This is a genomic window from Arthrobacter hankyongi (genome assembly GCF_022012395.1).
Classification (GTDB): Bacteria; Actinomycetota; Actinomycetes; order Actinomycetales; family Micrococcaceae; genus Crystallibacter; species Crystallibacter hankyongi.
In genome coordinates this window covers 171,434-229,104 of the sequence record NZ_JAKLTQ010000006.1, presented here as the reverse complement: position 1 = coordinate 229,104, position 57,671 = coordinate 171,434, and the positions used below count along the sequence as shown (strand labels likewise).

49 protein-coding genes and 3 tRNA genes (2 of these 52 running past the window's edge) are annotated in these 57,671 nt (G+C 68.8%); 36 read left to right on the top strand and 16 right to left on the bottom strand.

The genetic code is table 11. The features are described from left to right. From LVY72_RS10970 to LVY72_RS10880, 19 genes are all read left to right on the top strand, one after another. On the top strand, positions 1 to 313 hold the 3' end of the coding sequence (locus tag LVY72_RS10970; RefSeq protein ID WP_237820715.1) for a phage tail sheath subtilisin-like domain-containing protein. 1,631 nt of this gene lie to the left of the window's left edge; the window shows 313 of its 1,944 coding nt (coding positions 1,632-1,944); the start codon falls outside the window, past its left edge; its stop codon occupies positions 311 to 313. A 31-nt stretch (positions 314 to 344) separates the two neighbouring features. Continuing rightward, positions 345 to 845 (top strand): phage tail protein, encoded by a 501-nt coding sequence (locus tag LVY72_RS10965; protein WP_237820713.1) that lies wholly within the window; start codon positions 345 to 347, stop codon positions 843 to 845. A gap of 49 nt (positions 846 to 894) precedes the next feature. Beyond that, the gene (locus LVY72_RS10960; protein ID WP_237820711.1) at positions 895 to 1,791 is read left to right on the top strand and encodes a T4 family baseplate hub assembly chaperone; all 897 of its coding nucleotides are present in this window, start codon (positions 895 to 897) and stop codon (positions 1,789 to 1,791) included. Continuing rightward, a complete protein-coding gene (locus LVY72_RS10955) occupies positions 1,781 to 2,995 on the top strand; it encodes a hypothetical protein (protein WP_237820709.1) in 1,215 nt (404 codons plus the stop codon). Before LVY72_RS10960 ends, LVY72_RS10955 begins: the two co-directional genes overlap by 11 nt. Beyond that, positions 2,992 to 3,822: a Pvc16 family protein gene (locus LVY72_RS10950; RefSeq protein WP_237820707.1), complete on the top strand. Its 831-nt coding sequence runs from the start codon at positions 2,992 to 2,994 to the stop codon at positions 3,820 to 3,822. Before LVY72_RS10955 ends, LVY72_RS10950 begins: the two co-directional genes overlap by 4 nt. Next, the gene (locus LVY72_RS10945) at positions 3,819 to 5,996 is read left to right on the top strand and encodes an ATP-binding protein (protein WP_237820705.1); all 2,178 of its coding nucleotides are present in this window, start codon (positions 3,819 to 3,821) and stop codon (positions 5,994 to 5,996) included. Before LVY72_RS10950 ends, LVY72_RS10945 begins: the two co-directional genes overlap by 4 nt. After that, positions 5,993 to 6,721 carry a hypothetical protein gene (locus LVY72_RS10940; RefSeq protein ID WP_237820703.1) on the top strand — a complete coding sequence of 243 codons (729 nt, stop codon included), beginning with the start codon at positions 5,993 to 5,995 and terminating at the stop codon, positions 6,719 to 6,721. The genes LVY72_RS10945 and LVY72_RS10940 overlap by 4 nt, the downstream gene beginning before the upstream one ends. Before the next feature lie 5 nt (positions 6,722 to 6,726). Continuing rightward, positions 6,727 to 7,293, top strand: coding sequence for a tail protein X (locus LVY72_RS10935; protein WP_237820701.1), 567 nt, complete (start codon positions 6,727 to 6,729; stop codon positions 7,291 to 7,293). Between the two features lie 10 nt (positions 7,294 to 7,303). After that, positions 7,304 to 8,419, top strand: coding sequence for a phage late control D family protein (locus LVY72_RS10930; RefSeq protein ID WP_237820699.1), 1,116 nt, complete (start codon positions 7,304 to 7,306; stop codon positions 8,417 to 8,419). Positions 8,420 to 8,431: 12 nt separating this feature from the next. Continuing rightward, entirely contained in the window at positions 8,432 to 9,259 is an 828-nt protein-coding gene (locus LVY72_RS10925) for a phage baseplate assembly protein V (RefSeq protein ID WP_237820697.1), read from the top strand. Positions 9,260 to 9,269: 10 nt separating this feature from the next. Further along, positions 9,270 to 9,656, top strand: a complete 387-nt coding sequence (locus LVY72_RS10920; RefSeq protein ID WP_237820695.1) for a hypothetical protein — start codon at positions 9,270 to 9,272, stop codon at positions 9,654 to 9,656. A gap of 23 nt (positions 9,657 to 9,679) precedes the next feature. Further along, on the top strand, positions 9,680 to 10,042 hold the full coding sequence (locus LVY72_RS10915) for a GPW/gp25 family protein (RefSeq protein WP_237820693.1): 363 nt from the start codon (positions 9,680 to 9,682) through the stop codon (positions 10,040 to 10,042). A gap of 27 nt (positions 10,043 to 10,069) precedes the next feature. Then, entirely contained in the window at positions 10,070 to 11,638 is a 1,569-nt protein-coding gene (locus tag LVY72_RS10910; protein WP_237820691.1) for a baseplate J/gp47 family protein, read from the top strand. 2 nt (positions 11,639 to 11,640) lie between these two features. Continuing rightward, positions 11,641 to 13,740, top strand: coding sequence for a phage tail protein (locus LVY72_RS10905; RefSeq protein WP_237820689.1), 2,100 nt, complete (start codon positions 11,641 to 11,643; stop codon positions 13,738 to 13,740). A 68-nt stretch (positions 13,741 to 13,808) separates the two neighbouring features. Continuing rightward, entirely contained in the window at positions 13,809 to 15,359 is a 1,551-nt protein-coding gene (locus LVY72_RS10900; protein WP_237820687.1) for an IPT/TIG domain-containing protein, read from the top strand. Positions 15,360 to 15,374: 15 nt separating this feature from the next. Next, complete coding sequence (locus LVY72_RS10895) at positions 15,375 to 16,715, top strand: IPT/TIG domain-containing protein (RefSeq protein ID WP_237820685.1); 1,341 nt, start codon at positions 15,375 to 15,377, stop codon at positions 16,713 to 16,715. An 11-nt stretch (positions 16,716 to 16,726) separates the two neighbouring features. Next, positions 16,727 to 17,797, top strand: a complete 1,071-nt coding sequence (locus LVY72_RS10890) for an IPT/TIG domain-containing protein (RefSeq protein ID WP_237820683.1) — start codon at positions 16,727 to 16,729, stop codon at positions 17,795 to 17,797. A 39-nt stretch (positions 17,798 to 17,836) separates the two neighbouring features. Further along, on the top strand, positions 17,837 to 19,810 hold the full coding sequence (locus LVY72_RS10885; protein WP_237820681.1) for an eCIS core domain-containing protein: 1,974 nt from the start codon (positions 17,837 to 17,839) through the stop codon (positions 19,808 to 19,810). Between the two features lie 65 nt (positions 19,811 to 19,875). Then, positions 19,876 to 20,994 (top strand): P-loop NTPase family protein, encoded by a 1,119-nt coding sequence (locus LVY72_RS10880; protein WP_237820679.1) that lies wholly within the window; start codon positions 19,876 to 19,878, stop codon positions 20,992 to 20,994. Between the two features lie 51 nt (positions 20,995 to 21,045). Here LVY72_RS10880 and LVY72_RS10875 read toward each other — a convergent pair whose 3' ends face one another. Then, positions 21,046 to 22,452, bottom strand: a complete 1,407-nt coding sequence (locus LVY72_RS10875) for an FAD-binding oxidoreductase (RefSeq protein WP_237820677.1) — start codon at positions 22,450 to 22,452, stop codon at positions 21,046 to 21,048. A 272-nt stretch (positions 22,453 to 22,724) separates the two neighbouring features. Between LVY72_RS10875 and LVY72_RS10870 the strand changes: the two genes are divergently transcribed. From LVY72_RS10870 to LVY72_RS10840, 7 genes are all read left to right on the top strand, one after another. Further along, on the top strand, positions 22,725 to 23,225 hold the full coding sequence (locus LVY72_RS10870; protein WP_237820675.1) for an Lrp/AsnC family transcriptional regulator: 501 nt from the start codon (positions 22,725 to 22,727) through the stop codon (positions 23,223 to 23,225). 218 nt (positions 23,226 to 23,443) lie between these two features. Then, a complete protein-coding gene (locus LVY72_RS10865; RefSeq protein WP_237820673.1) occupies positions 23,444 to 24,163 on the top strand; it encodes an NUDIX hydrolase in 720 nt (239 codons plus the stop codon). A 66-nt stretch (positions 24,164 to 24,229) separates the two neighbouring features. Then, the gene (gene nadA / locus LVY72_RS10860; RefSeq protein WP_237820671.1) at positions 24,230 to 25,552 is read left to right on the top strand and encodes a quinolinate synthase NadA; all 1,323 of its coding nucleotides are present in this window, start codon (positions 24,230 to 24,232) and stop codon (positions 25,550 to 25,552) included. Next, positions 25,549 to 27,126, top strand: a complete 1,578-nt coding sequence (gene nadB / locus LVY72_RS10855; RefSeq protein WP_237820669.1) for an L-aspartate oxidase — start codon at positions 25,549 to 25,551, stop codon at positions 27,124 to 27,126. The genes nadA and nadB overlap by 4 nt, the downstream gene beginning before the upstream one ends. Further along, on the top strand, positions 27,123 to 28,001 hold the full coding sequence (nadC, locus tag LVY72_RS10850) for a carboxylating nicotinate-nucleotide diphosphorylase (RefSeq protein ID WP_237820667.1): 879 nt from the start codon (positions 27,123 to 27,125) through the stop codon (positions 27,999 to 28,001). The genes nadB and nadC overlap by 4 nt, the downstream gene beginning before the upstream one ends. A 14-nt stretch (positions 28,002 to 28,015) precedes the next feature. Next, the gene (locus LVY72_RS10845) at positions 28,016 to 29,158 is read left to right on the top strand and encodes a cysteine desulfurase family protein (protein WP_237820665.1); all 1,143 of its coding nucleotides are present in this window, start codon (positions 28,016 to 28,018) and stop codon (positions 29,156 to 29,158) included. A 124-nt stretch (positions 29,159 to 29,282) separates the two neighbouring features. Next, a complete protein-coding gene (locus tag LVY72_RS10840) occupies positions 29,283 to 30,089 on the top strand; it encodes a transglutaminase-like domain-containing protein (RefSeq protein ID WP_237820663.1) in 807 nt (268 codons plus the stop codon). A gap of 127 nt (positions 30,090 to 30,216) precedes the next feature. Here LVY72_RS10840 and LVY72_RS10835 read toward each other — a convergent pair whose 3' ends face one another. The 6 genes from LVY72_RS10835 to LVY72_RS10810 all read right to left on the bottom strand — a co-directional run bounded on the left by LVY72_RS10835 (position 30,217) and on the right by LVY72_RS10810 (position 39,743). After that, positions 30,217 to 30,681 carry a MarR family winged helix-turn-helix transcriptional regulator gene (locus LVY72_RS10835; RefSeq protein WP_237820661.1) on the bottom strand — a complete coding sequence of 155 codons (465 nt, stop codon included), beginning with the start codon at positions 30,679 to 30,681 and terminating at the stop codon, positions 30,217 to 30,219. Continuing rightward, on the bottom strand, positions 30,674 to 31,783 hold the full coding sequence (locus LVY72_RS10830) for an LLM class flavin-dependent oxidoreductase (RefSeq protein WP_237820659.1): 1,110 nt from the start codon (positions 31,781 to 31,783) through the stop codon (positions 30,674 to 30,676). The genes LVY72_RS10835 and LVY72_RS10830 overlap by 8 nt, the downstream gene beginning before the upstream one ends. 85 nt (positions 31,784 to 31,868) lie before the next feature. Next, on the bottom strand, positions 31,869 to 32,999 hold the full coding sequence (locus LVY72_RS10825; RefSeq protein ID WP_237820658.1) for an FUSC family protein: 1,131 nt from the start codon (positions 32,997 to 32,999) through the stop codon (positions 31,869 to 31,871). A gap of 63 nt (positions 33,000 to 33,062) precedes the next feature. After that, a complete protein-coding gene (locus tag LVY72_RS10820; protein WP_237820656.1) occupies positions 33,063 to 36,230 on the bottom strand; it encodes an efflux RND transporter permease subunit in 3,168 nt (1,055 codons plus the stop codon). Between the two features lie 202 nt (positions 36,231 to 36,432). Further along, the gene (locus LVY72_RS10815) at positions 36,433 to 37,929 is read right to left on the bottom strand and encodes a malate:quinone oxidoreductase (protein ID WP_269092391.1); all 1,497 of its coding nucleotides are present in this window, start codon (positions 37,927 to 37,929) and stop codon (positions 36,433 to 36,435) included. 137 nt (positions 37,930 to 38,066) lie between these two features. Continuing rightward, positions 38,067 to 39,743, bottom strand: a complete 1,677-nt coding sequence (locus LVY72_RS10810; protein WP_237820654.1) for an ABC transporter substrate-binding protein — start codon at positions 39,741 to 39,743, stop codon at positions 38,067 to 38,069. 321 nt (positions 39,744 to 40,064) lie between these two features. Here LVY72_RS10810 and LVY72_RS10805 point away from each other — a divergent pair, with 321 nt between their 5' ends. Further along, a complete protein-coding gene (locus LVY72_RS10805) occupies positions 40,065 to 40,319 on the top strand; it encodes a hypothetical protein (protein WP_237820652.1) in 255 nt (84 codons plus the stop codon). Between the two features lie 65 nt (positions 40,320 to 40,384). Here the strand turns inward: LVY72_RS10805 and LVY72_RS10800 are convergent. Then, positions 40,385 to 40,469, bottom strand: a tRNA-Leu gene (locus LVY72_RS10800). Between the two features lie 101 nt (positions 40,470 to 40,570). Between LVY72_RS10800 and LVY72_RS10795 the strand changes: the two genes are divergently transcribed. Continuing rightward, the gene (locus LVY72_RS10795; RefSeq protein ID WP_237820650.1) at positions 40,571 to 41,335 is read left to right on the top strand and encodes a MerR family transcriptional regulator; all 765 of its coding nucleotides are present in this window, start codon (positions 40,571 to 40,573) and stop codon (positions 41,333 to 41,335) included. Between the two features lie 8 nt (positions 41,336 to 41,343). Here LVY72_RS10795 and bcp read toward each other — a convergent pair whose 3' ends face one another. Then, positions 41,344 to 41,817, bottom strand: a complete 474-nt coding sequence (gene bcp / locus LVY72_RS10790) for a thioredoxin-dependent thiol peroxidase (RefSeq protein ID WP_237820648.1) — start codon at positions 41,815 to 41,817, stop codon at positions 41,344 to 41,346. 108 nt (positions 41,818 to 41,925) lie between these two features. Between bcp and LVY72_RS10785 the strand changes: the two genes are divergently transcribed. Next, entirely contained in the window at positions 41,926 to 42,387 is a 462-nt protein-coding gene (locus tag LVY72_RS10785) for a MarR family winged helix-turn-helix transcriptional regulator (RefSeq protein ID WP_237820646.1), read from the top strand. A 16-nt stretch (positions 42,388 to 42,403) separates the two neighbouring features. Here LVY72_RS10785 and LVY72_RS10780 read toward each other — a convergent pair whose 3' ends face one another. The 6 genes from LVY72_RS10780 to LVY72_RS10755 all read right to left on the bottom strand — a co-directional run bounded on the left by LVY72_RS10780 (position 42,404) and on the right by LVY72_RS10755 (position 46,393). Continuing rightward, a complete protein-coding gene (locus LVY72_RS10780) occupies positions 42,404 to 43,762 on the bottom strand; it encodes an IS4 family transposase (protein WP_237820644.1) in 1,359 nt (452 codons plus the stop codon). A 192-nt stretch (positions 43,763 to 43,954) separates the two neighbouring features. Beyond that, complete coding sequence (locus LVY72_RS10775) at positions 43,955 to 44,107, bottom strand: catalase (protein ID WP_308190756.1); 153 nt, start codon at positions 44,105 to 44,107, stop codon at positions 43,955 to 43,957. A gap of 134 nt (positions 44,108 to 44,241) precedes the next feature. Next, positions 44,242 to 44,314: transfer RNA gene (locus tag LVY72_RS10770), tRNA-Lys, on the bottom strand. Between the two features lie 120 nt (positions 44,315 to 44,434). Beyond that, positions 44,435 to 44,510 (bottom strand) — tRNA-Lys (locus tag LVY72_RS10765). A gap of 180 nt (positions 44,511 to 44,690) precedes the next feature. Continuing rightward, positions 44,691 to 45,806 (bottom strand): PQQ-dependent sugar dehydrogenase, encoded by a 1,116-nt coding sequence (locus tag LVY72_RS10760; RefSeq protein WP_237820642.1) that lies wholly within the window; start codon positions 45,804 to 45,806, stop codon positions 44,691 to 44,693. Beyond that, positions 45,803 to 46,393 (bottom strand): hypothetical protein, encoded by a 591-nt coding sequence (locus LVY72_RS10755; protein ID WP_237820640.1) that lies wholly within the window; start codon positions 46,391 to 46,393, stop codon positions 45,803 to 45,805. Before LVY72_RS10755 ends, LVY72_RS10760 begins: the two co-directional genes overlap by 4 nt. Positions 46,394 to 46,604: 211 nt before the next feature. On the opposite strand from LVY72_RS10755, the gene LVY72_RS10750 reads away from it, so the two are divergent. Then, positions 46,605 to 47,549 carry a 2-hydroxyacid dehydrogenase gene (locus LVY72_RS10750; RefSeq protein ID WP_237820638.1) on the top strand — a complete coding sequence of 315 codons (945 nt, stop codon included), beginning with the start codon at positions 46,605 to 46,607 and terminating at the stop codon, positions 47,547 to 47,549. A 17-nt stretch (positions 47,550 to 47,566) separates the two neighbouring features. Here LVY72_RS10750 and LVY72_RS10745 read toward each other — a convergent pair whose 3' ends face one another. Further along, positions 47,567 to 47,998 carry a hypothetical protein gene (locus LVY72_RS10745; protein ID WP_237820636.1) on the bottom strand — a complete coding sequence of 144 codons (432 nt, stop codon included), beginning with the start codon at positions 47,996 to 47,998 and terminating at the stop codon, positions 47,567 to 47,569. 176 nt (positions 47,999 to 48,174) lie between these two features. Between LVY72_RS10745 and ilvD the strand changes: the two genes are divergently transcribed. From ilvD to LVY72_RS10715, 6 genes are all read left to right on the top strand, one after another. Next, on the top strand, positions 48,175 to 49,878 hold the full coding sequence (ilvD, locus tag LVY72_RS10740; protein ID WP_237820634.1) for a dihydroxy-acid dehydratase: 1,704 nt from the start codon (positions 48,175 to 48,177) through the stop codon (positions 49,876 to 49,878). A 460-nt stretch (positions 49,879 to 50,338) separates the two neighbouring features. After that, positions 50,339 to 52,243, top strand: a complete 1,905-nt coding sequence (locus LVY72_RS10735; RefSeq protein ID WP_237820632.1) for an acetolactate synthase large subunit — start codon at positions 50,339 to 50,341, stop codon at positions 52,241 to 52,243. A gap of 2 nt (positions 52,244 to 52,245) precedes the next feature. Then, positions 52,246 to 52,758, top strand: coding sequence for an acetolactate synthase small subunit (gene ilvN, locus LVY72_RS10730; RefSeq protein WP_237820630.1), 513 nt, complete (start codon positions 52,246 to 52,248; stop codon positions 52,756 to 52,758). 46 nt (positions 52,759 to 52,804) lie between these two features. Then, positions 52,805 to 53,830, top strand: coding sequence for a ketol-acid reductoisomerase (gene ilvC, locus LVY72_RS10725; protein WP_237820628.1), 1,026 nt, complete (start codon positions 52,805 to 52,807; stop codon positions 53,828 to 53,830). Positions 53,831 to 53,996: 166 nt separating this feature from the next. Next, a complete protein-coding gene (serA, locus tag LVY72_RS10720) occupies positions 53,997 to 55,586 on the top strand; it encodes a phosphoglycerate dehydrogenase (RefSeq protein WP_237820626.1) in 1,590 nt (529 codons plus the stop codon). A 200-nt stretch (positions 55,587 to 55,786) separates the two neighbouring features. After that, a protein-coding gene (locus LVY72_RS10715) for an ABC transporter permease (RefSeq protein ID WP_308190755.1) crosses the window boundary here: on the top strand, positions 55,787 to 57,671 show its 5' portion. It continues 884 nt past the right edge of the window; the window shows 1,885 of its 2,769 coding nt (coding positions 1-1,885); the start codon lies at positions 55,787 to 55,789; the stop codon falls past the right edge of the window.

The window sequence follows — 57,671 nt, the reverse complement described above, 5'->3', positions numbered from 1 at the left end:
CCGCACGGCGATGATGCTGCGGGTGAGCATCTACAACGGCATCCAGTGGGCGGTCTTCGAGCCGAACGACGAGCCGCTGTGGTCGCAGCTGCGGCTGAATATCGGCTCGTTCATGACGACGCTCTTCCGGCGCGGCGCCTTCCAGGGGTCCTCGACCTCGGAGGCGTTCTACGTCAAGTGCGACGGCGACACGACGACCCAGGCGGATATCGACCTGGGCATCGTCAATGTCGAGGTGGGCTTTGCGCCCGTGAAGCCGGCGGAGTTCGTGGTCGTCCGGATCAGCCAGAAGGCCGGGCAGGCATCAAGCTGACCGGTGGTCAGCTGCGGAGAGGAGCAGGGCGATGGCGAGGTTCACTGTCAACAGCACACGGTTCGACCCTTACCTCGGCTACCGATTCAAGATCAAGTGGGACGGGCAGTACGTCGCAGCCCTGAACAAGTGCGGCGCGCTGAAACGGACCACCGAGGTCACCGCCTGGTACGAGGGCGGCGATTCCAGCGGGCCGCACCAGATCCCGGGCAAGACCAGGTACGACCCGATCACGCTGGAGGCCGGCGTCACCCACGACACCGCGTTCGAGGACTGGGCCAACAAGGTCAACAACTTCAAGGGGGACGCGGCGATGTCGCTGGCGGGCTTCCGCAAGGACATCAGTATCGAGGTGTTCAACCACCAGGGCCTGAAGGTCATGGCGTACAACGTCTTCCGCTGCTGGGTCTCCGAATACCAGGCCCTGCCGCAGCTCGACGCCGGTGCCAACGCCGTGATGATCACCACCGTCAAGCTCGAGAACGAGGGCTGGGTGCGGGACACCTCGGTGATCGAACCAAAGGAGACCTGAGCAACGCGCGCTGCCGGACTCCGACCGCGGGACCGGCAAGGGGTGATCGATGGACACACTCGCAGGAATACTGCCCGGCGGCTACTGGGACGGCGAGGGCAGGCTGCACCGCAGCTTCGAGCTGGCGGCGCTGACCGGCCGCGACGAGGAGCTGCTGGCCCAGGCTTCGGACCGGCCGCCGGCGGCGCTGGTCACCGAGCTGCTCGCCCGTGTCCTGAAGAGCCTGGGCAGTATCTGCCCGGTGCCGGAGCAGGTGGCCCGCCAGCTGTTGGTGGGGGACCGGCAGTTCCTGCTGCTGCGGCTGCGGCAGGCGACCTTCGGCGACAGCGTGCGTGCCGGGCTGGTGTGCCCATGGGCAGATTGCGGCAGGCCGGTTACCGTCGAGTTCTCGCTGACTGACCTGCCGGTGTCCGAACCCGGCGACAAGGGCCCGGTCTACCGGCTGACCCTGTCGGCGGCCGCGGCGCCGGACAGCGGCGACGTCGGCCGGACGGTCAGCTTCAGGCTGCCCACCGGAGCGGACCAGGAAGAGCTTTCCCCCTGGCTGGCCGTGAACGAGGCCCGGGCGCTGACCCTGCTGCTGGAACGGTGTATCCGGGAGGTTGGCGGGTCCGCGCCGCCCGGCCGGGAGCTGGTGGGGGCACTCTCGCCGTTGGCCCGGGCCGAGATCGAGGAGCGGATGCAGCAGCTGGCCCCGGGCATCGAGGAGATGATCGAGGCAGGCTGCGCCGAATGCGGGCGTTCGTTCCTGGTGCCCTTCGACGTGCAGCGGTTCTTCTTCGGCGAGCTGCGCGCGGACAGCGGGCTGCTCTACCGCGAGGTGCACTATCTGGCGTACCACTACCACTGGGGCGAGCAGGAGATCATGGCGATGACCCGTGGCCGACGCCGGACCTACCTGGAGGTCCTCGCCGACGAGATCGAAAGGCTCAACGATGGCGCCTGAGGGCTATCTGGGCCGGGTGCTGGCCGGCGGCGCGCGGCCGTTCCGCTACCGCAGCGGTGCCGCGCGGCTGCTCGGCGCGGCCGGTACCGACGGCCCCTGCCTCGTGCCGGTCCGGATGCCCGGGCTGGTCTTCGCCTATCTCCGGCGGGCGCCCGATGGTGCCCGCTACCAGCCGGAGGCCGGTACGTGGGTTTCGCCGGCCTGGCCGCCGGATTCCTTGGCCCTCGCGCCGGAGGAAAGCCTGTCGGCGGGTCTGGAGCCGGAGGACGGGTATATTCCGTCGCCGCCGCTGCCGCCGTCAGCCGGCCGGGCCGGCGATGGGCCGGACCTCCGCGGCGGCAACCATCCGGATGCTTGGCAGCCGGCCCCGGCTCGGGAACCTGCCACCGGCTTGCCCTCGATCCTCGTGCCCGGGCACACGCCTGGGGGGCGTCCGAAGCCGGCGGGAACCGCGCCGGACCCGTTCACCGCCCGGCCGCCCGGGCCGCAGGTCCCAGACGCGGCGTCCGACGATGCCGGACCGGACCGGTACCCTGTCCCGCCGCGGCCGAGCGGCGGCGCTGCCGGCCCGGCCGGGACGGGCGGTCCGTTGCCCGGCGCCGGCCGGCAGGTGCCGGTGTCAGGCGCGCCCGGAGCGCCGACGCCCGGAACGCCGCTGCGTGGAGCATTGCAGCCTGATGCGCAGCCAGGATCGTCGGGCCTGGGCCGCCGGCCGCCGGCGGCCGGTGCGGCGACCGCGGCCTGGCCGGAGCTGGCTTCCCAGCCGGCGCAGCCTGGGCCCGGTCCGGAACCCGGGGCCGGGCCAGCCGCCTGGGCGGCTGCCGGTACCGCGGGCCGGCCCGGGCTCCCGGTACCGGTCCCTGGCACCGGTCCGGTGCCGGGCCTCCGCGCCCGTCTGGTGGACGGGGCGCCTGGCCGGCCGGCCTCCGCGGCAGTCCCGGACCAGCCGGTCGCGCGGGCCGCCGGGGCGGGCCCGGCGCAGCCGGATCCCGGTCGGAGCACGGCCTGGTTGCCGGACCCGGAGCCGCGGCCGCCGCTGTCCCCGGAGCGGCCGGACCTGCCCGACGACGATGGCCTGGTGCCGCCGGCCCCGTTGCCGGAAGCACAGGCCCCCGGGTACCGGGCCGGGGACGCGTGGGGCGGCAGCCCGGCCTTTTGGGAGCGCCGCTTCCTGCGCCGGTGGCAGACCGGAGTGCTCCGATGAGCGTCTCGACAGCCATCGGCATGGTCAGCACCTCGCTGCGCAACCTGCTCCGGGGCGAGATGCGGCTGACCCCGGAGGTCGATGTGACGGTGCTGGCACCGGACGAGACCGGCAGCAGCCGGCGGGTCAACCTTTTCCTGTACCGGATCGAGGAAAACGAGTACCTGGCCAACCAGGATGCGCTCGCCGGGCCCGGGAACCGGCTGGTTCCGCCGCCGCTGTCGCTGAGCCTGTTCTACCTGATGACGGTGTACGCCCCGAACGATGCCGCCGGCGGGAACGTCACGGCGCACGAAATCATGGGCGAGGCGATGCGGGTCTTCCGGCAGCATTCGCCGGTTCCCCGCGGCCACCTGGACCCCGGCCTGGCCGGTGCCCGGGAAGAGCTGCGGATTGTCTGCCGGAAGCTGGACGCGGAAGAGCTCAGCCGGATCTGGGCCACGTTCTCCCAGCCGTTCCGGCTCTCGGTGCTTTACCAGGTCGCCACGGTCCAGCTCGACGCCGTGCCGCCGGCACCGCTGCCGGTTCCGGCACGGGTGCGCGCCGTCGGCGTTCCAACCGTGCGGCAGCCGGCCGCCCCGCCGGCGATCCTGGACATGTCGCCGGCGCACGGGCCCGGCGGCAGCTCCGTCAGCTTCACCGGCGTGAACCTCGCCGGCTGGCGGGTGGCGGCGAGCATCGGCGGCCGGACCCTGCTCGACGCCGCCGCCGAGGGCAACACGGTGGCCGCCGTGGTCCCGGCGGATCTGGGCCCGGGCGTCTACGAGGTGCGGGTGGAAATTCCCGCGGCGTTCCGGCGCACCTTCCTGTTCGAGGTGGCGCCATGATGGCCGGCCCGTATGCGGACAACTACGAGCACCTCCGCGACGAATTGCGCCGCCTGGATGCACGGATCCGGCTGCGGACGCTGACCTGGCCACTGCTGAACGAGGCCGCGCCCCAGTCCCAGCTGGAGCGCACGGTGTTCATTTCCCCCGACGAGGTGACCTGGCTGCTGGACCGTGGCCCGGAACCGGGCCCGGACAGCCCGGCCGCCGCGGCCGCCCGCGGCATCCTGGACGAGCTGGGCGAAACCATCGGCGGGCGGACCGCGGCCAGCCGCGACGCCGGGGTGGACCTGGCCCTGCCGCGGCTGGCGGAGCTGTTCGGGCTGTCGGACGTCGAACTGCAGGCCATCGTGGTCTGTCTGGCACCGGAGCTGCGGTCCAAGTACGACCGCCTCTATGCCTACCTGCAGGATGACATCACCCGCAAACGGCCCAGCGTCGACCTGGTGCTGGACCTGCTCTGCGGGACCGAAGACCGTCGCTGGACGGCCCAACGGATCTTCGGGGAGACCGCCGCGCTGCAGCACTGGGGGCTGCTGCAGGAGGTGGCGGACCCGAACAGTCCGTCCGGATCGAGCGGACTGGCGCGGTTCCTGCGCCTGGATCCGCGCATCTGCCGGTTTGCCCTGGGCGATCAGCGGATCGACGGGCGGCTCGCCCGCGTGGCCCGGCTGCGCCGGCCGCCGCCGACGGAACCGGCAGCGGATCCTGCCGCAGCCGTTGCCGTTGAAGGGTTGCGGCTGGACCCGGATCCGTCCGCGGACTGCCGGCAGGTGCTTTACCTGCAGGGGCCCGAAGGGGTCGGCAAGGCCGAACAGGCGCTGCGGCTCAGCGCCGCCGCCGGGCTTGCGCTGCTCATCCTGGACGCCGAGGCCCTGCCGGCGCTGCCGCCGGACCAGGCACAGGACCTATTGGTGGCAGCCTGCCGGGAGTCCGCCCTGCAGCGCAGCGCGCTGTACCTGGAGCGAGCGGACGCACTGCTGGGGGCACCGGGCCGGGCGGTGTTGAAGTCCCTGGGCCGGCTGGCCGCCGAACGCGGCGGGCCGATCATTCTTGGCGGCGAAGTGCCTTGGCGTGCCAACGGAATCTTCGATCCGGCACACTTCGGGACCGCCGCCGTGCCGGTGCCCGGCGCCGCCGAGCGCGCCGCTCTCTGGCGCCGGCAACTGGACGGCAAGGCGCCCGCAGCGGCGGACTGGGCCGAAGACCTTGCCTGCCGCTTCGTCCTCACCCCGGCGCGGATCCGGCAGGCCGCCGCCGCTGCGGAAGAGCAGAGCCGCCGCCTGTCCGCGGCGTCCGGTCCGAGCCTCGAGGAGTTCGCGGCAGCCTGCCGGCACCAATCCAGCCAGCAACTGGGCGACCTGGCCGTGAAGGTGGACCCGCGCCACGGTTGGGAGGACCTGGTCCTGCCGGATTCCAGGACCGCCCAGCTGCGCGAGATCTGCGCCCAGGTCCACCAGCACTACCGGGTGTACGAGGCGTGGGGCTTCGGCCGGGAACTCAGCCGCGGGAAGGGCCTGAGCGTGCTGTTTGCCGGTCCGCCCGGCACCGGCAAGACCTTGGCGGCCGAAGTCCTGGCCCGCGAGGCCGGGCTGGGCCTGTTCGAGGTCGACCTGTCCGGCGTGGTCAGCAAGTACATTGGCGAAACCGAGAAGAACCTGGCCCGCATCTTCGACGAGGCCCGCACCGGCAACGCCATCCTCTTCTTTGACGAGGCCGACGCCCTGTTCGGCAAACGCACTGAGGTGCGCGACGCCCACGACCGCTACGCCAACATCGAGACGAGTTTCCTGCTGCAGAAGCTGGACGAGCACGAGGGGATCGTGCTGCTGGCCTCCAACCTGCGCAGCAACCTGGACGAGGCCTTCACCCGCCGCCTGCGTTACGTCGTCGATTTTCCGTTCCCGGATGCCGCCTTGCGCCGGCGTATCTGGGAATCGCACCTCCCGGCCGAAGCTCCGGTGGCCGACGACGTCGACTGCGGGGCGCTGGCGGGCGAGTACGCCATCGCCGGGGGCAGCATCAAGAACATCGTCCTCAACGCCGCCTTCCTCGCGGCCGCGGATGGCGGCATCATCACCGCCCGGCACATCCGGCTGGGCACGCGCCGGGAATTCGAGAAGCTCGGCAAGCTCTGGACCGAACAGCCCGCGCCCACGGAGGTGGCACCATGACCGGCGTGCCCGGTAAGCCCAGGATCCTGCACGGGGCCTTCGTGGAATACGGCCTGAGCCTTCCGCCGCTGCTGGTGGTGTTCCAGTACAACCCGCTGCAGCTGACCCGGAACCGGGAGCTGGTCTTCGCGCCCCCGGCCCAGCCCACGCCGCGGGCCACCCGTGCCCGCCCCAACCCGGCCGCACCTGCGCCCCGGCCGCTGCGGGATTTCCATGGCCGCAAGGAATTCGACGACCTGAACGAACTGCGCAAGCAGCAGCTCGTCACGGTGCAGGAGCAGACCATCGGGTTCGACGTGCGGCTGGACGCGACGGACAAGCTCAACGACGGCGACGGTTTGGCCGGGCAACTGGGCATCGCACCGCAGCTGTCCACCTTGGAGTTGATGGTGCAGCCGAAGGGGGAAGGCGTGCTGGCCGGCCTGGTCGGCGACCTGCTGGGCCAACGCCAGGACTTCATCCATCCCCGGCGGGCCAACCCGCCCCTGATCCTGTTCATCTTCGGCCGCAAACGGGTGCTGCCGGTCAATATCAACAGCCTGCACATTACCGAGACCGAATTCAGTGCCGACCTGAACCCGGTCCGGGCCACCGTGGCGGTCAGCCTGACCGTGATCGAGGGCAACAACGCCCCGTTCCTGGCCTCCCACTTGATGACCGAGGCCATGTCCATGCTGAACCTGGCCAACATCGGCGATGCGGCCAACGTGGTGATCCCGGGATGAGCGCCATGTCCGGCAGACACTCCCGGTACCGGCCGCCGGCGGCGGCGGCAGCCCCCGACGCGCGCGGCAGGACACCCACGGCCACGGAGCTGCGCCCGTTGCCCCCGGTGACCGGACAGTTCCTGCATACCGTGGCCGAAGGAGAACGGCTCGACCAGCTGGCGTACCGCTACTACGAGGAACCGCTGGTCTGGTGGCAGATCTGCGATGCCAATCCCGGTTTCCTCTCGCCGCTGGCCCTGCTGGGGCAGGAGGCGTTTGTCAGCGTACGTTTCCCGGTTGGCCTTCCCGCCGGCGGCCAGCTCCCGGAATGGCAGCCGGTGTTGCGCGCGCTGGCCGGAATCTCCGGCGTCGAAAGGGCCGCTGTGCAGGAGGACATCGAGTACGTGGGGAACGGCCCCCAGGTCCAGGAGCGCTTCAGCCGGGCGCTGCTGGTGACCTACAACCGTCAGTGCACCGGTACCGAGGCCCTGATCGGCGCGATCACGGCGGCCGGGTTCAGTGTCGGGCCGCCGGCGGCCAGCGGCCAGCCGGGCCGGCCCATCATCATTCCACCGCCCGGAAGGGGGTAGCTGCGGCGCCATGGAACAGGAGAAACTGCGCATCGAAATCGGCGGCGAGGAACTGCCGGAACTGTACGACGACCTGGTCACCCTTGAAGTCGAGCTCGACGACGAACTGGCGGGCATGTTCCGGATCAGCGTTGCCGTGCCGCAGCGCAGCGACGGCACCTGGCCCTGGCTCGACGACGAGCGGATCCGGCTCTGGCAGCCGGTGGTCATCACTGCCGGATTGGGCGACGAGCAGGAAAAGCTGTTCTCCGGCTACATCACCCATCTGCGGCCCGGCTTTCCCGGCGGACCCGACCAGTGCCAGCTGGAGGTCTGGGGCATGGACGCCAGCGTGCTGATGGACCGGCAGACCATGCTTAAGGACTGGCCCAACCGCAAGGACAGCGACATCGCCGCGGAGGTCTTCTCCAGCTACGGGCTGGGCTCGGAAGTGACCGACACCGGCGTCGTCCACGATTCCGGCGTGTCCACGATCATCCAGCGCGAGACGGACATCCGCTTCCTCAAGCGCCTGGCCCGGCGCAACGGCTTTGAATGCTACCTCTCGGGCACCATGGGCCACTTCGGGCCGCCGGAGCTGCACCGGTTCCCGCAGCCGGTGCTGAACGTGCAGTGCGGGGAGGAAACCACCGTCACCCAGCTCTCCCTCGAGGTCAACGCCGTGGCGCCCTCGGCCGTGGCGATGGCGCAGCTGGACCAGCTGGGCAAGGAGATTCTCGATGTCGCTGTGGAGAAGACCAGCTTGAAGCGGCTCGGTGCGGATCCGCCGGCCTCCTACCTGCCCGCCGGTATGAAGGCCGGACTGACCCGGCTCGGCCAGACCGTCACCACCGGACGGAGCGAAATGGAAATCCTGTGCCAGGGGCTGTATGACCGGGGCGAGTGGTTTGTTACCGGGGAGGGGGAAGTGGCCGCCAACCAGTACGGCACCATCCTGATGCCCCGCCGGACCGTGACCGTCAAAGGCATCGGGAAAAACTACAGCGGCGTCTACTACGTCTCCCGGGTCACGCACGTGTTCACCCCCAGCGGCTACACGCAGGTCTTCACGGTCCAGCGCAACGCCCTGATGCCTGCCGGATCCGAGAAGTTCTCCGGCGGGCAGTTGCCGGAACTACCGATGTGAGGAGCGGATGCCATGGACCTGGAACGTGTCGTCGCCGACCTGGTGGAGAAGATCGACCGCCGCTACTACGGCAAGTACCGCGGCATCGTCGTCGACAATGAGGACCCCAAGGGTCTCGGCCGGCTCACCGTGCAGGTGCCCAGCGTGCTGGGGCCCGAGGTGGTGACCGGCTGGGCCAAAGCCTGCGTACCGTATGGCGGTGCGGACCAGCAGGGCTTCCTGTTCATCCCCGACCGCGGCGCGGGCGTGTGGGTCGAATTCGAGGAAGGCGACCTGGAATTCCCCCTCTGGTCCGGAGCATTCATCAGCGAATCCGGCGGTACCAGCGAGGCGCCCCGCCCCGACAGCGGCGCGGGCCAGCCGGGCCGGGCCGGCAGCAAGATCATCAAGACCGGCCAGGGACACACCCTGCAGTTCCAGGACTCGGCAGACCAGGCGTCGATCCGGCTGCACGACGGCGTGAACGGCCACCAGATCGTCCTCGACGCCGACGGCGTGACGGTCACCGACGGCATTCACGGCCACCGGATCACCCTCACCGCCGACGGCGTGGCCATCACCGGCGGCCCGGCCAACGGCAACAGCTTGGCGATGGACTCCACCGGCATCACCGTGCGGGACCGGAACGGCAACACGCTGCAGCTGGGACCGGCTGGCATCCAGGTAGGCGGCGAGGTGGAAAAGATGGTTCTCGGCACCACGTTCAAGGCCAACATCGCAGCCTTCATGGCGGCGCTCTCCACGCACACGCACATCGGCAACCTCGGTGCCCCCACGTCCCCGCCGGTGCTGCCGATGAGCCTGGACGTTCCGCTTTCGCCCAGGAACTCGGTCGGGTAGGAGGAATCCCGTGGCAATGGTGATCGGCACCGTGGACGCAGATGCAGGCCTGAGCAAGGCCATATTCGAGCAGATGGACCGCCTGCTGGCGCCGCCGCTGCAGCAGGCCGTCGATGCGGCGACCGGCGACGCCAAGACCAAGGCGCAGGAGGCACTGGATGCGGCGCGGAAGGGGTGGAAGCAGTTGGCCTTCGCCATTGCCACCGGCGTCGTCACCCATCTCACCGCCAACATGGAGATCACCGGGATCCAGACCAGCGGCGACATCGCGGCCACCGTGGCCGGACAAACCGCCGCGGCACCGCCGGGGCCGCATCTGCACGAGGTCAACCTGACCGGCGCCCAGCGGGGGGCCACCTTCACCCAGAGCGGTACCGGACTGGGCCACGTTAAGTAACCGGACGCAGGGAGAGCGGACTGATGGCAACGGGATTCGGATTCCCCTTCGGCGTCACGCCGGACGGGATGATCGCACGTCAGGGCGGCGAGGACGCCGGCATCCGCGGCAAGATCGTGCAGGTGCTGTTCACTGCCCCCGGTGAACGGGTCAACCAGCCGGACTTCGGCTGCGGACTGCTGAACCTTGTTTTCGACCCGAACAATACGATCCTGGCCGCCGCCGTCGAATTCACCGCCAGCCAGAGCCTGGCCCGCTGGCTGGGCAGGGAAATTGCCGTCAGCGGTGTGGACATCACGGCCCGGGACGAAATGCTCACGGTCGAGGTCGCCTACGTGCGGCGCCGGGATGCCGCCCGCCAGGCCGTGCGGATCCAATTCAGGTGAAAAAAGGGATAAGCAGCGGAGGTGGACATGGCCGAGATCGCAGACATGGACGGGCAGCCGGTGATCGACTACACCGGCCGCGACTACGAGGGGATCCTGAAGGCGCTGCGCGGACAGGTGCCCCGCAAGCTGCCCGAGTGGCAGGACTACCTGAACGAAGCCGACTTCGGCAACGTGCTGCTGCAATTGTTCGCCCACCTCGGAGACGTCCTGAGCTACTACCAGGACCGGGTTGCCAACGAGAGCTTCCTGGCCACCGCAACCACCCGGCGCAGCGTCATCGAGCACCTGCGGCTGATCGGGTACCCGATGCGCACCGCCGCGCCGGCTGCGGCCATGCTGACCATATTGGTTCCGGCCGGAACCCGGATCCCCGAACCCATCAGCCTCGGCCGCGGTGCCGCGTTTGCCACCAGGAGCCTCGGGGACAGGCCCAGCATCAGGTTCGAGTACACCGGTGAAGCGTCCCTCGTCCTGGACTTCCGGCCCGTCGACCCGGGCGACCCTGACGGTCCGGCTGCCGCAACGGTACCGGTGGAGGAGGGCCGGCTGATCTCCGGCGAAGTGCTGGGCCTCGCCGACGGCTCGCCGGACCAGCGGTACGTCCTGGCCCACGGCGGCCTGATCCTGCCGCCCTCCGGGCAGCAGGCAGGCGCGGGCGTCACGCTCGATACGACGCAGCGCGGTGCGCCGCCCCAGCGCTGGAGGTTCAGGGATACCCTGGCGTTCAGCGGGCCGGCAGACCATGATTTCAGCATCGACATCGACGAGAACGACCAGGCCACGCTGAGGTTCGGGGACGGCACGTTCGGCGCAGTGCCGCTGCGCGGCGCGGCGCTCGCGGCAAGCTACCGCATCGGCGGCGGGCTGGTTGGAAACGTGCCCGCCGCCGCGATCACCAGCATCGTCAACGCTCCGGCGCTGGCGGTCCTGGGCGCCAAGGTGACCAATCCGCTGCCCGCGACGGGCGGCGCGGACCGGGAAACCATCGCCCACGCCGCCCGGCACGCGCCGTCGGTGTTCAGGTCCCTGCACCGCGCCGTCACCACCGCCGACTATGAGGAGCTCGCGCGTACCTTCCACGGCGTCGGCAAAGTGCGCGCGAGCGCGGCCGGCTGGAACCGGGTCACGCTGTATGTCGCTCCGTCCGGCGGGGGCCGGGGAGACGGCAAGGTCAGCGACGTCCTCGAACTGGGCCTGAAACGGTATCTCGAAGACAAACGGATGCTGACCCAGATCATCGAGGTCGAGGATGTCGACTACGTCGAAATCTTCGTCACCGCCGAGGTCGGAGTCGAAAGCTACTATGTGCGCGAGGATGTCCGGGCGGCGGTCGAGCAGGCGGCGTCCGCGCTGCTGGACTTCGAGGCCGTCGGCTTCGGCGAAACCCTCTACCTCAGCCGGTTCTATGACGCCATCCAGAGCACGCCGGGGGTCCTCTTCGCCAACATCACCGAGTTCCGTGCCGGCGAGCCGGTGCCGTTCGCAGCGGATGGGCGGATCGGGCTGGGCGAGAACCAGGTCCCCGTCCCGCCGGCTGATCCCGGCTATGCCGCGGGCATCAAGGTGCTCTTGGTCCGGCAGGCGGGCAGCTGATCATGCGCCTCTCGGAGATCACCGCCCTGCCGCACCCCGGCGGCAACCGGATCGACCTGTCCTGGCGCTATCCGGAGGCCGGCGCCGGGGCGGGGCCGGACCTCCCGGACATCCGCATCCGACGTGACCTCGGCAGCCATCCGGTGCGGCCCGACGACGGCGTGCAGGTGGCCGAGGTGCCGGCCGGCGGCTCCGGCACCGTGGCCGATACCGGACTGCAGGGCGAGACCGTCTACTACTACACGCTCTTCACCCGGGCCCCGGGCGAAGCGGAATTCACCGCGGACCCGCACAACCGCGTTTGCGCCATGGCCACCTCGCCCTACGGCTTCGCCGGCCACCTCTACGGGCTGCTGCCGGCCATCTACCGCCGCTACGACGCAGCCGCACCGGTGCCGGCGGCACTGGCACCGGAGGATGCGGGCAAGGGGGTGCTGCAGCGGTTCCTCGAGCTGCCCGGCACCCAGCTGGACCAGCTGTACAGCCTGGCCCGGGCCGCGCTGGACCTGCACGATCTTGATCGGGTGGACGGGCGGCTGCTGCCGCTGCTGGCGCAGTGGATCGGCTGGCGGACAGATTTCGGCCTGCCCGTGCGCGCGCAGCGGCAGGAGATCAGGTTCGCTCCCTGGATCTACCGGTGCACCGGCACCCTGGCGGCCCTCGAGGCGACGGCCCGGCGCGTGACCGGCCTGCCCATCCGGACCAAGGAATTCGTGCACAACGTCGCCTGCACCAACCAGCCCGAGCGGCTGAACCTGTGGGCGGTGGTCCGCGATGACGCCGGCGGTGCGTGGGGGACCCCGGGGCTGGTGTCGGTGAACTTCGCCTACGAAGGCCGTGCCGCGCACGTGCGCGAGGCCGACGGCTCCGAGCTGTTCTTCTACCACACGCACCGGCGCCACGGCTGGGACATCTGGGCCAAGCCGCGCACCGCCGACGGGACCTGGGCACCCAGCGCCCCGGTGGTCGACCGCACCGGTGTCGACAAGCACCCGGCGGCAGCGCGCGCGGGGCAGCGGCTCTGGCTGTTTTGGGAAACCCGCAATCCGGCAGATCCGGCGCCCCGCTGGCGCATCGGCTTCCAACTCCGGAGCGACGACGGCGGCTGGTCCCCGCCGCAGGTCTCCGGCCAGCCGGGCACCGGGTTCCTCGGCAGCGGCGATGCCGAGCGCCGCCACCCCTGTGCGGCGGCGGACGACGCCGGGGGAGTGTGGCTGTTCTGGCAGGAATTCTCCGCCGGCCGGTGGCAGATCAGGTACAACCGGCATGACGGCACGCGGTGGCAGCTGGAGGATCCGCGGACGCTGTCCGGGGACGCGGAGCCGGGCAGCCAGGAGGACCTCTTCCTGCTGGTCCGTCCCGCCGGTGCCGGCGGCCGGCTCTGGCTGTTCGGGGCACGTCAGGAGCCCGCCGGCCCGGCACCGCAGACCCGGTGGAGCGTAGTCTACCGGGTCAAGGACGGCCTCGATCCCGGCCAGGCCGGCGACTGGCAGGCCGCGCGCCTGCTGCCGAAGCCGGCTCTGCCGGTCCACGACCGGGAACCGGCGGCGCTGGCCGGACCGGACGGCGGCATCGAACTTTTCTTTGCCTCCACCCGGTCCCCGGCAGGGCCGGAGGATGAGGGCGGCTGGTCAGTCTTCCGGACCCAACTGGCCGATCCCGCCACGCACGACTGGGCGCCGGCGCAACCAGCCGCCGTCGGGCCCGTGTCGCAACGGGCACCGCTCGCGGTGCGCGGTACCGGCGCCACGCTGCTGCTCTACCGCTCCAGCGAACCGCTCATCCATGCCGCCGCCGGCGAGGCCAGCATCCCCGACACGCGCTATGCGGGCACCACCACCTACGCCGGCCACCGGAAAGCCCGGGCCGGCAGCTTCGGGGACACCGGGACCTATACCTATACCCGCTCCGGTGGCGGACCGCAGCGGGATGGCCGCATCGCCCGGGACGCCGTCGGCATCTTCCTGGCGAAGCCGGAACGGCCAGTGGGGCCGGATCAGCCCGTGGAGCCGGAGGGGGACGAGGCGGCGCCGTCGCGGCTGGCTGCGGTGCTGCCGGAATTCCTGCCCATCAATGCCCGCGGCATTGTCATCGGGCCCTAGACAGGATGAGTCGGGCTCCGGCCCGGCCGGTGGCAACCATTGTTCGAGAGGAGAGTGACGGCGAGGCAATGAGTGACTTCTCGCGATCCCCGCTGGAGCTGCTGCTCGAGAACCTGGCGAAAGGCTACATCGGCCTGCACATCGAACAGGGCGTGCCGATCCTGGACCGGGACCTGAACCTGCTCCAGGACCTGCTCGCCGCGGACATGCGGCAGCTGTTCTCCCGCTATATCGGCAACGGGCTGGCCTCCGACGCAGGGGACGGCTTCGGCATCCAGGCCCTGCCGGCAGGGCAGGACAAGAACGACTTCAGGATCACCGGCCCGGGGTCCTGCCTGGCCGGCGGGATCGAGGCCCGGATCGCGGCCGCCACCAGCTACCGCCAGCAGCCCTTCGGCGGGCCCGCCCCGGAGCTGACCGCTCCCACCGAGGCCCAGCCCGATCCGCGCACCGACATCGTCTACCTGCAGGTGTTCCTTGCCGAAGTGGACGGCCTGGGGGATGTTTCGCTGGGCAACAGCGAGGACGTAGGCATGCAGACCTCGGTGCGGCTGAAACCCGAGTGGACGGTGCGGGTCGCCGAAGGGGTGCCGGTCCCCGGTCCCGAACCGGGCCACATACACTATCCGCTGGCACAGCTGCGCCGCCGCCGCGGCGAGGACTCCATCACTGCCGGGACCTTCGTCCTGGCCGGAACCACGCTGGAACGGATCAGCGACCTCCGCCAGCGCAGGCTGACGCTGTCCCACCTCGAAACCCGGCTCAGCCTGCTCGAACGGGTGCTGATCGCGCCGACCTTTGCCCAGGACCGGCCGCTGCGGCCCTTGACCGGGCAGGTCCACCAGCAAATCACCCTGGCCGGGAACAACTTCGACAAGGGAAGCATCGAGGTCTTCTTCGATGACATCCAGGCTCCGGTTGCCGCCACGCTCTCCTCCAGCGAAATCGTGGTCCTCGTCCCCGGCGGCCTGACTCCCGACGGTACCGGCCGGAGCGTCAGGATCACCGTAGCCAACGAAGTGGCCTCGGCCGTATGCGAGAAACTGTTCGGGGTCCGGGCCGGGCCGGTCTTCGCGTCCCCGCCGGATCCGCAGTTCTCCCCGGCCAGCGGCATGGCCGGCACCGAGGTGCTGCTCTCCGGATTCAACTTCAACGCCACGGGGCTGACGGTGCTCTTCGGCGGGAAGAAGGGCAACGTGGTGGGCGAGCCGGCCAACACCTCGCTGAAGGTCCAGGTACCCGACGGGCTGGCCGCCAACTCGCTGGTCAAGATCAAGGTGCAGACCAGCCAGGGCGAGGCCGAGAGCACCGACGACTTCCGGGTGGGGCCGCCACCGCCGGTCATTACCAGCTTCACGCCGCCGTCCGCGGCCGTCGGCGACCCGGTGATCCTGCACGGCCAGAACTTCGACGTTCCCCCGGTGCGTGTGTTCTTCACCGTCGAGGGCTTCGATCCGGTCCGGGCCGGGCTCGCCAATCCAGCCACGGCGGACCAGATCACGGTGGAAACACCCGAACTGATCTTCGGCGCGGAGCCGCAGCGGCAGGCCCGGATCACGGTGTCTACCGGTGCGGGATCCGCCGTGAGTGCCGGGCTCATTACCGTCAGTCAGGCCTAGCGGCGGGAGGATGCCATGGTGTTTGGGTTGTTTCCGGATCCGGCGGCAGGCCCGCTGCCGGTGGCCGCGGGCGGGAGGGCCGAGGCTGCGTTCGGGCAGTTGGCGGGTGCGCCGCTGCCGGAGTTCGCCGGCGTCTATGAGCGGATGATGTTCATCCGGGTGGCGGTGCTCGGCGGGACGGTGGCCCCCGAGGTATCGGTGCGGGCGGGGCGGGGTCCTTTGGTGGCGGTGTCGGCAGCGAGCCGGCCGGTGTTCCGCGCCACGGGTCCCGGGGGTGCCGGCACCGGGTTCGTGGGGGATGTGTTCCTGGTTCCGGGGCCCGGCGGGGTGCCGCAGGTGGCGGTCGGGTTCGACCGGAACACGGTGGAGGACTGGGCGCTGGGGATCCGGAACCTGGACCCGTCCGCCGACCGGCTGTTCACCTGGGTGGTGGCCGACAATCCTGCCGAGGTGGTGCAGCCGTGGGTGGATCCGGCGTCCTTCGTCCCGGCGTTTGCGCCGGCAGCGCCGTTTTCTCCGGACCGGGGCACCCCGGGTACGCCCGTAGTATTGCACGGGACGAACTTCGACCTCGGTACCCCGAGGACGTTCTTCGGGGGCCTGGAGGCAGTGCCGCTGGCCCCGCCGGCAGCGGGGCAGCTGAGCATGGCCGTCCCCGAAGGGCTGGTGGCCGCCGGCCAGCCGGGCGCCGACGTCGGGGTGACGGTCGAGACCGGTGCCGGCACCGCGACCGCCGCCATCCCCTTCCACGCCGAGCCACCCGAACCGGGTTTTGCCGAGCCGCCCTTCACCCCGGAAATGGCCCGCCTCGGGAGGAAGCTTGTGCTGCACGGCCGGAATTTCGACTTTGCTCCTGTGGCAGTGGAGTTCCGTGCGTTGGAGTTTTTCGACGATCCGCCCGCTCCTGTTGCCGGGGAGGTCCTCGGCACCCCGGGCCCTGCCGACATGACCGTGCGGATACCGTCGGATGTTTTCGTCCTTGGTCCGATCGGCAAAATCTCCGTGACGGTGACGACTGCGGGAGGTTCCGTCACCTGCGCCCAAGCCCTTCGGATCCTGGTCGGTCCACCGGTGCCGACCCTTGAGGATTTCAGCCCCTCAACTGTCGAGGTCGGCAGGGAGGTCACGCTGAACGGCCAGGAATTCGACTTTTCTCCAGTGACTGTGACATTCACGGTGGAGGGTCGTGGCGAGGTTCCGGCTGTGCTCCTCGAGCCGCCGTCAGCGACCCGGATCAGGGTGACGGCGCCCGACCTTGGCCCGGAAGCGGAGAACCAGGCCCGGATCACCGTGCGGGGCCAGTTTGGATCCAGTACAAGCGCAGAAGTTATCACTGTCACCCGCCCCGCTGACTAGGAGGAGTCGCCATGGGTTTCAAGCAGTTTCCGGATCCGCAGGTGACACCGCTGACCCTCGGGTCCGGCGGCGGCCGGCTGGATTCCCCGTTCAGCCAGCTCGCCGGTGCCCCGTTGCCGGAATTCACCGGGATCTACGCGCGGATGATGTTCATCCGGGTGGCGATGATCGGCGGATCCGTGCCGCCCACAGTGTTCCTGCGGGCGGGGCAGGGCCCCGCGGTGGCGGTCTCGACGGCGACCCAGCCGGTGTTCCGGTCCACCGGCCCCGGCGGTGCCGGCACCGGCTTCGTCGGCGATGTATTCCTGGCCCCGGGATCGGGCAACGTCCTCCGGATCCTGATGGGATTCGACCGGGACACGGTGGAGGCCTGGACGCTGGGGATCAGGAACAATGATCCGGTGTCCGACCGGCAGTTCACCTGGGTGGTGGCCGACAACCCGGCCGACGCCGCCCAGCCCTGGGCGGATCCGGCGTCGTACGCCCCGGGATTCGCCGCGGTGCCGTTCACCCCGGACAGCGGCGCGCCGGGCACTTCCGTGGTGCTCCACGGTACGAACTTCCATGTCGGCACCCCCACGGTGACCTTCGGCAACAAGCCCGCGGCGCTGCTCGCCCCGCCGGCCCCGACGGCGCTGACCGTGGCGGTGCCGGAGGATCTCGTGACTCCGGGGCAGCCGGGCGCGGACGTGCAGGTCAGCGTCAGCACCAGCGCCGGTACCGCCGTCTCCGGGACGGGCTTCCACGCGCTGCCACCGCCCCCGGTCTTCGCGGCCGAGCCATTTACTCCTGCCGTCGCCAAACCGGGCCAGATCCTGACCCTGCACGGGAAGAACTTTCACTACGGACCCGTCCAGGCTGGCTACGGCTTCGTCAGCATGGGCCCCGGGCCGGGAGGTTCCTCCGGGGGCAGCGGCGGGATCATCGACCCGGCTTCCCCGACCGAGTTCACACTGCAGATGCCGGGGGAGGACATCAGCAATCCCGAGCAAATCTTTCCCCTGGTTGTGAGGGTTTCGATATCCACCGCCGGCGGCACAGCCCAGTGTCCCGGGCCGGTGATCGTGGTGTTCCGGGGATGAAGATCAGGTAGGCGGAGGCATCAAGCGAAGGAGACGCGCATGGCGATTGAGCGGGTGGGTCCTGAACGGATGGGGCCTGTCCGGCGCAGCCCGGTGCCGGCGCAACCCGGGAGCGTGCCGCACCGTCCGGTTCCGCTGCAGCGGCGGCTCGGTAACCAGACGGTGATGCGGCTTGCCGGCTTCCACGAGCCGGAGGCGGGGGCCGCGCCCGCGCATGACCCTCATCAGGACCAGGCGGAGCACGAACCCGCACTGGGCCCGGGCCACGTGCTGCCGGAGGACCTGCGGGACCGGCTGGAACAGGCATTCGGCACCGGGTTGGGCCAGGTCCGGATCCATCACGGGCCGGAGGCAGCCAGGCTGGCCGGGCTGATCGATGCCCGGGCCTTCGCGATCGGGCGGCACATCGGCTATCCGGCGGCGGTCTCGCCGTACACCGCCGAAGGCTACCGGTTGCTGGCCCATGAGGTCGGCCATGTGCTCCAGCAACGGAACGTGGCGGGCAGCCCGGAGCGCACGAACCGCGGCGATCTGCTTGAACTGTCGGCGCAATGGGCGGCAGTGCAGGCGGCCTCCGGCCGGCTGGTGGGCGTCCCCGCAGCCAGTGCCGGGCCGCTGTTGGCGCGGGACGGTACCTTCCGTCCGGTCGACTGGGCCGAATCCGGTATGGACTGGCTCGGGCAGAAGGCCGTGTCCGCCAAGGAGGCCGGCTACAAGTGGATGATCGCCGCCATCCGGGACCTGCACCGCTCGGGCATCGGCAGGCTGCGAAAGTACGGAGATACTCTGACCGTTACCCAGCGTTCACAGTTCGAGGTCCTCGTGACCGCCGTGGATGTCATCTTCACCATCCTGGAAGGCCTGGTCTACGCGGTCGTGGGGATTACGGCCGGATTCATTACCGGCATCCTGCAGATGGTGGTGGGCCTGGTACAGATCGTCCTCGGGGCGGCGGAGGGGATTCTTAAGTTCCTGTGGGGCTTTGTCGACGGCGGTAAGGCCTTCGACGAATGGGCCACCCGGGTGGTCAGGACCATCGCTGCCATTCCTGCTGCACTTGGTGCCTTCGTCACCGACTGGCGGGCGAAGTTCGAGAAGGCCTCACCCGAGGAAGCCGCACTGATGATCGGGGAGCTCACCGGGCAGATCCTGGCGTTCCTGGCCACCCTGGGCATCTCTGCCGGGAAGGCCGGCAGCGCGGCACAGGCCGTCAAGCTTGAGGCACGGCTGGCCCGGGTAGCGCAGGCGGTGCTGGAACCGGCGTCGGCGGTGACTACTGCCGGCGTGGTGCTGCCGGCGGCCGCGGAGGTTACGCCGAAGGCGGCGGCGCTGGCGAGCAATATCGTCAAACAAGGCGGGGCCGCGGCGAAGGCCGGCACGGTGGTGGCAGCCAAGACGAAGGGAACCGTTCCCAGTGTCGCGGAACGGCTCGGCAAGCTCGAACCGCGGATCGAGGCCCTGAACAACGAAAAACTGTATGACCGCCTGCAGGAACTGAAAACGCTCCACGAGACCAATCCCAACTCGGGTGACCTGGCCCCGGGACTCAAGGACCTGGAACGGGAGGTTTCGCTGGCCGAGGAGGCACCCAAGGCAGGCGCCGGAACCGAACCCGGTGCGTCCACGCGGAAGACTCCGGGCAGGCCGCAGCCGCGGCAGATGGAGGCGGGCAATTTTGCGCACGAATGGCTGGAGGAGTTGCGCAACGAACTCACCGTGGATGCTCCGCCGGGCTACGAGGCCCTGCAGCAGGAGGGGAAGATCATTCCGTTGGACGAAATGCCCAACGGGCTGCAGGCGGAGGTCAAGCTGGGGGCGACCGCCAGGGCGGACCGTGTCGGGGCGGTTATCTACGAGGTCAAACCCAATACGCCGGCTTCCATCGATGCCGGGCTCATCCAGGTTGACGAGTACGTCAGGCTGGCCAATGACACGAAGTATCTGGGCCGCAGCGACTGGACCGGCAAGGTGGTTGTCTATGACGCGGAGGCGGCCAGGAACTTTATCCCGTAGGCCACAGAACCGTTGGGAGGTGCGCTGTGGGGTTTGGATTGTTTCCGGATCCGGCGGAGGGTCCGTTGCGGTTGGACGCCGGCGGGAGGGCCGAGGCCGGTTTCGATCAGTTCGCGGGGGAACCGTTGCCGGAGTTTGCCGGGATCTATGCGCGGATGATGTTTATCCGGGTGGCGGTGCTGGGCGGTGCGGTGGTGCCGGAGGTGTCGGTGCGGGCCGGGCAGGGGCCGGCGGTGGTGGCGGGGGCGCAGAGCCGGCCGGTGTTCCGGGCCACCGCTGCCTCCGGTGCCGGGACCGGGTTTGTCGGGGATGTGTTCCTCGTGCCGGCACCGGAGGGCGTGGTGCAGTTCGTGGTGGGGTTTGACCGGGATACCACGGAGGAGTGGGGTCTGGGCATCCGGAACACTGATCCAGGCACGGAGCGGTGGTTCACCTGGGTGGTGGCCGATAATGATGCGGAGGTGGTGGATCCGTGGGCGTGGCCGCCCGCGTGGGTGCCGGAGATCGAGCAGATGAACCCGAGGCAGGGGGCGCCGGGTACGGAGGTGGCGCTGACCGGGCGGACCTTGCTTCTCGGCACACCGCAGGTGTTCTTCGGGGATCGGGAAGCGGTGTTGCTGAGGAAGCTGCCGTTGGCACAGGCTCTGGCCGTGGCGGTTCCTGAGGGGCTGGTGGCCACGGGGCAGCCGGGCGCGGATGTACCGGTGGCCGTTCGCACGGCTGCCGGGAAGAGCGACGACGCCGTGACCTTCCGCGTCCTGGCGCCGGAGGTGGTGCTGGTCGGCCACCCGGACCACGGCCTGGCCGGGATCGCCGGCCAGCTCCGCGGTGAAGGCAGCATGACCGTGTCGATCGGCCCCGAAGGTCTGTCCGACAGCACCGGCCTGCTGCTCTCCGTCGTGGACTGCCGTGACGGTCCCATGCCCGCGCTGCGTGAATCGCTCCGGGCGCTGGATGGCCGGGTCGTGGCCCGGGCCGCGGTCCTGCTCACCAATACGGACACGTTGGACCCGGAGCTGGCGGACTTGGTCGAGCTGGAGGTCCTCGAACTGCATGCGGCGGTCGGGATTGCACCGCTGGAATCCGGCAATGTGATCAGGCTGCCGGGGCAACAGCTCGTTCCGGAAGTCGGACGCGTGCTTGCGCAGCCGCGGCGGGACTTCCATGTCGTGGTACCCGCCTAGCCCGGCGGCGGTGCCGGTCCGTCGAGGCCGGCAACGCGGACCGGCACCGGCCTACTCGACGGGCTGGATGTTGTGGTTCATCCGGAAGACGTTGTCCGGGTCCCAGTGGCGCTTGAGTGCAATCAGCCGCTCCAGCTTCTCCGGCCCATAGACCGAGACGGCCAGCGACCGCGGATCCTGCCCGGGCTCGGCGCCCATGAAGTTGATGTACTGGCCGCCGGTGGCGAACGGCCTCATATCGGTGGCGAAGCCGCGCACGAAATTGATCCGCGCGGCGTCGTCCGCGGCGTCGTTCCAGAAGCCGTAGATATTGAGCCAGAAGCGTGCGGACCGGTTTGGGAACGGGGTTGCGTCTTCCGGAACCGTGCCGTACGTCCCGCCCAGATGATGGATGTCGAACGCCGTTCCGTGCCAGCTCTGTTCCGCCGCCCGGGCGACAATGAGCGCAATCACCTCGTCGTCCAGCCGGTCGAAGGACGTGTTCTTCCAGTAGGCCCGCACGCCTTTGGGGAACAGCTCATCCATCGCCGACTGCCACTGCACCCAGCTGCTCGGCTCCACCACTTCGGTATCGGGAGGAGCTGCCTGCCGGAGCCTGTCCAGGACCGGCCGGCCTGCGGCCTGGTCCCGGGCGGTCCAGCAGAAACCGATGACCAAGATGGGTTCGCTGCCCAGCTCCCAGTTGGGCGGCGGCACCAGCACCGTGATGATGGAGGTCATCTCCTCCGGCAGCTCCCGCGTCCACTCCTCCCAGGCGTGCAGCGCGATGGTCCAGTGTTCGGGGCCGAAGTAGATGAGGTTGCCGGAGAATACTGCTTCCGGCAGGGGCCGGGCGCGGAAGGTGAAGGCACTGGCCACGCCGAAGTTCCCGCCGCCGCCGCGCAGGCCCCAGAACAGTTCCGGATTCTCGGCGTCGCTGGCGGTGACGGTGCTGCCATCGGCCGTCACCAGGTCCACCGAGAGCAGATTGTCGGCCGCGAGTCCGTTGGGGCGGGTCAGCCAGCCGAAGCCGCCGCCCAGGGTCAGCCCGGCGACGCCGGTGGAAGATACGACGCCGGTGGGCACGGCCAGCCCGTGCGGTGCGGTGGCGGCGTCCAGGTCGGCCAGCGTGGCGCCCGGCTGCACCCGCACGGTGCGCCGGTCCGGATCCACCTCGACCTTCCGCAGGCCGCCCAGGTCCAGCACCAGGCCGGCATCGACGGTTCCGTTGCCGGCGACATTGTGGCCGCCGCCGCGGACGGCAAGCGGAAGGCGGTTCTCGCGCGCGCAGCGCACCACCGGAGCGATGTCAGCCTCGGTGCCGGCGCGCACGACGGCGGCCGGCCAGCGTTCGATCATCCCGTTCCAGACCCGGCGCGCCTCGTCGTAGCCGTCGTCGCCGGGCAGCAGCACGGTGCCGGCTACCTCGTCCCGCAGGCTGGCAATGGTCTGTTGATCCAGAACTGTTTCGTCACTCATCAGGCACCCTCCATGCGCCCGCGCAGGCGGCTTCCGGGCGCGCCCGCGCGGGAAGTATCCGTGATGTTCCCCGGCGGCGGGGCCCGGCCCGTCCTGCGGCCGGGGCCCGCCGCCCAGGTTGCGGCTTGGGCCGGCTCCTCCAGTATGGGCACCCTCGGTGGCCAGCGGAAGAGCGGGCGGCACCGGCGGTTCCCGCCGGCTGGACAAATTGCATATCCTTTTTCGGCAAGAGGTGGCAGGATGGCGTGCGGCCGCAGGCCGGAGAGGATACTGTGCAAATCGATACGCTGGACTCGCAGATTGTGACGCTGTTTGCCGAGGACCCCCGGATGTCCGTGCTGGAGGCCTCGCGCGTGCTGAAGGTTGCCCGGGCGACGGTGCAGGCACGGCTGGACAAGATGCAGCGGGCGGGCGTGATCGCCGGCTGGGGCCCGCGCATCGCGCCCCGGGAACTGGGCTACGTGGTCAAGGCCTATTGCGCGTTGACGATCCGCCAGGAGGCCGGCCACGATGCGGTGGCCACCGCGCTCGCCGATATTCCCGAAGTGCTGGAACTGCATACCGTCTCGGGCGAGAACGATCTGCTGGCCTGCGTGGTGGCCCGCTCCAATGCCGACCTGCAGCGGGTGCTGGACGAGATCACGGCCACGAACACCGTGCTTCGTTCCTCCTCGGTGATCGTGCTGAACAGCCACTTCGAGGGCCGCACCCTGCCGCTGGTCCAGGCCGCCGCGGGGGAGGACCGGCCGCGCGGCGCGGCTGCCCTCCCGTAGCCGGACCAACGTGCCCGCTTTAGGGCCGGACAAAGTGCGCACGTTCCGGATCTGCCCATTGCGGCCGGCCTGATACTGGGCGGATTGGCGCGTGCGCACAGGGAGCCGGCGGCAGATTATGACCCCGCGCCAAAAAAGAGATTGTGTCAGTGTGACCATAACCCTGTAGAATGTGTTTTGGTCTATTTGACCATAACTAGTACCGCAGGGAGGTGGCCATGGGAATCGGATCCGCCAACGTCTCGGAGCGTGCGCAGCAGCCGCCGGAACTGGCCATTTCCACGGTCATCTTCGCACTGCGGACCGACGCCGGCCACGGCCGCCCCACCCTCTGGCTGCCGTTGGTACGCCGGACCCGCCAGCCCTTCCGGGACCTCTGGGCGCTGCCGGGCGGACCGTTGAGCGCCGCCGAATCTCTGCAGGATGCCGCCGCGCGCAGCCTGCAGGAAACCACCGGCCTGCAGCCGAGCTACCTGGAGCAGCTCTACGCCTTCGGCGGCCTGGACCGTTCGCCGGTCCAGCGGATGGTGTCGATTGTCTACTGGGCGCTGGTCCGGCCCGATGAGGCCGCCCTGGCCCGGGAGACCGAAAACGTGGGCTGGTTCCGGGCCGACTGCCTGGACCGGCTGGCCTTCGACCACAACCTGATCGTGGACTACGCCCTGTGGCGGCTGCGGAACAAGGTCGAATACGGCTCCATCGCCTACGACTTCCTGGGACCCAAGTTCACCCTGGCCCAGGTCCGCGAGGTCTACGAGGCCGTGCTGGGCAGGAAGCTGGATCCGGCGAATTTCCGCCGCCAGCTGCGCTCCACGCCGGACATCGAGGAAACGGACGAATACGTCCAAGGCGGCCGGCACCGGCCGCCGCGGCTCTACCGCTATACCGGCGCCGCCGCGCAGCGGAACAACGGACCGCTCAGCCAGACCGTCGAGTAACCGGACAAACGGCTACCAGGGCGGCAGGCAGCAACCAGCAGGTAAGGCACAACAACGGAGAACACCATGGCATCAGTCAGCACCACCATCGACCTCATCACCCGCGAGGAGGCTCTGGCCCGCCCGGCGGCCGGCGGCACCTGCAGCCAGGACCTGGCCAAGGGCCCGTGGGCGTTCGATGCCCCCGCCGGCGCCGCTGCCTGGACGCCGTCCTACGGTCCCGGCGCCTCGATGGCGGACATTGCCCCGGCCACCACCCCGCAGCAGGGGCAGATCCCGGAGGAATACCGGCTGGCCTCGGACGAGGAACTGGATGCGCGCATCCGCGCGGCCAAGGAAAAGCTGGGCTCGAAGCTGGTGATCCTGGGCCACTTCTACCAGCGCGACGAGGTGGTCAAGTATGCGGACTTCGTGGGCGATTCCTTCCAGCTTGCCCGCGCCGCCAAGGAGAAGCCGGAGGCGGAGATCATCGTCTTCTGCGGCGTGCACTTCATGGCCGAGACCGCGGACATGCTCTCCGGTCCGGACCAGGCGGTGATCCTGCCGAACCTGGCAGCCGGCTGCTCCATGGCGGACATGGCCGACGCGGATTCGGTCCAGGCCTGCTGGGACCAGCTTGCCGAGGTCTTCGGCACCGAGCCCGACGCCGACGGCAGGATCCCGGTCATGCCGGTCACCTACATGAACTGCTCGGCCGCGCTGAAGGCCTTCGTCGGGGAGAACGGCGGCATCGTCTGCACCTCCTCCAACGCCGCCACCGTGCTGGAGTGGGCGTTCGAGCGTGCCCAGCGCGTGCTGTTCTTCCCGGACCAGCACCTGGGCCGCAACACCGCTAAGGCCATGGGCGTGCCGCTGGAGCAGATGCCGATGTGGAACCCGCGCCAGGCCCTCGGCGGCAACGACGAGCAGACCCTGCTGGATTCCCGCGTGATCCTCTGGCACGGCTTCTGCTCGGTGCATAAGCGCTTCACCGTGGAGCAGATCGACAAGGCCCGTGCCGACTACCCGGGCGTGCGGGTGATCGTGCACCCCGAGTGCCCGATGCCCGTGGTCGACGCCGCGGACGAGGCCGGCTCCACCGACTACATCCGCAAGGCCATCGCCGCCGCCCAGGAACCGGCCGTCTTCGCCGTCGGCACCGAGATCAACATGGTCAACCGCCTGGCGGCCGAGTTCCCGCAGCACACCATCTTCTGCCTGGACCCGGTGGTCTGCCCGTGCTCGACCATGTACCGGATCCACCCGGGCTACCTGGCCTGGGTACTGGAGGCCTACGCCGGGACGGACGCCCTGCCGGGCGGGGAGATCCTGAACCGGATCACCGTGCCCGAATCCGTGGCCGTCCCCGCACGGGTGGCCCTCGAGCGGATGCTGGCAGCCCGGCCGTGAGCACCGCACCCAGGCCGCTGCGCGTCGTCGTCGTCGGCTCCGGCATTGCCGGGCTCTACACCGCGGCGCTGGCGGCCCGGCGCCCGGACACCGCGGTCACCCTGGTGACCAAGGGGGCGCTGGAGGAGAGCAACACCTGGCACGCCCAGGGCGGGATCACCGCCGTTACGGCGCAGGGCCGCGCGGCCGGGGACTCGGTCGACGCCCACGTGGCCGACACCCTGCGCGCCGGTGCGGGGATGAACGACGACGCGGCGGTGCGGCTGCTGTGCGCCGCCGCCGGGGAGGAGATCGCCACCCTGGACGCCTGGGGCGTTCCCTTCGACCGCACCGCGGACGGCTACGCGCTGGGACTGGAAGGGGCGCACTCGGCGGCCCGGATCCTGCATATCGGCGGGGACCGGACCGGCACGGGCCTCGCCCTGTCGCTGATCCGGCAGGTCAGGGACCTGGCCGACGCCGGGCACCTCGAACTGCGCCAGCACACCGCGGTCCGCAGCCTGCTGCGCAGCGGCGGCCGGGTGCGCGGAGCGGTCCTGCAGGCAGCCGGCGGCGGAACCACAGGGGCGGAAGAAATCCGTGCCGACGTCGTCATGCTGGCCACCGGGGGCGCCGGCCAGCTCTTCGAGGCCACCACCAACCCGGCCGGTGCCACCGGCGACGGCGCGGCGCTGGCCTGGGCCGCCGGTGCGGTGCTGACCGACCTGGAATTCATCCAGTTCCACCCCACGCTGCTGGATCCTGCGGCCACCGGCGGGCGGTCCTTCATGGTCTCGGAGGCCGTCCGCGGCGAGGGCGCCGTGCTGGTGGATGCCGCCGGCCGGCGCTTCATGCCCGGCTGCCATCCGGATGCCGAGCTGGCCCCGCGGGACGTGGTGTCCCGGGCCATCTACAGCCGTCAGCGCGAACTCGCGCAGCAGGGCCTGGAACCGGCCGTCTACCTCGATGCCACCGCGGTCGCAGCCGCCCGCGGGCAGGACTTCCTCGCCCGCCGGTTCCCGATGATCGACGCCACCGTCCGGGCACTGGGCTTCGACTGGACCCGCGAACCGCTGCCGGTGGTGCCCGCGGCGCACTACTGGATGGGCGGGGTGCGCACGGACCTGCAGGCCAGGACCTCGGTGCCCGGGCTGTTTGCCGTCGGCGAGGTGGCCTGCACCGGCGTGCACGGGGCGAACCGGCTGGCCTCCAACTCCCTGCTCGAAGGCCTGGTCTTCGCCCGCCGGGCCGTCGAAGCCCTGGACCAGTACCGCACCGCTCCGTCCTTCGACGCGCTCCCGCTGGCTTTCGACGCCGGCGGTACCGTCTGCAGCCAGGCCGAGATCCGGGCCCTGATGAGCGCCTCCGCCGGGGTGGCCCGGGACGGCGCCGGGCTCGAGCTGGCGGCCAAGCAGCTGGCCGAATGGACCGTAGCGGAGGACGGCTGCGCCGGCCTGCTGACCGTGGCGCGGCTGGTGGTGGCCGCCGCGGCGGCCCGGCGGAACTCGGTGGGCGCGCACTACCGCACGGACTTCGAACAGGCCCCCGCGGGCCGGCAACGCCTCAGCTTCATCAACGAACAGGAACAGCCATGACCTTTATCCTGCCCGCAGACCAGCCGACCGTGGAACGGATCGTCGCCGCCGCGCTCGCCGAAGACGCGCCATGGGGCGATATCACCTCGACCGTGCTGATTCCGGCCGGCGCCACGGCGACGGCGGAGCTCACCGCCCGCGAGCCGGGGGTCTTTGCCGGGGCCGAGGTGCTGCGCACGGTGTTCCGCCAGGTCGATGCCGCCGTGGACGTCTCGGTCAAGGCCGCGGAGGGGGAACGCTTCGAGGCCGGTCAGGTGCTGGCCGTGATCAGCGGCGGCGCGCGGGCCATCCTGCTGGGCGAGCGCGTGGCGCTGAACCTGCTGCAGCGGATGTGCGGCATCGCCACGCAGACCGCGGCCTTCGTCCGGGAAACGGCCGGCACCAAGGCGCGGATCGCGGACACCCGCAAGACGACGCCGGGGCTGCGGGCGCTGGAGCGCTTCGCCGTGCGCTGCGGCGGCGGCCACAACCACCGGTACTCGCTCTCCGACGCCGTCATGGCCAAGGACAACCACCTGGCGGTCCTCACCCGCGGCGGCACGCGGGACCTGACCGAGGCGCTGGCCGAGGCCAGGGCGGCGCTGCCGCATACCATGCACTTCGAGGTCGAGGTGGACTCGCCGGAGCAGATCGAGCCGGTGCTGGCTGCCGGCGTGGACACCATCATGCTGGACAACTTCACGCTCGAGCAGCTGCGGGACGGCGTCGGGCAGGTGGCCGGCCGGGCTATCGTCGAAGCCAGCGGCAACGTGCGGCTGGATACGGTGGCCCGGATCGCCGGCACCGGAGTGGACGTGATCTCCTCCGGGGCACTGACGCACAGCGTGCGGTCCCTGGACCTGGGCCTGGACATCCACCTCGGCGCGGACGCCTGAGCGGAAGGCAGCAGATGATCTACCTGGATTCCGCCGCCACCGCCCCGGTGCGCCGTGAAGTGCTCGAGGCGATGTGGCCGGCCCTCACCCAGGACTTCGGCAATCCCTCGAGCCACCACACCGTGGGGGAGGCCGCGGCCCGGGCACTGGAGTATGCCCGCGGCAAGGCGGCCGCAGTGCTCGGCTGCCGGCCCGGGGAAATCATCTTCACCTCCGGCGGCACCGAAGCCAACAACCTGGCCATCAAGGGTATCGCCCTGGCCCGCCCGCGGGGCAGGCACCTGGTGGTCAGCGCCGTCGAACACCCCTCGGTCCTGGAGGCCGCCGACTACCTGGAGCGCTTCCACGGCTTCCGCACCACCCGCATCCCGGTGGACGACGAAGGCACCGTGGACCTGGACGCGCTGGCGGCGGCGCTGACCCCGGAGACCACACTGTGCTCGGTGATGTACGCCAACAACGAGGTGGGCACCGTCCAGCCGGTGGCACAGATCGGCCGGCTCTGCCGGGCCGCCGGCGTGCCGTTCCACGTCGACGCCGTGCAGGCCGCCGGCTGGCTGCCGCTGGACATCGCCGGACTCGGCGCGGATTCCCTGAGCATCTCGGGCCACAAGCTCGGCGCCCCGAAGGGCAGCGGGCTGCTCTATGCCGCCGGCCGGCTTCCGCTGGAGCCGCTGGTGCACGGCGGCGGGCAGGAACGCGGCCGGCGCTCGGGCACCGAAAACGTGGCCGGCGCCGTCGGCACCGCCACCGCGCTGGCGCTGGCCGAGGCCGAGCGGGCCGAAGCCGCGGCCCGGGTGGGACGCTACCGTGACTTCCTGGTGGACCAGGTGCTGGGCGCGCTGCCGGAGGCCGTGCTCACCGGGCACCCGCACGAGCGGCTGCCCGGCAGCGCTTCGTTCTGCTTCCCGGGCACCTCCGGCGAGGCGGTGCTGCTGGAGCTGGAGCGCCGCGGAATTGTCTGTTCCTCGGGTTCGGCCTGCCATGCCGGATCGGACGAACCCTCGGCGGTGCTGCTGGCGATGGGCATCGACCGCGCCGTCGCGCAGACGGCGGTCCGCCTGACCCTCTCCGCCGCAGTCAAGGAGTCCGAGGTGGCCATGGCCGCCCGCGCTGTCGTCGCCGCCGTCCGGCAGGTGCAGGCGCTCGCCCGCTGAACCCGGCCAGCCTGCGGCCTCGGGCCGGCGGTGCCGCGCGCTTGGCCAAACCGGTCCGGTGTGTGCGCATAATTGGGGCGGCCCTTCCCGGTGCCATCCGGAGCAACCTTGAACAGGAGCGTGCATGCGACGAGCCGTGTCGGCCCGTATTTCCGCCAGGACCACCGCCAACACCTCGATGGTCTTCGCCGTCGCCGCGGCCCGGAACCCCGGCTTCGACGGTTTCGAGGAAAAGTTGACGGTACTGGTGGACTCGGAACCGGTCCAGGTGCGGGAGGCCGAGGACGCGCACGGAGGACGTCTGCATCTGCTCCGGGTTGCCCAACCCGCCACCGTGGAACTGGAGTATTCGGCCACCGTGACCGGCCGGGCAACCCCGGCCGCGGCCGACGAGGTGGACCTCATCCGGTACGTCCGGCCCAGCAGGTACTGCGAATCGGACCGGCTGCTGCCCACGTCCTACGCCGAATTCGGCAGCTTGCAGGGGGCCGGACTCCTGACCGCAGTCCGTGCCTGGGTGGCCCAGGAGCTCCGCTACGTCAGCGGTTCCTCGCGCCCCACGGACGGCGCGGTGCAGACCCTGTTGGCCCGCCGCGGCGTCTGCCGCGACTACGCGCACCTGGTGGTGTCACTGCTGCGGGCCAAGGACGTTCCGGCCCGGGTGGCCGCGGTCTACGCACCGGAACTGGTCCCGATGGACTTCCACGCCGTCGCCGAGGCCTACGTGGATGGCGCCTGGCACGTGGTAGACGCCACCGGGCTGGCGTCCCGCCACGGGTTGTTGCGGATTGCCACCGGCCGCGACGCTTCCGACACCGCCTTTCTCTCCACCGTCGGCGGCAGCCTGACCCTGACGGAACTCAAGGTCACCGCGGAGATCGACGAGCCCGTCCCCGACGCGGATCCCACAGCCCTCATCCAGCTCGGCTGACAACCCACCACCCCTTCCCCGAGAACCTGGGCCCTTCCAAGACAACTTGGGCGGGATAGATGCTGTTATCAGGCTCGATAACAGCATCTATCCCGCCCAAGTTGCTATGGGGCTGGGTGCCGGGGCCTCAGTCTGCGCGCTTGAGGCCGTTCCGCAGTTTTTCCGTCAGCAGTTGAAGCTGGCCGAACTCCTCGGCGGAGAGCGCCGGCGCAATCATCTCGTGCAGATGGCGCACATGCTCCCGGCCAATGATCCGCTGCAGCTCGCGCCCTTCCTCGGTCAGCGAGATCTCGATGCCGCGCTGGTCCTGTTCGGCGGTGCGCCGTTGGAGCAGGCCCTTGGCCACCAGCCGCTCGACCATCCGGCTCAGGCTTGGCTGGCTGATCAGCAGGGCCTCGTTCAGCTCATTGAGCCGGGTCCAGCCGGTGGGGCAGCGGCTGATGTTGAAGAGCACGTCGTATTCGCGCATGGACAGCTTCTTGAATTCCGGCAGTCCCTGCATGCGGCGCATGACCGCCACCTGGGTGCGGAACAGCGACTCCCAGGCCTGCGCGGTAGTGCGCACATCAGGCAAGTGTTCCTGGTCAGGCATTGGCGCCCGCCTGCTCGGTGGCGTCCTTGGCCTCCAAGGCGGCTTTGCGGCTGGTGTGGGTGGGCGTGTCGGGCACCCCGGCGGGCCTGCGGGCGGCAAACTCCCTCTTCAGCACGGGCAGGACTTCCTCGCCGAACAGGTCCAGCTGCTCCAGCACCGTCTTCAGCGGCAGGCCCGCATGGTCGATCAGGAACAGCTGGCGCTGGTAGTCGCCGAAGGAGTCCGCGAAACTGAGCGTCCTTTCGATCACCTGCTGCGGGCTGCCCACCGTCAGCGGCGTCTGTGCGGTGAAATCCTCCAGCGAGGGGCCGTGGCCGTAGACGGGGGCGTTGTCGAAGTACGGACGGAATTCGTTCACGGCGTCCTGGGAGTTGCGGCGCATGAAGAACTGGCCGCCCAGGCCCACGATCGCCTGCTCGGCGGTGCCGTGGCCGTAGTGGGCGTAGCGCTCGCGGTACAGCCCGATCAGGCGCATGTAGTGCTCCTTGGGCCAGAAGATGTTGTTGGCAAAGAAGCCGTCGCCGTAGTACGCGGCCAGCTCGGCGATCTGGGGCGTGCGGATCGAGCCGTGCCAGACGAACGGGGCGACGCCGTCGAGCGGGCGCGGCGTGGCGGTGAAGTTCTGCAGCGGGGTGCGGAACTTGCCCTGCCAGTTGACTACGTCCTCGTCCCAGAGCTTGCGCAGCAGGGCGTAGTTCTCCACCGTCAGCTCCAGCGAATCCTGGATGTTCTTGCCGAACCAGGGGTAGACCGGCCCGGTATTGCCCCGGCCCAGCACCAGGTCCACCCGGCCGTCAGCCAGTTGCTGCAGCATGGCGAAGTCCTCGGCGATCTTTACCGGATCGTTGGTGGTGATCAGGGTGGTCGCGGTGGAGAGCGTAATGCGCTCGGTCTGGGCGGCAATGTAGCCCAGCAGTGTGGTGGGGGAGCTGGAGAAGAACGGCGGATTGTGGTGCTCGCCGATGGCGAAGACGTCCATGCCGATCTCTTCGACCTTGTGCGCGATGGCGACCATCGCCTTGATCCGTTCGCGCTCGGTCGGCATGCGGCCGGTAGTGGGGTCCTGGGTGATGTCGCTGACGCTGAATACGCCGATTTCCATAGCGGGTCCTCTCAAGTTCGGCCGGTGGGCCGCAGCCAGTTTACATGCAATTGCATCTACTGACCTAACGGCGCGGACCTGCCATTCATTCCCTGGCTGTATTGCCGGCCCGGGGGCCGTCCGCGAGCCCTGCCAGGATCCGGCCCAGGCTCACCGCGAGGGAGCCGACGGCGGCGGGCGGATTCTCCTCGGAGGCCAGCCGGCCCAGTTCCTGCAGCAGGTCCCGGTGCCTGTCCGCAGCTTCCTGCCGCAGCCGTTCAGCGTCGTCCTCGTCCAGGTTCCGGACGGCCGAGGCGACGGCGCCCATGGCCGCCGCGAGCGGATCAACCAGGTTCGGAGGAATCTGCAGGTGCTCCTCCCAGATGACGACGGAGAGCACATCGGTCATGTCCCGGACGTGGAAGACCGCGTGCTCAAGCAGCCGCAGCCGCCGGAAGTCCTCGTCCAGGTCCCGTGGATGCAGGCGCCGGCGTGGATTTGCCTTGCGGCTTAGGGCCGCCTGCTGGACCGCCTGCCGTACCTGCGAGGCCAGCAGGGCGAGGTCATCGCTGCGTTCGGACCAATCCCGGTGTTCGGGCGGCCATGGTTCGACCAGTGCTTCGGTCATCTGGTCAAGTTGATCGGCCAGGTCATGGCGCAGCCGCTCCAGTTGGTTGACCGCGGCGTTGAAGTGCAGCGGCGGGAAGACCACGAAGTTCACCAGGATGCCCACGGCCGCTCCCAGCGCGGTCTGCACCAGATAGCCGGCAGAGTAGTCTTCGGCGTCCGGGCCGCCGACCAGCAGGACGAACAAAGCAGCGGTGGGAACCCAGTCCTTGCCGCTGCCCAGGCGCGGAATGCCCGCCAGCAGGACGCCCAGACAGACCATGATCGCTATCGACAAGGCGCTGGGTGCGGACCAGAGCATCATCAGCCAGGCCAATCCGACGCCGAGCAGCAGGCCGGCGAGCGTCTGGAGCGTCGTCTGCACGGATCCGGCCACGGTGGGGTAGAGGCTGAGCAAGGCCCCCACCGGGGCGTAGTAGGGGTATTCGTGGGCAGCGCCCGGAATGGCGTGGGCAGCGCTCCAGGCCAGCCCTGCAGCCAGCGCCGCCTTGACCGCCAGATGGAGGCGGGGCCAGCGCAGTACGGCACGCAGGCGCTGCAGGCCCGGCCGCGGGCGCACCGGTCCCTCGCGGCTGGAATCGGAACGGCGGCCGGTCCTGATGGTACCCATGCTGCGATTCTTCAGACCGGCGCCCCGGGACGTCAACGCCCGCCGGCGCAGCCTCCGGAGGTGTTAGACCTGGGCACCGACCTCTTCGGGCAGCACCTTCGGCGCCGCAGCCTTCGCCGCGCGGCGCTCGTGCCGGCCCTCTACGAGCCGGTAGAGCACAGGCACCAGAACCAGCGTCAGCGCGGTCGAGGAGACCAGCCCGCCGATGACGACGACGGCCAGCGGCTGGGAAATGAACCCGCCTTCGCCGGTGAGCCCCAGCGCCATCGGCGTGAGCGCGAAGACGGTGGCCAGCGCGGTCATCAGGATCGGCCGCAGGCGCTGGCGGGCACCGTGCCGGATCGCGTCCGCCACGCTCATTCCGGGCTGGCCGGCGGTGCCGCGCCGATACTGATTGATCAAGTCGATGAGCACGATGGCATTAGTCACCACAATGCCCACCAGCATCAGCATGCCGATGAGCGAGGGCAGTCCGAGCGGGATCTGGGTGAGGACCAGCAGGGCAATGGCGCCGGTGGCCGCGAACGGCACCGAGACCAACAGGATCAGCGGCTGGACCAGGCTCTTGAAGGTGGCCACCATGATCACGTACACGATCGCAATCGCCGCCAGCAGCGCCAGGCCCAGCTGCTGGAAGGACTCGGCCTGCTGCGTCGCCGCTCCGCCGAGCGCAGCGGTGACTCCTGCCGGCAGCGTCACAGCGTCCAGCCGGGCCTGCACCGCGGCGCTGAGCGCACCGAGGTTGTCCCCGTCCGGGGTGACGGAGACGACGGCGGTCCGCTCGCCGCCGGTGGTGGTGATCGAGGTGGGGATACGTTCCTGGGTGACGGTGGCCAGATCCGTCAGCGGGAGGCGCCCGGCCGACGTCGTCAGCCGGACATCCCGCAGCTCGGCGATGCTGGTGAACCGTCGCCCTTGACCGATCTGCACCGGATAGTCGGTGGTGCCGATCCGTACGGTCCCGCCCGGCAACGGGCTGATCGTCGAGGCCAGCAGCCCGGACACTTCCTGTTCGCTCAGACCTGCGGCCACCGCCTTGGCCCGGTCGATCCTGACCTGGACCACCGGTTCCTCGGCGGAGAGGTTGCTGGAGACCTCTGCTGCGCCCTGGACCTGGGCCAATTCCTTGACCAGGGCGTCTGAGGCGCCCTTCAGATCCTGCGGGTCCGCCGCCGAGAGGGTGACGTCCACCGTGCTGGAGGTGCCGAAGCCGCCGCCTTGGGTACCCAGGGTGATGGTCCCGGCGCCGGGCAGCTTCTGCACGGCGGTGCGGACGGATTCGCGCAGCGCCTCCTGGTCCGTACCTTCCTCGGTGATGACCGTGAACTGGGCAACGTTGGAGCCGGCGGAGAGGAACCCGCCCAGCCCGGCGGTGGAATTGCCCAGCGTCACCTGGACATCTTCGATCCAATCGGTGGCATCAAGCAGGTTCTCCACCTTCTGCGCCGCCGCGTCGGTAACGTCGAGGCTGCTGCCCGGAGGCATTTCCTGGCGGAGGCTGAAGCTGTTCTGGCCGGAGTCGCCCAGCAGGTTCGTCTGCATCAGCGGCACCATCGCCGCCGTGCCGGCCAGCACCAGTACCGCCGCCACCAGGGTCAGCACCGGGTGGCGCTGGGTGCCGGCCAGCACCGGCAGGTAGCCGCGCTGCAACGCGGAACGGTGCTCCTTGGCGGTCGCCGCGGCACGGACCTGCTCCGGGTCCAGTTGCTGGTCCGGGGACTTGACGAACCAGTAGGCCAGCACCGGCACGATGGTCAGGGACACCGCAAGCGAGGCCAGCAGGGCCAGCCCGGTCGTGACGGCGAAGGGCCGGAAGAGTTCACCGGCCAGGTTCCCGACGAACGCGATCGGCGCGAACACGGCCACCGTGGTCAACGTGGAGGCGGTAATCGCTCCGGCCACTTCGCGCACCGCGGTAAGAATGGCGGTGCGCTTGGCCTCGCCATAGCCCAGATGGCGCTTGATGTTCTCCACGACCACGATCGAGTCATCCACCACGCGGCCGATCGCGATGGTCAGTGCGCTCAACGTCAGGATGTTCAGCGAATAGTCCAGCGCGGACAGGGCGATGAACGTCACCAGCAGCGACAGCGGGATCGAGATGGCCGTGATCAGCGTGGACCTGACCGAAAGCAGGAAGACCAGGATGACCAGCACCGCGAAGCCCAGCCCCAGCAGGCCCTCGGTGGTCAGGTCCTTGATCGATTTTTCAATGAACGGGGCCTGGTCGAACACCGTGGTGATCCTGGCTCCATGGCCCAGTTCGGCCTCGAGCTCGGGCACCAGGGTGGTGATCGCCTGGGAAATGCCGACGGTGTCCCCGTCCGGGGTCTTGGTGACGGCCAGTGCCAGGGTTTCGGCGCCGTTGGTCCGGGTGATCGAGGTGCGTTCGTCGTCGGCGACCTTGACGCTGGCCACCTCGCCGATGGTCGGCGGGTCCGACGCCACAGCGGCGGCAGGGGACTGCGGCGCCGCCGCCGTGCCCGTGCCGGCCGCGGCCAGCGGCAGGCTGCGGATCGCCTTGAGGCTGTCCAGTGGACTGCCGATCTGCACCGAGAGGGACTTGCCGTCCTGCTCGACGGCGCCGGCGGGGACCAGGCCGCCGCTGTTCTTGAGGCTGTCGGCGATGGACCCCGCGGTGAGGCCGCGCTCGCGCAGCTTCGCCGCGTCCGGCAGGATCGCAATGTGCCGGGCGGAGCCGCCGCTCACCTCGGCCCCGCGCACGCCGTCGACCTTCTGCAGCCGGGGTACGGTTAGCCGCTGCAGCTCGGTGTTCAGCTCGCTCAGTGGCAGGTCCGAGGACACGGCCATGAAGACCACGGGGAAGTCGCTGATGCTGCCGGCCAGGGACTGCGGCGACACGTCGTCGGGCAGCAACTGGCGGGCATTGGAGATAGCCCGGTCCACCTGGCTGCGGGCGCGGTCCAGGTTGGTGCCGTAGGCGAAGGTCAGGTTCACCGTGGACATGCCGGTGCGCGACGTCGCGGTGGAGGAGTCCAGGCCCTCCACCGCATTCAGTGCGCGTTCGAGCGGTTCGCTGACCTGCTTGTCCACGACCTCCGGGGAGGCCCCGGGCATCGAGGTCACCACCGTGACCCGCGGGAATTCGAGCGAGGGGATGAGTTCCTGTTTCAGCGAGCCCATCGTGATCACCCCGAACACCGCCACAAAGACCGTGATCAGGGCGATCAGCGCCCGGTTGGCGAGGGACAGGGTGGCCAGCTTATGCATGGGTCTAAGCCTAACCGCCGAGGGACCCGCTCCGAGCGCAGCGAGTAAGAGCGCGGCCAAGGGTCCCCGCGCGCGGAGCGCGTGGAGGCGGCCGCGTTCGGGGAGGCGGTTAGGCGCTGACTGCTGGACGCCGAAGGCCCCGCCGCGGACAGAGCCAGCGTCGGGGCCTTCGACAAGGCCTTCGAGGGGACGGCGCCGGGTGTCAGCCCAACTGCAGGACGCGGTTGGTGTCCGCGGTGATCTCGGCCAGCAGGGACGGGTTGTCGTTCAACTTCGCACCATAGCCCGGGATCATTTCCTTCAGCTTCGGCTCCCAGTTCTTGAACTCGGTCGGGAAGCAGCGCTCAAGCACCTGGATCATGATCGGTGCGGCGGTGGAGGCGCCCGGGGAGGCCCCCAGCAGGCCGGAGATGCTGCCGTCGGCGGAGGTGATGACCTCGGTGCCGAACTGCAGCACGCCGCCCTTCTTGGCGTCCTTCTTGATGACCTGGACGCGTTGACCCGCGGTGATCAGCTCCCACTGCTCGCCCACGGCCTCCGGGAAGAACTCGCGCAGGGCCTCGTTCTTGCCCTCGCGGGTCTTCAGGACCTCGCTGACCAGGTACTTGACCAGGCCCAGGTTGTCCTTGCCGACGGCGAGCATCGGCACCAGGTTGGACGGACGGACCGACAGCGGCAGGTCCAGGAAAGAGCCGGTCTTGAGGAACTTGGGGGAGAAGCCGCCGTAGGGGCCGAACAGCAGCGAGCGCTTGCCATTGACGAAGCGGGTGTCCAAGTGCGGCACGGACATCGGCGGGGCGCCGACCGCTGCCTGGCCATAGACCTTCGCCGAGTGCCGGGCGATCACGGACTCATCGGTGCAGCGCAGGAATTGGCCGGAGACCGGGAAGCCGCCAAAGCCCTTGGCTTCGGGGATGCCGGAGCGCTGCAGCAGGTGCAGCGCCCCGCCGCCGGCTCCGACGAAGACGAAACGCGCGCGGACCGATTTCTGCGTTCCGGTGGCCTGGTCTTTGACCTTCAGCTCCCAGCGGCCGTCAGCACCGCGGGCGACGTCGGTGACCCGGTGCCCGTAGTTGATCGAGGCTCCGTTGCCGGCCAGGTACGCGGCCAGCTTGCGGCTGAGTGCACCGAAGTCCACGTCGGTGCCGCCGGCCACGCGGGAAGCGGCGACCCGCTGGGTGGAGTCGCGTCCGGCCATCACCAGCGGGGCCCATTCGGCCAGCTGGGCCGGGTCCTCGGTGAACTGGATCTGCTCGAAGACCGGCTGGGCCTTGAAGGCTTCGAAGCGGCGCTTCAGGTAATCGGCGTGGGCGTCGCCCCAGACGAAGCTCATGTGCGGGATCGGGTTGATGAATTCCTTGGGGGACCCGATGTGTCCGTTGGTGACCATGTGGGACCAGAACTGGCGGGAAACGTGGAACTGTTCGTTGATGCCCACGGCCTTGCCCGTGGCGACGGACCCGTCCGGGCCGGCGGGCGAGTAGTTCAGCTCGCACAGCGCCGCGTGGCCGGTGCCGGCATTGTTCCACGGATCCGAGCTTTCCAGGCCGGCCTGGTCCAGGTTCTCGAAGAGGCTGATGCTCCACTCGGGCTGCAGCTGCTTGATGAAGGATCCGAGCGTGGTGCTCATGATTCCTCCACCGATCAGGGCAACGTCGATGTTCGAGGTAGATGTTCCCGAGGGGGTATTTGCAGTCAACTTCAATCTCCCGTAGCAGCTTCGCCAGCGTTTCGAGGTTACTCCTCGACGCGGCAGGACCGAAATTTGCCGCCCTCATTGTGACCCGGTACACAGCCCGCCCGGGACGGGCCGTGGTAGCGTTCGGCTCCTGTCCGTCAGCCGGTCTGCAGCCGGACAAGGTTGAAGACCTCGTCCAGCATCGAGTTGGCGGGGTAGGACGCCACCTGCGGCCCCATTGCCAGCGCGGAGATCGGGAAGGCCAGCGGCAGCGCGGGCAGCCGCCTGGCCAGCAGATCGTTGATGTCCAGGTAGGCCTGGGTGCGCTCGGGGCCGTTTGGCAAGGCCCTGGCTTGGGCAATCCGGTTGAAGACCACGGCGCTGTTGAAGCCGAACTCGGCGCTGGGGGCGCCGAATAGCGTGCCCACGAAGTTGTCCGGATCCCGGTAGCTGCCGCTCAGGCCGGACAGGTGCAGCGCATGCTTGGCAGTGCTCTGCACCCGTTCCAGGTAGCCCTCGTCCCAGGCCAGCGGCATCGGCTTGATGTTCAGTCCGACGGCGGTCAGTTGCCGGCTGAGCACGGCGTACACTTTTTCCGGCGTAGGCAGGTAGGCGCGGGTGACGTTGAGCGGATAGTGGAAGGTCAGCGGCTCGCCGTCGTAGCCGGCCGCCTTCAGCAAGGCCCGGGATTGTTCCGGATCGTACTCGTAATAGGTGATTTCCTCGTTGTTGACCCCGAGGCTGGGCGGAATGAACTGCCGGGCCTCGTTGGTGCCCTTGAGGAAGAACCCGTCGATCAGGGCCCGCCGGTCGACGGCGTGGGCAATGGCCTGGCGCATCCGGATGTCGGCCAGCGGCCCGGAGGCCTGGTTCATGCCCAGATAGAGCACGGAGAAGGGATCCCGTTGCAACACCTGCATGCCGTTGCGCGCCAGGTCGGCGTAGGTTCCGGGGGTGACCAGGTCGTAGCCGTCGAGCTCGCCGGCCAGCAGTTCCCTGGTCCTGGTCGCCGGATGCGGCAGTGCGCTGAAGGTCACTCTGGAAACCTGGCTGGCCGCACCCCAGTATCCGCCGAAGGCCGAGAGCACCACCGTGCCGTCCTTCCAGCTGGCCAGCTTGAACGGGCCGGTACCCACCGGATGCTGTGCATAGTCCGAGAGCTTGACGCCGCCGCGTTCCTGGCTTGGTTCATCCGCTTTGCCCTTGTCCAAGGCCGTGGGCGAGGAGATCGCGAAGGCAGGGGAGGACAAGGCGGCGACCAGCCCGGTGAAGGGACGGCTCAGGTCCAGCTGGACCTCCAGCGGCCCGAGGACTTTGCAGCCCACGTACATCGATTCCGCCGGACTGTCCGCGTAGGCTCCAAAGACCGCCTCGAACGGCAGTCGGCCCTCGGCCGGCCGGATTTTCCGGGGCAGCTTGTACCAGCGTTGGAAATTCGCCCGCACGGCCTCGGCGTCGAACGCGGTGCCGTCGTGGAAGGTGATGCCAGGGCGGAGCGTGAACCGGTATGAGCGTCCGTTGTTTAGCTCCTCCCATTTGGTGGCCAGGGCTGGAGCCGGCACGCCCGTGTTCGGGTCCACGCCGATGAGCGTCTCCAGGATCTGGCGGGTTATCCGGAAGGATTCGGTGTCCGCCACCAAAGCCGGATCCAGGCCGGCAGGGTTGGCCGCCGTCCCCATCGTGAAGCTCAGCTTGGCCGGTGCCGACGACGACGGGGTGGCCGGCGTTCCGGAGGAGGCAGACGATGACGGGGCAGAGGTACAACCGGTCAGCAGGACCGCCGCGGCCGCGGCACCGGCCTTAAGGACCGTGCGGCGCGCGGGGTTGGTGCTCAAGTGTGGTCTCCTCGGGCCGGCAACTTGGATTCAAACAAGTGTATCCGCCGAGGGACCCGCCGCGAGCGCAGCGAGTGGGCGGGAGGCGGATGCACGGTATCCGCCGAGGGACCCGCCGCGAGCGCAGCGAGCTAAGTGAGCAGCAGGGGTCCCCGCGCGCGGAGCGTGTGGGGAGGCTGTGAACGGGGAGGCGGGTGCACGGTATCGGGCGGCCCGCGGGCGGTGCAGCCCGACGCTGCACCATGGAGCCATGAACGGACCGGCACCACTGCTGCCCACAACTGGTCCGGATACGGGAAAATGCGGGAGAATGGAGGTGTGATGACAGCGTCCCATGGAAACCACGTCCCGGAAGGCTTCGGGTTCCGTACCGGCGTGCGCAGCGAGGCTGTAGCGGTCGGATTTGCCGTGTTCGTCTTCGTGCTGGGCACCCTCTTCGTGGCGCTCGGCATGGTCCTTGCCGTGGGTGACGGGCTGTGGGGCTGGATGGTTGCCCTGGCTGTGTTCGAACTGGCCTTTATTGGCGCTTTTGCCGCCATGTTGCATATGGCCCGCCAGCGGCACCGTTCCCGCTGACGCCGGCAGGGCGGTACCGGGTCCGTGGACCCAGTGCCCCGCGCCGGGCGGCGCCCGGGAGGTCGTGGTGCGCAAGGCGGGACTTGAACCCGCACGTCCGAAGACACTGGAACCTAAATCCAGCGCGTCTGCCAATTTCGCCACTCGCGCAGTAGCGTGCAGGGCCCGCGGGCCGGCACCTGACAATTGTACCCATAGTGGCAGCGGCGGGCGCTTGATCCTGCCGTGGCGTCAGGTTCTAGCATGGCGGCGTGGATGGAAATCGGAACGGGACGCGGCGCTGGAGCATCGGTGAACTGGCGCGGGCCACAGGCATCACGGTGCGTACTCTGCACCACTATGACGCGATCGGCCTGCTGGTGGCTGGCGAGCGTACCGCCGCCGGCCACCGCCGCTACACCGAAGCAGATGTGCGGCGGCTGTACCGGATCCGGAGCCTGCAGGCCCTCGGGCTGTCGCTGGCAGAGACTGCCGCCGTGCTGACTGCGCCGGTGGAGGGCCTGGACAGCCTCGAAGACCTGCTCGCCACCCAGCTGGAGCGCCTGGCGGCACATGCCGAACGCCTCCGCCAGCTGCAGGACCGGATCGAGCAGTTGCTCGGCCGGATCCGCAGCCGGACCGTGCCCGATGCCGGACAGTTCCTCTCAACCCTGGAGATGATTTCAATGTTTGACGGCTACTTCACTCCCGAACAGCGCAGCCAGCTCGCCGCCCGCGCCGCGGGCCTGGGCCCCGACGCCGTCGAGGCCGCCAAGGCGAGCTGGGCCGGCCTGGTCCAGGAACTGTTGCAGCATGTGCGGCAGCAGACGCCGGCCGCGGATCCCGGGGTACAGGAACTGGTGGCCCGTTGGGACGCACTGGCCACCCGGTTCAACGGCGGCGACGATGCCGTCAAGGCCACGGCGCAGCAGGTGTGGCAGGACCAGAGCGAGACGATCAGCCGGACGATGCCGTGGCCCGCGGACGAATTGCGGGCCCTGGTCGCCTACCTCCACGAGGCCCGCCAAGTGGTCTGACGCTCCGGTTATGTGTCCAGGCCAAGGTCCCGCCGCAGCTTGGCCACATGGCCGGTGGCGCGGACGTTGTACTGGGCCAAGGCGAGCTTGCCGTCCGGATCGACCACAAATGTCGAGCGGATCAGGCCCTCGTAGGTCTTGCCGTAGTTCTTCTTCTCGCCCCAGGCGCCGTAGGCTTCCGCCACGGCATGGTCGGCGTCCGAGAGCAGCGGAAAGTTCAAGGACTCCTTCTCTGCGAACTTCACCAGCTTCGGCAGCGGGTCGGGGGAGATTCCGACGACGTCGTAGCCGGCGCCTTGCAGCGAGGCAATGTTGTCCCGGAAATCGCAGGCTTCCTTGGTGCAGCCCGGCGTGGAGGCCGCCGGGTAGAAGTACACCACCACCTTGCGGCCGCGGAAGTCTCCCAGCGAGACTTCCCGGCCCTCGGAATCGGGCAGGGTGAAATCCGGTGCGGCGTCGCCCCCGGACAGTCGTTCGGCCATGGGTTTGCTCCTGAGTCGTGTTGGAAGGTCGTCGTATCGGAAGTCCCCCCAGCTTAGCCAAGCCAGGCAGCGGGGACCTTTCCGCGCCGGGCAGACTATAATTGCAGCGTGCCCGATTTGAACAATTGGCCAACGCCGCGTCTGCTTTCCACAGCCGCGCGCCTGGTGGAACATGCGTGGAATGAGAAACTTGCTGATCTGGGGCTCACCCATGCCGGTGTTATCGCACTGGAGGTGCTCGAGGCGGACGGTCCGATGGCACAGACGGTGTTGGCTGCCCGTGCCCGGGTCCAGGCCCAAACCATGGGCAAAACGCTGTCGAGACTAGAGGCCCACGGGCACATTCTCCGTGCCCGGAGCCAGACGGACCGCCGGGCGCACCGGGTGTCGATTTCGGATCTGGGCCGCACGGCACTCGCCCGTGCGCGCGAGATTGAGCGCACGCTGGCCGGGGATACCGAGCAGACCACCGAAGAACTCAAAGAACTGCTGCGCGGGATCATCCGGCGGCAGGGGAGCAGCCGCTGGAGCTTGGCCGGCCCGTCGCCCGTCTGGCCCGGCCAGGACTAACCCCAATGCCGTTCGGTTAGCCGTCGGGGATTGTTGTCAAGATTTTCGTGGTGAGTGTCGCGGGGTAGGTGCGCCGGTCAGCGTCGGGGCTTTTGGCCCGGTACTTCGAGATCGCCCGCTTGATCACGCGGGGCCTGGTTCGTGTGCGCCGGGCGGGCATCAGGTCGTGCAGAAGCGCCGCCCCGATCCGTCCGACCAGGTCTACTGTGGTGCCGGTGATGATTCCTGCGGCCTGGACGATCTGGTCGCGGGCGGTGTGGAGCGCGACGGTGAACGAGAGCCGGTCAGGATCGGTCCCGGGCCTGGCCAGGACCGCATCGCTCATTGCGGTACGCAGTACCTGATAGCAGGCCAGCAGCGCCCATACTTCCTGGGTGACGGCGGCCGGATGCCTGCCGCGGAGGACCCGGCCGCCCAGGATCGTGGATTTCAACTCGCAGTAGGAGGTCTCGATCTCCCAGCGCTCGTGGTACAGCCTCACGAGTTCCTGCGCGGGAGCCTCCCCGGGATCCAGGATGGTGGTGATCAGCCGGTAGTCACCGGTGCGGGTTCCGGCCTCGGTGGTGACGGTGATGGCCGCGTCGATCACCCGCACCGTGGTGCCTGCAGCGGCCGAGAGATACGAGCCGTCAGGAAGCCGTTTGAGGGCGGGGAGTTTCATCGCTCCCGTGCCGTGCTTGCCGCGGATCAGGAAATCCGCTTCTGAATTGGTCACGTCGCGGAAGAACCGGTAGGTGGCGAAGTTCCGGTCCCCCAACAGCAGCATTCCCGCGCGCAGAGAGGAAACGAGTTGGCGGGCGTAGGTGAGCTCGCCGATGGTATCGGCGCCGAACACGGCCTCGATGATCGACCGGGTGCCGCACGTGACGATCGCGACCAGCCGGATGAACGGGTAGCCGGCTTCCCCGTTCGGGCCACCACGCGGCTTGGGGAACCTCGCCCGGTTCGCCGAGGTGTCGGCCGCGGGGATCTGGGTGCCGTCGATGGCGACCACGAGGCGGCCGGCACAGCGTGTCGCCTGGCCGGCGCCGGTGACGGCCGGGCCTTTGAGGAGAGCGAACAGCTCGCGCAGCGGGGCCGGGCCGACCCGGCGCATCGCTTCGGTGATCGCTGCCGGTGAGGGTCGCGTCAGCGGCCCGGTCAGTCCCGCGGTCAGACGCGACCAGACCTGCCGCCATCCCTGGCCGGTGAACAAGGCGCCGGCCAGGAGGAGGTACACGACCACCCGCGATGGAAGGAGTCGTACCCGCTGCTGCGTTCCTCTCCCGGCCGCGAGTGCCGCATCGACCATCTCGAACGGTACAACCCGGGTCAGCTCGCCCAGATGGCCCGGAGCGAATACGCCTGGAACGTGAGTGGTGGCAGAATGAGACATCGCAGCCCCTGTCGTGAAGCAGATCTGTCTTGGCGGACTGAACTACTTCTACAGGGGCTGCGCTCTCATTTTCAGGAACCGCGCCGGTTTGACATCAAGCCCGACACCCTAACCGAACGGCATTGGGACTAACCCGGCACCGCCGCGGACGCTGCACCCAAAGGGCCTTCGGGTCCTTTGGGTGCTTGGGCTTCAGCGCGTGGCTTCCACCCGCTCCGGGATCCGCGTGCGGTCCAATTGGCTGATCTTTTCCATGAACCGGTAGTTCTCCAGCGTGGCCGGACCGGGCGGGCCTTCGGTGCGCTGGTCCTGATTGTCGTGCACTTGGTGCCCCCGCCTATTCACGAGGATGGTCCGGACACTCCGCCGTAGCTACCACTTTGTTATCCACCCGGCTCCCGGTCAAGCGACCGCCCACAGGCATAAAAAAGAAAGCCGCCGGACCGGGCGCTAGGCCTGATCCGACGGCTTTCATGAAGTGCACCCCCCGGGACTCGAACCCGGAACCCATTGATTAAGAGTCAATTGCTCTGCCAGTTGAGCTAGAGGTGCAGTGTTGCGCCAACCCGTGGACAATCCGCCTGCGGCGGCCGTCCCCGGACACCTGCCCTTGCGGGCAAAAAGGTAACCGCCGTTGGCCAGTCATAGTGTCTGCCCGACGTCGGTTACCGGTGGTGCACCCCCCGGGACTCGAACCCGGAACCCATTGATTAAGAGTCAATTGCTCTGCCAGTTGAGCTAGAGGTGCAGCATTGCCGACGGGGTTTTCCGCATGGAATTTTCCTTGCGTTTTCCCTCGCAACGACATGAAACATTACACGAATCCGGAATGAAAGTGAAATCGGCCAGGGCGTGGGCCGTCCGGAGACGATGTCGGCCGGGAACCGGCACGCGGCGGCGCACCGGCCGCGGGCGCTGGCCCCGGATGCTACCCCGCCCGCAGGGACAGCATCCGGTCCCCGCTGGTGCCGTTCGTCAGGATCCACAGTGATCCGTCGGGTGCCTCTGTGACATCGCGAAGCCGGCCATACTCGTAGACCAGATAGTCACGCACGTCCCGGCTCTCGATGGCCCGGCCCAGCTTCACCCTCCAGAGCCGCTGCCCGCGCAGTGCCGCCAACCAAGCGGTGTCGTCAACGATGGCCAATCCGCTGGGGGAGGCCTCCGCCGTCGACGGCCAGACATAGACGGCGTCGATGAACCTCCGGTCGCCGGGAGCGCCGGTGACTACCGGCCACCCGTAGTTGCCTCCGGCCCTGATCCGGTTGAGTTCGTCGTCGCGGTCCGGTCCGAACTCGCTGGCCCATAGTTGGCCGCTCGAATCCCACGCCAGGCCTTGGACATTGCGATGCCCGTAGCTGTAGACAGGGCTGTTGCCGAAGGGATTGCCCGGGGCCGGAGTCCCGTCCCTGGTTACGCGGAGGATCTTCCCGGCCAGCGAGCTGCGGTCCTGCGCGGAGTTCGGCTGCATCGCGTCCCCGGTGCCGATGTACAGGTAGCCATCCGGGCCGAACTTCAGCCGTCCGCCGTTGTGCACGCGTGCCTTCGGAATGCCGGCGAGGACAACGCGCGCCTCGGAGAGCTTTTCGTCCTGCCAGCGGTAGCTGAGCACCCGGTTGTCCTGGGCGGCAGTCAGATAGACGTAGACCCGCCGGTCCTTGGCGAAGTCCGGGCTCAGCGCCAGCCCCAGCAGCCCGCCCTCGCCGGTCGGGTCGGGTTTCGGCTCGACCGGCACCGCAGCCACCGTCTTGCCGTCGGCGATGTGCTTGACCAGGCCCGAGTCGTTCTCCGAGACCAGCGCGCCGCCATCGGGCAGGACGGCGATCGACCACGGCGATTCCAACCCCGACGCCACCGTGGTGATGGACTGGGCGGTCGTGCCTGCGCTGGTAGCCCCGGTGCTTGCGGTGGTGGTCCCGGTGCTTGCGGTGGTGGTCCCGGTCTGGGTACCCGCCGGTGCGGTGCAAGCAGCCAGGACCAACGCCAGCACGGCCGCCGGAACAGGTCCCGCGGCAGAGCGGCGCTTCGGCCCCCCGCTGCTCATGGGCCTGCCGGTCTGCCTTCGCCGGAACCAGGTTCGGCCAAGCGCTCGCCGTCGTCACCGGCCCACTCGGAGGCATCGAACAGGATGTCCTGCGGCAGCGCGCCGGGTGCGGCCGGGGCGCCTGCGTCGTCCGGTTCTGCTGTGGGCGGGCTTCCTTCTGCCGGCCTGGCGTGCGTCTGCGTGGGTGCTACGTCCGGCCCGGCGGCAGTTGGGCGAATGGCGGCAGTTGGCTGGATCCGCCACGGTGACGGTTCGGAGCCCGGGTCGATCGGGGTTGCGTGCGGGGCCACCGCGACGTCCTCGATGTACTGGTCTTCCACCGGTGGTTCCGACGCCGCGGTGTCCGCTGCGCTCTGGGTCCAGCCATCGATTGGTTCCGGCTCCGCGGCCTCGGCGCCGTCTGTCCGTGCCGCGGCTTCCATCATGGTGGCGCCTGCCGGTCTTCCGCCGCTCGAGACCGAAGGCTGGGCCGGGCCCGCGGCCGTTCCGGTGTAACCGGTGCCGGCCATGTGGCCGGGGCGGTGAGACAGTCTCCAGATCAGCGCTGCCCCGGCGGCAATGATCAATGTCCAGATGAATGAGCCCATGGCGCTGCCTTCCCGGAGAAACTACCCCCGCCGTCTGAAGCGTAGGTTACGGCGATGGAGGTGGACTGTCTACAGGCAGCCGGTTCGGGACCCGCACGGCGGCGCAGCCGGCGCGCGTGGGTCCGGCAGATCAAGGATGGGCCGGTTCGGGTCCCCGCACGGCGGCGCAGCCGGCGCGCGTGGGTCCGGCACATCCGCTAGTCTTCACCACATGGCTCAGGCGATCACCACCATTACCTTCCCGGACCCTGCGCTGCTCGAAGCCGTGGCGCCGCTACCCCAAGGAATTACCGCCGGATTGTGGGACCTCCGCGGGGACCCGGAGGGCGTGCGCGCCCAGGATATCGACGCCGTCATCCTGCCCTACCTGCCGGGCAGCGGCTGGCAGGTGCTCGGTACCCTGCCCCGGCTCAAGCTGGTGCAGACCCAGACCACCGGTTACGACGGGATCGCCGAGCTGGTGGGTCCGGAGGTAGCCATCGCCAGCGCCGCCGGCGTCCACGCCGCGGCCACTGCCGAACTCGCCGTCGGCCTGGTCCTGGCCTCGCTGCGCGGCATCGACCAGATGGTCCGGGACCAGGCCAACGGCGTCTGGAACTCCGTGCGCCGCCGGTCGCTGGCGGACAGCCGCGTGCTGCTGGTCGGTGTCGGCGGCATCGGCCGGGAAATCGCCCGCCGGCTGGCGCCGTTCGAGATCGAACTCGTCCGGGTGGGGCACACCGCGCGGGATGACGCAGACGGTCATGTCCACGGCAGCCAGGAGCTGGAGGCGCTGGCCGCCCGGTGCGATGTGATGATCGTGGTCACCCCGCTCAACGATTCCACCCACCATCTGGTCAACAACCGGGTGCTTGAGGCCATGCCCGACGGCGCGCTGCTGGTGAACGTGGCGCGGGGCGGGGTGGTGGACTCTGCGGCGCTGACCGCCGAGGTGCTTGCCGGCCGGCTGAAGGCGGCGCTCGACGTCTTCGACCCCGAGCCGCTGCCGGACGGCCACCCGCTGTGGCAGAGCGAGGACGTCATCATTTCCCCGCATGTGGGAGGCAATACGACGGCGTTCTATCCGCGGGTCGTGAAGCTGCTGCGCAGCCAGTTGGGTCTTTTGGCGCAGGGGGAGCGGCCGGCTAATCTTGTCCAGACCGGATCGTTCGGCTGAGGCACGGATTATCCGCCTCAGGCCAGGCTGATCAGCGAGGCCATGAAATTGTGGAAGTCTTCGGCGTCGTCGGCCTGTTCGATGGTGCCGGCGGGCAGGATTCCTGCAGGCGCCACGCCGAAGCGGAAGATCCGTCCGGTGCTGTTGCCTACTTCGTAGTCGTAGTCCGCGGGGTGTTTCTCCGCCAGCCGGACGGCATGGGACAGATTGGTCATGTTGATGGTGACCGGTGTGCTGCCGGCGGACAGTTCGGCCACGTTGACCGGAGCAAGTATCAGTTCGTGGGGCTTCCACCGGTAGCCGAGCACATAGCCGCGCGGCCAGCGGCCGAGGGCGGTGCCCAGGCCCAGGCGGGCGCTGGCGAAGACCAGGTTGTAATCCCCGTGGTTGGGGATCTGGGCATCGAAGATGCCGCTGAGGGCTTCCTTGAGCTGTTCGCTGCCTGCCATGTCACAGGGCGGCCGCGGAAGCGGTGGGCGGGACTGCAGTATTCACTGCGCAATTATTTCGGCTACAAATACGAACTTCAATCCCGGCGCATTTGCCGCGCCGGACCGGTGCCGTCAGAGCCGGAAAACTGTAACATGGCCCGGCATGCCGCGGGGTGGTCATAGAATCAGGAGCTATGAGCCCCGACGCAACTCCTGATATCAAGCCGCGCAGCCGTGTTGTCACCGATGGCATCCACGCCGCGCCTGCCCGCGGAATGTTTCGAGCAGTGGGAATGGGCGACGACGATTTCGCCAAGCCGCAGATCGGTGTCGCCAGTTCCTGGAACGAAATCACCCCCTGCAACCTGTCCCTGAACCGGCTGGCCCAGGGCGCCAAGGAAGGCGTCTTCGCCGGCGGCGGCTTCCCGATGCAGTTCGGCACCATTTCCGTATCCGACGGCATTTCCATGGGCCACGAGGGCATGCACTTCTCGCTGGTGTCCCGCGAGGTCATCGCCGACTCCGTGGAAACCGTTATGCAGGCCGAGCGCCTGGACGGTTCCGTGCTGCTGGCCGGCTGTGACAAGTCCCTGCCCGGCATGCTGATGGCGGCCGCCCGCCTCAACCTCTCTTCGGTCTTCCTCTACGCCGGCTCGATCATGCCCGGCTTCGCCAAGCTCGAGGACGGCTCGGAGAAGGAAGTCACGCTCATCGATGCGTTCGAGGCCGTGGGTGCCTGCGCCGCCGGGAAGATGAGCCTCAAGGACCTCGATTCGATCGAACGGGCCATCTGTCCGGGCGAAGGCGCGTGTGGCGGTATGTACACCGCCAACACCATGGCTTGCATCGGCGAGGCCCTGGGCATGTCGCTGCCCGGCTCCGCCGCACCGCCCTCGGCCGACCGCCGCCGCGACATGTTCGCCCACAAGTCCGGCGAGGCCGTGGTGAACCTGCTGCGGAAGGGCATCCGTGCCCGCGACATCATGACCAAGCCGGCCTTCGAGAACGCCATCGCCGTCACCATGGCGTTCGGCGGTTCCACCAATGCCGTCCTCCACCTGCTGGCCATCGCCCGCGAGGCCGGGGTGGAGCTGACCCTGGACGACTTCAACCGCATCGGTGACAAGATCCCGCATCTGGGCGACTTGAAGCCATTCGGCCGCTACGTGATGTTCGACGTCGACAAGATCGGCGGCGTGCCGGTCATCATGAAGGCCCTGCTCGACGCCGGCCTGCTGCACGGGGACTGCCTGACCGTGACCGGCAAGACCGTGGCCGAGAACCTGGCCGCCATCAACCCGCCGGACCCGGACGGCAAGGTGCTGCGCGCCCTGGACAATCCGATCCACAAGACCGGCGGCATCACGATCCTGCACGGCTCTCTCGCGCCCGAAGGCGCCGTAGTCAAGAGCGCGGGCTTTGACGCCGATGTGTTCGAGGGCACCGCCCGTGTCTTCGAGCGCGAGCAGGGTGCCCTGGACGCCCTGGACAATGGCGAGATCAAGCCCGGTGACGTCGTCGTCATCCGCTACGAGGGCCCCAAGGGCGGTCCGGGCATGCGCGAGATGCTGGCCATTACCGGCGCCATCAAGGGCGCCGGCCTGGGCAAGGACGTGCTGCTGCTGACCGACGGCCGCTTCTCCGGCGGCACCACCGGGCTGTGCATCGGCCACGTGGCCCCCGAGGCTGTCGACGGCGGGCCGATTGCCTTCGTCAACGACGGCGACAGGATCCGCGTGGACATCGCCGCCCGCAGCTTCGACCTGCTGGTCGACCCGGCGGAGCTCGAGGCCCGCAAGGTCGACTGGAAGCCGCTGCCGGCCAAGTTCACCTCCGGGGTGCTGGCCAAATACGCCAAGCTGGTCAACTCCGCCTCCACCGGCGCCTACTGCGGATAGGGGCTTGCCCGACGGCGGACGCTGCGCGTCCGCCGTCGGGGCCCCTCGCTCCTATCCTTGATGATGCCTGCCCGGACGGCGCGGGGTAGGGCGCCGCGCCGTCCGGGTTCCCGGCATCAGCCTCTTGAGCCCTGCCGCCTCCGGCAGGCACCGCTCCATGCCCTGCCGGGAGTCCAAAAAGCGGACATGGTGTCCATATAATGAGATTGGCTGGGGTGCGTTTGACAGTGGCGTCGGCGGAGCGCCTAGACTGAATGACATGCAGATCGAAACCGTCGTAGTCGTTATCGAGCGCGTGGCCTAGGCCCGGCTGGACCATCTACGTCACGCGCGGAACCCCATCGGAGCCAGCCGGCTCGGCGGGGTTTTTTTATTTGCAGAAGAGCCAGAGCCGTCTACCCGGACCGGGAAGCGGCCAGCACATCAACCAACAACAGAAGATCCGTAAAGGAAGAGCCCGATGACTAAGGGATCGCCAATCAGCCCCTCGCTGATGGCCAACAAGGCGCCGGCCAAGTCCGGCGACGCTGTCAGGACCAAAGATGTAGCTGCCTCTGTCTCTTCCATCGTGGACGCGGTCAATCCCGTACAGGGACCCAACAACATCGTGCCGCCCACAGAAATGACCGGCTCACAAGCCGTTGTCCGTTCACTGGAAGAACTGGGCGTCACCGACGTCTTCGGGTTGCCGGGCGGGGCCATCCTCCCCACCTACGACCCGCTCATGGATTCGACCCGGATCAACCACATCCTGGTACGCCATGAACAGGGAGCAGGCCACGCAGCCCAGGGTTACGCCATGGTCACCGGCAAGGCAGGCGTCTGCATCGCCACCTCCGGCCCCGGCGCCACCAACCTCGTGACCCCCATCGCCGATGCCCACATGGACTCCGTGCCCATGGTTGCCATCACCGGACAGGTGAGCAGCGCCGTCATCGGTTCCGACGCCTTCCAGGAGGCGGACATCGTCGGCATCACCATGCCGATTACCAAGCATTCATACCTGGTCACCAAGGCCGCGGATATTCCGCGCGTGCTGGCCGAGGCCTTCTACATCGCCACCACGGGCCGCCCCGGCCCGGTGCTGGTGGACATCACCAAGGACGCCCAGCAGGCCACCACCACGTTCTCCTGGCCGCCGAAGATCGACATTGCCGGCTACCGCACGGTGGTCCGCGGCCACGCCAAGCAGGTCCGCGAAGCCGCCAAGCTGATCGCTGCGGCCAAGCGCCCGGTGTTCTATGTGGGTGGCGGCGTGGTCAAGGGGCATGCCGCCGCTGAGCTGTGCGAGCTGGTCGAACTGGTTGGCGCGCCGGTGGCCACCACGCTGATGGCCCGCGGCGTCTTCCCCGACTCGCACCCGCAGCACGTGGGTATGCCGGGCATGCACGGCTCGGTCTCGGCCGTGACGGCGCTGCAGCAGGCGGACCTGCTGATCACCCTGGGGGCGCGCTTCGACGACCGCGTCACGGGCGTGCTCAGCACCTTTGCCCCGGAGGCCAAGGTTATCCACGCCGACATCGACCCGGCGGAGATTTCCAAGAACCGCACAGCCGATGTGCCGATCGTCGGCTCGGTCAAGGAGATCATCCCGGAACTGACCGAGGCCTGCCGCGAGCTGTTCGCCGCGGAAGGTGCGCCGGCGCAGGCCGAATGGTGGACCATGCTGGACAAGCTGCGCCAGACCTACCCGCTGGGCTTCACCGAGCCCGAGGACGGGCTGATGGCCCCGCAGCGGGTCATCCAGCGGATCGGCGAGCTGACCGGACCCGAGGGCGTCTACGTCGCCGGCGTCGGCCAGCACCAGATGTGGAGCGCCCAGTTCATCAAGTACGAGCGGCCGCATGCCTGGCTGAATTCGGGCGGGCTGGGCACCATGGGCTACTCCGTGCCTGCGGCGATGGGTGCCAAGGTCGGCAACCCGGACCGCGTGGTCTGGTCCATCGACGGCGACGGCTGCTTCCAGATGACCAACCAGGAACTGGCCACCTGCGCGCTGAACAAGATCCCGATCAAGGTGGCGGTGATCAACAATTCCTCGCTGGGCATGGTGCGCCAGTGGCAGACGCTGTTTTACGACGGCCGCTACTCCAACACCGACCTGCACACCGGCCACGAAACCGTCCGCATCCCCGACTTCGTCAAGCTGGCCGATGCCTACGGCTGTGTCGGCCTGCGCTGCGAACGCGCTGAGGATATCGATGCGACGATCCAGAAGGCCCTGGAGATCAATGACCGCCCCGTAGTCATCGACTTCGTGGTCAGCCCCAATTCGATGGTGTGGCCGATGGTGCCCTCCGGCGTGAGCAACGACGACATCCAGATCGCCCGGGGCATGACCCCGGCCTGGGAAGAGGAGGACTAGGAATGTCCAGACATACACTGTCCGTATTGGTGGAGGACGTCCCCGGCGTGCTCACCCGCGTGGCCAGCTTGTTTGCCCGCCGGGCATTCAACATCAATTCTTTGGCTGTAGGCCCCACGGAGGCTCCGGGATATTCCCGGATCACCGTGGTGGTCGACGCCGAAGGTGACCTGCTCGAGCAGGTCACCAAACAGCTGAACAAGCTCATCAACGTCATCAAGATTGTCGAGCTGGTTCCCGAATCCTCCGTGCAACGCGACCACATCCTGGTCAAGGTTCGTGCGGATGCCGCAACACGGCTGCAGGTAACCCAGGCAGCAGATCTGTTCCGCGCCTCAGTGGTCGACGTGTCTACCGACTCGCTGGTCATCGAGGCCACCGGCACCGCCGAAAAGCTCACTGCGCTGCTGTCAGTGTTGGAGCCGTTTGGCATCCGCGAGATTGTCCAGTCCGGCACGCTGGCCGTCGGCCGCGGTTCCCGGTCCATGAGCGACCGGGCCCTGCGCTCGGCCTGATGCCCGCCCCGATCCCCAGAGAACAACCCAACAGGAGAAACCCAAAGTGACTAAGCTCTACTACGACGACGACGCCGACCTGTCGATCATCCAGGGCCGCAAGGTCGCCGTTATCGGTTACGGCAGCCAGGGCCACGCCCACGCCCTGAGCCTGCGCGACTCCGGCGTCGACGTCCGCGTCGGACTGGCCGAAGGCTCCAAGTCGAAGGCCAAGGCCGAGGCCGAGGGCCTGCGTGTCCTCTCCGTTGCCGAGGCCACTGCCGAAGCCGACCTGATCATGATCCTCACCCCGGACCAGGTCCAGCGCTTCGTCTACGCCGAGGAAATCGCACCGAACCTCCAGAGCGGTGACGCGCTGTTCTTCGGCCACGGCTTCAACATCCGCTTCGGCTACATCCAGCCGCCGGCCGACGTCGACGTCGCCCTGGTCGCGCCGAAGGCCCCGGGGCACACCGTGCGCCGCGAATTCGAGGCCGGCCGCGGTATTCCGGACCTGATCGCCGTCGAGCAGAACTTCACCGGCAAGGCCAAGGAACTGGCGCTGTCCTACGCCAAGGCCATCGGCGGCACCCGCGCCGGCGTCATCGAAACCACCTTCACCGAAGAGACCGAGACCGACCTCTTCGGTGAGCAGGCCGTGCTCTGCGGCGGCACCTCCCAGCTGGTGCAGTACGGCTTCGAGGTGCTGACCGAGGCCGGTTACAAGCCGGAGATCGCCTACTTCGAGGTGTTGCACGAGCTCAAGCTCATCGTCGACCTGATGTGGGAGGGCGGCATCGCCAAGCAGCGCTGGTCCGTTTCCGACACCGCAGAGTACGGCGACTACGTCTCCGGCCCGCGCGTGATCACCCCGGAGGTCAAGGAGAACATGAAGGCCGTTCTCGCCGACATCCAGAACGGCTCCTTCGCCAAGCGCTTCATCGACGACCAGGATGCCGGAGCTCCGGAGTTCAAGTCGCTGCGCGCCAAGGGCGAGGCACATCCGATCGAGGCCACCGGCCGCGAACTGCGCAAGCTGTTCTCCTGGGCCAAGTCCGACGACGACTACACCGAAGGTTCCGTCGCCCGCTAGCCCGCCACAGCCCGCCCGGTGGCCGGCCAAAAGGCCGCCGGGCCGGCGTGGAGGTCAGGCAATATGGCCGGATTCACAATGTGACCGTAAGGTAACAGTGTGAGTCCGGCCGTTTGCCGTTCTAGACTAAGTGCATCCCCGATTGCATCGCAGAAGGAACATCCCTGTGGAAAAACCAGTAGTTCTTCTTGCCGAGGAACTGTCACCTGCCACCATCGACGCCCTCGGTCCCGACTTTGAGATCCGCCAGACGGATGGAGCGGACCGGTCCCAGCTGCTTTCTGCGATCGCGGACGTGGACGCCATCCTGGTGCGTTCCGCCACCAAGGTCGACGCGGAGGCCATCGCCGCCGCCAAGAGGCTCAAGGTCATCGCCCGCGCCGGCGTCGGCCTGGACAACGTCGACATCAAGGCAGCCACCCAGGCCGGCGTCATGGTTGTCAACGCGCCGACCTCGAACATCGTCTCGGCCGCGGAACTGACCGTGGGCCACATCCTGAGCCTGGCCCGCAACATCCCCGCCGCCAACTCCGCGCTGAAGAACGGCGAATGGAAGCGCTCGAAGTACACCGGGACCGAACTGTACGAGAAGAAGGTCGGCATCATCGGCCTCGGCCGCATCGGCGCCCTGATCGCCGCCCGCCTGCAGGCCTTCGAGACCCAGATCCTGGCCTACGACCCGTACGTCACCAGCGCCCGCGCCGCCCAGTTGAACGTCAAGCTGGTGAGCCTGGACGAGCTGCTGGAGCAGTCGGACTTCATCACCATCCACATGCCCAAGACTCCGGAAACCGTGGGCATGATCGGCAACGAGGCGTTCGACAAGATGAAGGACACCGCCTACGTCGTCAACGTCGCCCGCGGCGGCCTGATCGACGAAGACGCCCTCTACAGCGCGCTGAAGGAAGGCAAGATCGCCGGCGCCGCCATCGACGTCTTCGTTAAGGAGCCGAGCACCGACCTGCCGATCTTCGGCTTCGACAACGTCGTGGTGACCCCGCACCTGGGTGCGTCCACCGACGAGGCCCAGGAGAAGGCCGGCATCTCGGTGGCCAAGTCGGTTCGCCTGGCGCTGGCCGGCGAGCTGGTCCCGGATGCCGTCAATGTGGCCGGCGGCGTCATCGACCCGGAGGTCCGCCCGGGCATCCCGCTGATCGAGAAGCTGGGCCGGATCTTCACCGCGCTGACCCACACCTCGGTGACCCAGATCGACATCGAGGTGGCCGGCGAGATTGCCGCGCTGGACGTGAAGGCACTCGAGCTTGCCGCGCTCAAGGGCGTGTTCAAGGACGTCGTCTCCGAGCAGGTGTCCTATGTCAACGCGCCGGTCCTGGCCGAGCAGCGGGGCATCAACACCCGCCTGATCACCACTCCGGAGTCGGAAGAGTACCGTAACGTGCTCACCATCCGCGGCGCGCTGTCCGACGGCGCGCAGATTTCGGTCGCGGGCACCTTGACCGGTCCGAAGCAGATCCACAAGATCGTGGGCGTGAACGGCTACGAGGTGGAAATCCCGATCAGCGAGCACCTGGTGGTCTTCACCTACGACGACCGTCCCGGCGTGATCGGCGACCTCGGCCGGCTGCTCGGCGAGGCCGGGATCAACATCGCCGGCATGCAGGTCTCCCGCAACGAGGACAGCAAGCAGGCCCTGGCCCTGCTGACCGTGGACAGCTCCGTCCCGCAGGAGGTCATGGAGCAGGTCCGCGAGACCGTCGGGGCCACCGTGGCCCGGGTCGTGGACTTGGCGGACTAAGCCTCGGGTTAAACCTGCCATAATTGGACGAAAGCCCGTTGACTCAACGCTGTTGGGGCATCGGGCCTTCGTTTGTTCCGGGCCGGTGCCAAGGATTTGTTCTATTTGATGCGCAGAGACGATTTGACGACGAGTAACGAGATTTGTGAGGACAGGCGATGAACCCCGCGGCACGATTCCTACGGAGCCGTTCGCTGGTAGTGACAGTGGTGGTGCTGATCGCCTCGATGGTCCTGTCAGTGTTTATCCAGGAGCGGGCCCAGGTGGCCATTAACGATGTGGTGGACAAGAACGCCCGCGGCATCTACGACATCCTGGTCCTGCCCAAGGACACCGAGGACGCCGGGGGCACCCTGCGGCAGCCGGACGTCCTGACCGGCACCGGCGGCATTACCGCCGCGGAGCTGAACAAGGTCCGCGGGGTCTCGGGGGTGGCCGTCGCGGCCCCAATTTCGCTGGTCTCCAAGGTCATCCAGGACGCCCAGGTTCCGCAGCTGAAGGCCACGGACTACGTCGGCTACAACCCGAACACTGAAGCGTTCATCTCCCAGCAGGGGATCTCCGACGCCGCGCCCAAGGCCCAGTGGCCGGCGCCGGACTCCGTACTCAGCGCCGAGCCGAAGCGCTACCGGATCACTGCCAAGGCCGAGTCCTCCGATGGCAAGAACAACACCGTGCTGTTCGAGAACAGCGCCCAGGGCACCCTGGGCCAGGCCAAGGTGGTGACCGAGAAGGTCGCCGGCGGCACCAGCGTGCGGACCGTGGCTCCCGAAGGCGAAACCGGGATCAAGTTCCCGGACCCCGCCGGCGGCACCTTCCACGGGAACTTCGACGCCACCATCGCCCTGCCCGTGCTTCCGCAAATCTCCGAGACCGTCGTCGCCGTCGATCCGATCGCCGAGCAGGCTCTGCTTGGTGATGCCGGCTCCTTCCTGGCACCGCTGGCCAAGGCACCGGACGCGTCCGGACGCAACGCCGAGGAGGTCGGGGGGCGGTTCATGAACCGGATGAGCCAGGGTTTCTCCGCCGAGGACGTGAAGTCCGGTATCGAGTACGAAGGCCTGCCGTTCAAGTACTGGAGCCCGTTCCTGTTCCAGTACCAGTCCGCCAAGGAAGCCGGCAGCCTCACGAAGGATTCGCAGGTCATTCCGATGGTCGTCCGCGCGGGGACCGAAGTGAACCTGAAGTACACGGTCACCATCGAGGAGATCGACGACGCGGGCAACACCATCGCCAAGGTCGGCTCGGTGAGCAAGAACCTGGGCGACGAGTACCTGCCGTTCGCCAGCAGCAAGCCGTTCGAGCTGCGCTGGCCCGGCGGTAAGGACTACAACTACCTGCTGGGCTCCGGCGGCATCCAGGTCGCTTCCGGCCTGTACCAGCCGGCCAAGTGGTCCACCAACTTCGTGTCCAGCCCCGAATACACCGCGGGCAAGGCCGAGGCCAATGGTGCCACGGACCAGACGGTCATTCCGCAGGGCTGGGTCCAGGTGAACCAGCTGCCGGAGAAGACCCTGTCCTGGCAGACCGAGGCGGATAAGACGCAGCGCGAACCGGTGGAGGAGCAGTCCTACCGCCAGAGCCTCAAGGCCGGCACCGACGCCTCGACCCCGCTGCCGTTCGTATTCGGTACCTTCGACGCCGACAGCGTCCGCGCTGCGGCCGGCGACATCAACTACCTGCCGCTGGGCGGCTATGATCCGACCCCGCTGACGCTGACCAAGGACGCCCAGGGCAAGGACGTGGACCCGACCACCTTGAGCCCGGGCCTGAGCGGTGCCGGGCTGGCCACCCAGTCCGCCGGTGCCATCACGGACTACACCGGACTGGCCGCCGTGCGCGGCACCTCCACCGACGATGCCGTCATCGACGCCGTCCGCGTGCGGGTGAACGCCGCAGGCAGCTGGCAGAGCACCCGGGAAGAAATCGCGGCCGTGGCTGCGGACATCGCGGCGCTGGGCCTGCATACCGAAATCGTGGCCGGTTCGGCCCGCGAAGACGTGACCATCAATGTGCCCGAATACCGCAAGGACAACCTGGGCACCGTTTCGGACCTGGGCACGGTCGCTCAGTCCTGGGTGCGCC

Coding starts and splice junctions, on each gene's coding strand:
- LVY72_RS10965 (WP_237820713.1), top strand. CDS start 345: ATGGCGAGGTTCACTGTCAACAGCACACGGTTCGACCCTTACCTCGGC.
- LVY72_RS10960 (WP_237820711.1), top strand. CDS start 895: ATGGACACACTCGCAGGAATACTGCCCGGCGGCTACTGGGACGGCGAG.
- LVY72_RS10955 (WP_237820709.1), top strand. CDS start 1,781: ATGGCGCCTGAGGGCTATCTGGGCCGGGTGCTGGCCGGCGGCGCGCGG.
- LVY72_RS10950 (WP_237820707.1), top strand. CDS start 2,992: ATGAGCGTCTCGACAGCCATCGGCATGGTCAGCACCTCGCTGCGCAAC.
- LVY72_RS10945 (WP_237820705.1), top strand. CDS start 3,819: ATGATGGCCGGCCCGTATGCGGACAACTACGAGCACCTCCGCGACGAA.
- LVY72_RS10940 (WP_237820703.1), top strand. CDS start 5,993: ATGACCGGCGTGCCCGGTAAGCCCAGGATCCTGCACGGGGCCTTCGTG.
- LVY72_RS10935 (WP_237820701.1), top strand. CDS start 6,727: ATGTCCGGCAGACACTCCCGGTACCGGCCGCCGGCGGCGGCGGCAGCC.
- LVY72_RS10930 (WP_237820699.1), top strand. CDS start 7,304: ATGGAACAGGAGAAACTGCGCATCGAAATCGGCGGCGAGGAACTGCCG.
- LVY72_RS10925 (WP_237820697.1), top strand. CDS start 8,432: ATGGACCTGGAACGTGTCGTCGCCGACCTGGTGGAGAAGATCGACCGC.
- LVY72_RS10915 (WP_237820693.1), top strand. CDS start 9,680: ATGGCAACGGGATTCGGATTCCCCTTCGGCGTCACGCCGGACGGGATG.
- LVY72_RS10910 (WP_237820691.1), top strand. CDS start 10,070: ATGGCCGAGATCGCAGACATGGACGGGCAGCCGGTGATCGACTACACC.
- LVY72_RS10905 (WP_237820689.1), top strand. CDS start 11,641: ATGCGCCTCTCGGAGATCACCGCCCTGCCGCACCCCGGCGGCAACCGG.
- LVY72_RS10900 (WP_237820687.1), top strand. CDS start 13,809: ATGAGTGACTTCTCGCGATCCCCGCTGGAGCTGCTGCTCGAGAACCTG.
- LVY72_RS10895 (WP_237820685.1), top strand. CDS start 15,375: ATGGTGTTTGGGTTGTTTCCGGATCCGGCGGCAGGCCCGCTGCCGGTG.
- LVY72_RS10890 (WP_237820683.1), top strand. CDS start 16,727: ATGGGTTTCAAGCAGTTTCCGGATCCGCAGGTGACACCGCTGACCCTC.
- LVY72_RS10885 (WP_237820681.1), top strand. CDS start 17,837: ATGGCGATTGAGCGGGTGGGTCCTGAACGGATGGGGCCTGTCCGGCGC.
- LVY72_RS10875 (WP_237820677.1), bottom strand. CDS start 22,452: ATGAGTGACGAAACAGTTCTGGATCAACAGACCATTGCCAGCCTGCGG.
- LVY72_RS10865 (WP_237820673.1), top strand. CDS start 23,444: ATGGGAATCGGATCCGCCAACGTCTCGGAGCGTGCGCAGCAGCCGCCG.
- nadA (WP_237820671.1), top strand. CDS start 24,230: ATGGCATCAGTCAGCACCACCATCGACCTCATCACCCGCGAGGAGGCT.
- nadC (WP_237820667.1), top strand. CDS start 27,123: ATGACCTTTATCCTGCCCGCAGACCAGCCGACCGTGGAACGGATCGTC.
- LVY72_RS10845 (WP_237820665.1), top strand. CDS start 28,016: ATGATCTACCTGGATTCCGCCGCCACCGCCCCGGTGCGCCGTGAAGTG.
- LVY72_RS10840 (WP_237820663.1), top strand. CDS start 29,283: ATGCGACGAGCCGTGTCGGCCCGTATTTCCGCCAGGACCACCGCCAAC.
- LVY72_RS10835 (WP_237820661.1), bottom strand. CDS start 30,681: ATGCCTGACCAGGAACACTTGCCTGATGTGCGCACTACCGCGCAGGCC.
- LVY72_RS10830 (WP_237820659.1), bottom strand. CDS start 31,783: ATGGAAATCGGCGTATTCAGCGTCAGCGACATCACCCAGGACCCCACT.
- LVY72_RS10825 (WP_237820658.1), bottom strand. CDS start 32,999: ATGGGTACCATCAGGACCGGCCGCCGTTCCGATTCCAGCCGCGAGGGA.
- LVY72_RS10820 (WP_237820656.1), bottom strand. CDS start 36,230: ATGCATAAGCTGGCCACCCTGTCCCTCGCCAACCGGGCGCTGATCGCC.
- LVY72_RS10805 (WP_237820652.1), top strand. CDS start 40,065: ATGACAGCGTCCCATGGAAACCACGTCCCGGAAGGCTTCGGGTTCCGT.
- bcp (WP_237820648.1), bottom strand. CDS start 41,817: ATGGCCGAACGACTGTCCGGGGGCGACGCCGCACCGGATTTCACCCTG.
- LVY72_RS10780 (WP_237820644.1), bottom strand. CDS start 43,762: ATGTCTCATTCTGCCACCACTCACGTTCCAGGCGTATTCGCTCCGGGC.
- LVY72_RS10760 (WP_237820642.1), bottom strand. CDS start 45,806: ATGAGCAGCGGGGGGCCGAAGCGCCGCTCTGCCGCGGGACCTGTTCCG.
- LVY72_RS10755 (WP_237820640.1), bottom strand. CDS start 46,393: ATGGGCTCATTCATCTGGACATTGATCATTGCCGCCGGGGCAGCGCTG.
- LVY72_RS10750 (WP_237820638.1), top strand. CDS start 46,605: ATGGCTCAGGCGATCACCACCATTACCTTCCCGGACCCTGCGCTGCTC.
- LVY72_RS10745 (WP_237820636.1), bottom strand. CDS start 47,998: ATGGCAGGCAGCGAACAGCTCAAGGAAGCCCTCAGCGGCATCTTCGAT.
- ilvD (WP_237820634.1), top strand. CDS start 48,175: ATGAGCCCCGACGCAACTCCTGATATCAAGCCGCGCAGCCGTGTTGTC.
- LVY72_RS10735 (WP_237820632.1), top strand. CDS start 50,339: ATGACTAAGGGATCGCCAATCAGCCCCTCGCTGATGGCCAACAAGGCG.
- ilvN (WP_237820630.1), top strand. CDS start 52,246: ATGTCCAGACATACACTGTCCGTATTGGTGGAGGACGTCCCCGGCGTG.